This window comes from Pseudoclavibacter sp. JSM 162008 (genome assembly GCF_041366455.1).
GTDB lineage: Bacteria > Actinomycetota > Actinomycetes > Actinomycetales > Microbacteriaceae > Pseudoclavibacter.
Genome location: NZ_JBEWYX010000019.1, coordinates 1 through 57,377, shown reverse-complemented (window position 1 = coordinate 57,377; position 57,377 = coordinate 1). Strand labels below are relative to the sequence as shown.

General features: G+C 67.7%; 51 protein-coding genes and 1 tRNA gene (1 of these 52 running past the window's edge). 22 read left to right on the top strand and 30 right to left on the bottom strand.

What is annotated here, in order from left to right:
- Positions 1-678, top strand: partial view of an amidase gene (locus ABVF28_RS14605; protein WP_371031043.1) — the final stretch only. The gene continues 1,038 nt to the left of window position 1, outside the view; only the last 678 of its 1,716 coding nucleotides appear in the window; its start codon lies beyond the left edge, outside the window; its stop codon occupies positions 676-678.
- A gap of 32 nt (positions 679-710) precedes the next feature.
- Here the strand turns inward: ABVF28_RS14605 and putP are convergent, their stop codons facing one another.
- On the bottom strand, positions 711-2,213 hold the full coding sequence (gene putP, locus ABVF28_RS14600) for a sodium/proline symporter PutP (protein WP_371031042.1): 1,503 nt from the start codon (positions 2,211-2,213) through the stop codon (positions 711-713).
- Between the two features lie 236 nt (positions 2,214-2,449).
- Complete coding sequence (locus ABVF28_RS14595) at positions 2,450-2,671, bottom strand: hypothetical protein (protein ID WP_371031041.1); 222 nt, start codon at positions 2,669-2,671, stop codon at positions 2,450-2,452.
- Positions 2,672-2,736: 65 nt separating this feature from the next.
- Here ABVF28_RS14595 and ABVF28_RS14590 point away from each other — a divergent pair, with 65 nt between their 5' ends.
- Positions 2,737-2,946: a hypothetical protein gene (locus tag ABVF28_RS14590; protein WP_371031040.1), complete on the top strand. Its 210-nt coding sequence runs from the start codon at positions 2,737-2,739 to the stop codon at positions 2,944-2,946.
- Positions 2,943-4,472 carry an aminoglycoside phosphotransferase family protein gene (locus tag ABVF28_RS14585; protein WP_371031039.1) on the top strand — a complete coding sequence of 510 codons (1,530 nt, stop codon included), beginning with the start codon at positions 2,943-2,945 and terminating at the stop codon, positions 4,470-4,472. Before ABVF28_RS14590 ends, ABVF28_RS14585 begins: the two co-directional genes overlap by 4 nt.
- Before the next feature lie 9 nt (positions 4,473-4,481).
- Here ABVF28_RS14585 and ABVF28_RS14580 read toward each other — a convergent pair whose 3' ends face one another.
- Positions 4,482-5,636, bottom strand: coding sequence for a glycosyltransferase (locus ABVF28_RS14580; RefSeq protein ID WP_371031038.1), 1,155 nt, complete (start codon positions 5,634-5,636; stop codon positions 4,482-4,484).
- Between the two features lie 86 nt (positions 5,637-5,722).
- On the opposite strand from ABVF28_RS14580, the gene ABVF28_RS14575 reads away from it, so the two are divergent.
- From ABVF28_RS14575 to ABVF28_RS14555, 5 genes are all read left to right on the top strand, one after another.
- A complete protein-coding gene (locus tag ABVF28_RS14575) occupies positions 5,723-6,970 on the top strand; it encodes a glycosyltransferase family 2 protein (RefSeq protein ID WP_371031037.1) in 1,248 nt (415 codons plus the stop codon).
- A complete protein-coding gene (locus ABVF28_RS14570) occupies positions 6,967-9,150 on the top strand; it encodes a hypothetical protein (RefSeq protein WP_371031036.1) in 2,184 nt (727 codons plus the stop codon). Before ABVF28_RS14575 ends, ABVF28_RS14570 begins: the two co-directional genes overlap by 4 nt.
- Before the next feature lie 98 nt (positions 9,151-9,248).
- Entirely contained in the window at positions 9,249-10,007 is a 759-nt protein-coding gene (locus ABVF28_RS14565) for a glycosyltransferase family 2 protein (RefSeq protein WP_371031035.1), read from the top strand.
- Between the two features lie 56 nt (positions 10,008-10,063).
- Complete coding sequence (locus ABVF28_RS14560) at positions 10,064-11,050, top strand: glycosyltransferase family 2 protein (RefSeq protein ID WP_371031034.1); 987 nt, start codon at positions 10,064-10,066, stop codon at positions 11,048-11,050.
- On the top strand, positions 11,047-12,522 hold the full coding sequence (locus tag ABVF28_RS14555) for a lipopolysaccharide biosynthesis protein (RefSeq protein WP_371031033.1): 1,476 nt from the start codon (positions 11,047-11,049) through the stop codon (positions 12,520-12,522). The genes ABVF28_RS14560 and ABVF28_RS14555 overlap by 4 nt, the downstream gene beginning before the upstream one ends.
- Before the next feature lie 44 nt (positions 12,523-12,566).
- Here the strand turns inward: ABVF28_RS14555 and ABVF28_RS14550 are convergent, their stop codons facing one another.
- The gene (locus ABVF28_RS14550) at positions 12,567-13,505 is read right to left on the bottom strand and encodes a DUF808 domain-containing protein (protein WP_179556179.1); all 939 of its coding nucleotides are present in this window, start codon (positions 13,503-13,505) and stop codon (positions 12,567-12,569) included.
- 117 nt (positions 13,506-13,622) lie between these two features.
- Here ABVF28_RS14550 and ABVF28_RS14545 point away from each other — a divergent pair, with 117 nt between their 5' ends.
- From ABVF28_RS14545 to ABVF28_RS14525, 5 genes are all read left to right on the top strand, one after another.
- Entirely contained in the window at positions 13,623-13,820 is a 198-nt protein-coding gene (locus tag ABVF28_RS14545) for a hypothetical protein (RefSeq protein ID WP_371031032.1), read from the top strand.
- Positions 13,817-14,179, top strand: a complete 363-nt coding sequence (locus ABVF28_RS14540) for a hypothetical protein (protein WP_371031031.1) — start codon at positions 13,817-13,819, stop codon at positions 14,177-14,179. The genes ABVF28_RS14545 and ABVF28_RS14540 overlap by 4 nt, the downstream gene beginning before the upstream one ends.
- A gap of 99 nt (positions 14,180-14,278) precedes the next feature.
- Positions 14,279-14,431 (top strand): hypothetical protein, encoded by a 153-nt coding sequence (locus tag ABVF28_RS14535; protein ID WP_371031030.1) that lies wholly within the window; start codon positions 14,279-14,281, stop codon positions 14,429-14,431.
- 78 nt (positions 14,432-14,509) lie between these two features.
- Complete coding sequence (locus ABVF28_RS14530) at positions 14,510-14,737, top strand: hypothetical protein (protein WP_371031029.1); 228 nt, start codon at positions 14,510-14,512, stop codon at positions 14,735-14,737.
- A gap of 5 nt (positions 14,738-14,742) precedes the next feature.
- Complete coding sequence (locus ABVF28_RS14525; protein ID WP_371031053.1) at positions 14,743-15,129, top strand: type II CAAX prenyl endopeptidase Rce1 family protein; 387 nt, start codon at positions 14,743-14,745, stop codon at positions 15,127-15,129.
- Between the two features lie 57 nt (positions 15,130-15,186).
- Here ABVF28_RS14525 and ABVF28_RS14520 read toward each other — a convergent pair.
- The 5 genes from ABVF28_RS14520 to ABVF28_RS14500 form a co-directional block, all read right to left on the bottom strand.
- Positions 15,187-15,276: transfer RNA gene (locus ABVF28_RS14520), tRNA-Ser, on the bottom strand.
- Positions 15,277-15,336: 60 nt separating this feature from the next.
- On the bottom strand, positions 15,337-16,293 hold the full coding sequence (locus tag ABVF28_RS14515; RefSeq protein WP_371031028.1) for a diacylglycerol kinase family protein: 957 nt from the start codon (positions 16,291-16,293) through the stop codon (positions 15,337-15,339).
- Positions 16,294-16,325: 32 nt separating this feature from the next.
- Positions 16,326-17,222, bottom strand: coding sequence for a carbohydrate ABC transporter permease (locus ABVF28_RS14510; RefSeq protein WP_371031027.1), 897 nt, complete (start codon positions 17,220-17,222; stop codon positions 16,326-16,328).
- The gene (locus ABVF28_RS14505) at positions 17,219-18,181 is read right to left on the bottom strand and encodes a carbohydrate ABC transporter permease (RefSeq protein ID WP_371031026.1); all 963 of its coding nucleotides are present in this window, start codon (positions 18,179-18,181) and stop codon (positions 17,219-17,221) included. Before ABVF28_RS14505 ends, ABVF28_RS14510 begins: the two co-directional genes overlap by 4 nt.
- The gene (locus ABVF28_RS14500) at positions 18,178-19,506 is read right to left on the bottom strand and encodes an ABC transporter substrate-binding protein (protein WP_371031025.1); all 1,329 of its coding nucleotides are present in this window, start codon (positions 19,504-19,506) and stop codon (positions 18,178-18,180) included. The genes ABVF28_RS14505 and ABVF28_RS14500 overlap by 4 nt, the downstream gene beginning before the upstream one ends.
- Before the next feature lie 140 nt (positions 19,507-19,646).
- Here ABVF28_RS14500 and radA point away from each other — a divergent pair, with 140 nt between their 5' ends.
- Positions 19,647-20,975: a DNA repair protein RadA gene (gene radA / locus ABVF28_RS14495; RefSeq protein WP_371031024.1), complete on the top strand. Its 1,329-nt coding sequence runs from the start codon at positions 19,647-19,649 to the stop codon at positions 20,973-20,975.
- Between the two features lie 159 nt (positions 20,976-21,134).
- Here the strand turns inward: radA and ABVF28_RS14490 are convergent, their stop codons facing one another.
- The 3 genes from ABVF28_RS14490 to ABVF28_RS14480 form a co-directional block, all read right to left on the bottom strand.
- Entirely contained in the window at positions 21,135-23,447 is a 2,313-nt protein-coding gene (locus tag ABVF28_RS14490; protein WP_371031023.1) for a bifunctional UDP-sugar hydrolase/5'-nucleotidase, read from the bottom strand.
- 122 nt (positions 23,448-23,569) lie between these two features.
- Entirely contained in the window at positions 23,570-24,217 is a 648-nt protein-coding gene (locus ABVF28_RS14485; RefSeq protein ID WP_371031022.1) for a hypothetical protein, read from the bottom strand.
- A gap of 90 nt (positions 24,218-24,307) precedes the next feature.
- A complete protein-coding gene (locus tag ABVF28_RS14480; protein WP_104311024.1) occupies positions 24,308-24,811 on the bottom strand; it encodes an amino-acid N-acetyltransferase in 504 nt (167 codons plus the stop codon).
- A gap of 67 nt (positions 24,812-24,878) precedes the next feature.
- Here ABVF28_RS14480 and ABVF28_RS14475 point away from each other — a divergent pair, with 67 nt between their 5' ends.
- Positions 24,879-25,805 (top strand): Ppx/GppA phosphatase family protein, encoded by a 927-nt coding sequence (locus tag ABVF28_RS14475; RefSeq protein ID WP_371031021.1) that lies wholly within the window; start codon positions 24,879-24,881, stop codon positions 25,803-25,805.
- Positions 25,806-25,976: 171 nt separating this feature from the next.
- On the opposite strand, the gene ABVF28_RS14470 is transcribed toward ABVF28_RS14475, so the two are convergent.
- Positions 25,977-27,266, bottom strand: a complete 1,290-nt coding sequence (locus ABVF28_RS14470; RefSeq protein WP_371031020.1) for an MFS transporter — start codon at positions 27,264-27,266, stop codon at positions 25,977-25,979.
- A gap of 124 nt (positions 27,267-27,390) precedes the next feature.
- On the opposite strand from ABVF28_RS14470, the gene ABVF28_RS14465 reads away from it, so the two are divergent.
- Together ABVF28_RS14465 and ABVF28_RS14460 are read left to right on the top strand one after the other, a co-directional pair.
- Positions 27,391-27,726: a PadR family transcriptional regulator gene (locus ABVF28_RS14465; protein ID WP_104311021.1), complete on the top strand. Its 336-nt coding sequence runs from the start codon at positions 27,391-27,393 to the stop codon at positions 27,724-27,726.
- A 1-nt stretch (position 27,727) separates the two neighbouring features.
- Positions 27,728-28,678: a permease prefix domain 1-containing protein gene (locus ABVF28_RS14460; protein ID WP_371031019.1), complete on the top strand. Its 951-nt coding sequence runs from the start codon at positions 27,728-27,730 to the stop codon at positions 28,676-28,678.
- A gap of 175 nt (positions 28,679-28,853) precedes the next feature.
- On the opposite strand, the gene ABVF28_RS14455 is transcribed toward ABVF28_RS14460, so the two are convergent.
- The 6 genes from ABVF28_RS14455 to ABVF28_RS14430 form a co-directional block, all read right to left on the bottom strand.
- Positions 28,854-31,385, bottom strand: coding sequence for an ATP-dependent Clp protease ATP-binding subunit (locus ABVF28_RS14455; protein ID WP_104311019.1), 2,532 nt, complete (start codon positions 31,383-31,385; stop codon positions 28,854-28,856).
- Between the two features lie 153 nt (positions 31,386-31,538).
- Entirely contained in the window at positions 31,539-32,270 is a 732-nt protein-coding gene (locus ABVF28_RS14450) for a hypothetical protein (protein ID WP_371031018.1), read from the bottom strand.
- A gap of 252 nt (positions 32,271-32,522) precedes the next feature.
- Positions 32,523-35,090 carry a LuxR C-terminal-related transcriptional regulator gene (locus ABVF28_RS14445; protein ID WP_371031017.1) on the bottom strand — a complete coding sequence of 856 codons (2,568 nt, stop codon included), beginning with the start codon at positions 35,088-35,090 and terminating at the stop codon, positions 32,523-32,525.
- Between the two features lie 182 nt (positions 35,091-35,272).
- Positions 35,273-36,508 carry a hypothetical protein gene (locus tag ABVF28_RS14440; protein WP_371031016.1) on the bottom strand — a complete coding sequence of 412 codons (1,236 nt, stop codon included), beginning with the start codon at positions 36,506-36,508 and terminating at the stop codon, positions 35,273-35,275.
- Positions 36,509-36,551: 43 nt separating this feature from the next.
- Positions 36,552-37,841, bottom strand: a complete 1,290-nt coding sequence (locus ABVF28_RS14435) for an MFS transporter (protein ID WP_371031015.1) — start codon at positions 37,839-37,841, stop codon at positions 36,552-36,554.
- 72 nt (positions 37,842-37,913) lie between these two features.
- Positions 37,914-38,093: a hypothetical protein gene (locus ABVF28_RS14430; RefSeq protein WP_104251852.1), complete on the bottom strand. Its 180-nt coding sequence runs from the start codon at positions 38,091-38,093 to the stop codon at positions 37,914-37,916.
- 89 nt (positions 38,094-38,182) lie between these two features.
- Here ABVF28_RS14430 and ABVF28_RS14425 point away from each other — a divergent pair, with 89 nt between their 5' ends.
- From ABVF28_RS14425 to ABVF28_RS14415, 3 genes are all read left to right on the top strand, one after another.
- Positions 38,183-38,968 (top strand): HAD-IIA family hydrolase, encoded by a 786-nt coding sequence (locus ABVF28_RS14425; protein ID WP_371031014.1) that lies wholly within the window; start codon positions 38,183-38,185, stop codon positions 38,966-38,968.
- Positions 38,969-39,068: 100 nt separating this feature from the next.
- The gene (locus ABVF28_RS14420; RefSeq protein WP_371031052.1) at positions 39,069-40,829 is read left to right on the top strand and encodes a BCCT family transporter; all 1,761 of its coding nucleotides are present in this window, start codon (positions 39,069-39,071) and stop codon (positions 40,827-40,829) included.
- 137 nt (positions 40,830-40,966) lie between these two features.
- On the top strand, positions 40,967-42,049 hold the full coding sequence (locus ABVF28_RS14415) for a hypothetical protein (RefSeq protein WP_371031013.1): 1,083 nt from the start codon (positions 40,967-40,969) through the stop codon (positions 42,047-42,049).
- Between the two features lie 391 nt (positions 42,050-42,440).
- Here ABVF28_RS14415 and lysS read toward each other — a convergent pair whose 3' ends face one another.
- From lysS to ABVF28_RS14370, 9 genes are all read right to left on the bottom strand, one after another.
- Complete coding sequence (gene lysS, locus ABVF28_RS14410; RefSeq protein ID WP_371031012.1) at positions 42,441-43,940, bottom strand: lysine--tRNA ligase; 1,500 nt, start codon at positions 43,938-43,940, stop codon at positions 42,441-42,443.
- 130 nt (positions 43,941-44,070) lie between these two features.
- On the bottom strand, positions 44,071-44,766 hold the full coding sequence (locus ABVF28_RS14405) for a low molecular weight phosphatase family protein (protein WP_371031011.1): 696 nt from the start codon (positions 44,764-44,766) through the stop codon (positions 44,071-44,073).
- 92 nt (positions 44,767-44,858) lie between these two features.
- On the bottom strand, positions 44,859-45,713 hold the full coding sequence (panC, locus tag ABVF28_RS14400) for a pantoate--beta-alanine ligase (protein ID WP_371031010.1): 855 nt from the start codon (positions 45,711-45,713) through the stop codon (positions 44,859-44,861).
- A 28-nt stretch (positions 45,714-45,741) separates the two neighbouring features.
- Entirely contained in the window at positions 45,742-46,479 is a 738-nt protein-coding gene (locus ABVF28_RS14395) for a DUF2520 domain-containing protein (protein ID WP_371031009.1), read from the bottom strand.
- Positions 46,476-49,034 (bottom strand): PH domain-containing protein, encoded by a 2,559-nt coding sequence (locus ABVF28_RS14390; protein WP_371031008.1) that lies wholly within the window; start codon positions 49,032-49,034, stop codon positions 46,476-46,478. The genes ABVF28_RS14395 and ABVF28_RS14390 overlap by 4 nt, the downstream gene beginning before the upstream one ends.
- Entirely contained in the window at positions 49,034-49,519 is a 486-nt protein-coding gene (locus ABVF28_RS14385) for a PH domain-containing protein (protein WP_104311004.1), read from the bottom strand. The genes ABVF28_RS14390 and ABVF28_RS14385 overlap by 1 nt, the downstream gene beginning before the upstream one ends.
- Positions 49,520-49,619: 100 nt before the next feature.
- Positions 49,620-50,198, bottom strand: a complete 579-nt coding sequence (locus tag ABVF28_RS14380) for a YdcF family protein (protein WP_371031007.1) — start codon at positions 50,196-50,198, stop codon at positions 49,620-49,622.
- A 162-nt stretch (positions 50,199-50,360) separates the two neighbouring features.
- Entirely contained in the window at positions 50,361-51,020 is a 660-nt protein-coding gene (locus ABVF28_RS14375; RefSeq protein ID WP_371031006.1) for a hypothetical protein, read from the bottom strand.
- Between the two features lie 285 nt (positions 51,021-51,305).
- Positions 51,306-51,965: a hypothetical protein gene (locus ABVF28_RS14370; protein ID WP_371031005.1), complete on the bottom strand. Its 660-nt coding sequence runs from the start codon at positions 51,963-51,965 to the stop codon at positions 51,306-51,308.
- Between the two features lie 285 nt (positions 51,966-52,250).
- Here ABVF28_RS14370 and ABVF28_RS14365 point away from each other — a divergent pair, with 285 nt between their 5' ends.
- Positions 52,251-52,940: a hypothetical protein gene (locus tag ABVF28_RS14365; RefSeq protein WP_371031004.1), complete on the top strand. Its 690-nt coding sequence runs from the start codon at positions 52,251-52,253 to the stop codon at positions 52,938-52,940.
- A gap of 73 nt (positions 52,941-53,013) precedes the next feature.
- Here ABVF28_RS14365 and ABVF28_RS14360 read toward each other — a convergent pair whose 3' ends face one another.
- Positions 53,014-54,492 (bottom strand): hypothetical protein, encoded by a 1,479-nt coding sequence (locus tag ABVF28_RS14360; protein WP_371031003.1) that lies wholly within the window; start codon positions 54,490-54,492, stop codon positions 53,014-53,016.
- Positions 54,493-55,324: 832 nt separating this feature from the next.
- Between ABVF28_RS14360 and ABVF28_RS14355 the strand changes: the two genes are divergently transcribed.
- On the top strand, positions 55,325-56,386 hold the full coding sequence (locus ABVF28_RS14355) for an acyltransferase family protein (RefSeq protein WP_371031002.1): 1,062 nt from the start codon (positions 55,325-55,327) through the stop codon (positions 56,384-56,386).
- 516 nt (positions 56,387-56,902) lie between these two features.
- On the opposite strand, the gene ABVF28_RS14350 is transcribed toward ABVF28_RS14355, so the two are convergent.
- Positions 56,903-57,241, bottom strand: coding sequence for a glycosyltransferase (locus ABVF28_RS14350; protein ID WP_371031051.1), 339 nt, complete (start codon positions 57,239-57,241; stop codon positions 56,903-56,905).
- Positions 57,242-57,377: the final 136 nt, after the last annotated feature.

Below are 57,377 nucleotides of genomic sequence, written 5' to 3'. Positions count from 1 at the left end.
CCCGTCGTGTCCAACTACGAGGGCGACCGACCCGGGGCCCCGAAGATCTCCACGCGCGGCCTCGTCTCCCCCGAGTACCTGAAGCGCGAGATCGTGGACCTCTCGGCATGGGGCTGGGACGACTTCCTCGCCGCCAACGGCGACCCGAAGCTGAGCTCGCTCACCCAGGTGGACGGCGAACGCATCTTCCCGCACCCCGACGGCGCCCTTCCCGACCGTTACACGGGCTTCGACGACGACATCGCGACGTACCCCGAGCACGTGCGCGAGCATCCGGTCGCCTCGTTCACCGACATCCCGGAGCTTGCCGCCGGCGTTCGCGGTCTGGAGGAGACCCGGCGCATCGACCTCGAGGAGTGGCTGCTCGCGCAGCGCCTCGATGCCGTCGCCTTCCCGGCGGTGGCCGATGTGGGGCCGGCCGACATGGACGTCGACGAGGCCTCAGCGGACCTCGGCTGGCGCAACGGCGTGTGGGTCGCGAACGGCAACCTCGCGATCCGCCATCTCGGCATCCCGACCGTGACCGTGCCCATGGGCACGATGGCCGACATCGGGATGCCGGTCGGCCTCACCTTCGCTGGCCGCGCCTACGACGACACCGCGCTGCTCCGGCTCGCCGCGGCCTTCGAGGCGACGGGCGAGCGCCGCACAGAGCCTCCGCGCACGCCCCGCCTCTGAGACCGCACCGACCGCGCCGGGCCCCGGAACCTCTACTTCTGCGGCTTGACGATCGCGAGGGCACCGGTCTCGGCGAACTCACGCTCAACGTCGACGTCAGTCGCGCTTCCCGGCTTGTGCGTCAGCAGGCTGACGACGACCGAGACGACGAGGTTCAGGATGAAGCCCGGGATGATCTCGTACAGGTCGGTGCCGAGCGCTGACCAGATGAAGACCGTCGCGGCACCGGCGACCATGCCCGCCAGCGCACCCCAGTTGGTGAGCTTCTTCCAGTAGAGGCTGAGCAGGATGATCGGGCCGAACGCGGCGCCGAAGCCAGCCCAGGCGAAGCCCACGAGCGCGAGGATCGAGTCGGACGGGTTGATGGCGAGCAGACCCGCGACGAGGGCGACACCGAGGACGGCGCCGCGGCCCGCGAGCACCAGGGTCTTCGCGCTTGGCTTCTTCTTGGCGACCACCATGAAGAGGTCTTCGACGAGCGCAGAAGAGCAGACGATGAGCTGGCTCGAGATGGTGCTCATGATCGCTGCGAGCACCGCGGCGAGGATGAACCCGCTGACCAGCGGGTGGAAGAGGACCTGCGCCATGAGGAGGACGACCGTCTCGGGGTCTGCGACATCGACGCCGTTCTCCTGCACGTAGGCGACCGCTACGAGCCCGGCTGTGACTGCGCCGAGGAGCGAGAGGAACATCCACGAGATGCCGATGCGACGACCGGCGGTCGCTGAATGCGAATCGCGCAGCGCCATGAAGCGCACGATGATGTGCGGCTGCCCGACGTAGCCGAGGCCCCAGCCGAGGGCCGAGATGATTCCGATGATGACGGGCCAGCTCAGCTCTTCGGGGATGAGGCCCGTGTGGTCGACGCCCGAGGCGACGATGGCCTCGCTGACACCGCCGAAGCCGCCGAGCGAGATGATCGCGACCACTGGGATGGCGATGAGAGCCAACAGCATCATCATGCCCTGGACGACGTCAGTGAACGTCGCGCCGAGGAAGCCGCCGAAGAGGGTGTAGGCGAGTGTGACACCGGCCACGAGCAGCATGCCCGTCAGGTAGTCGCCGCTGAAGCTGCTCTCGAAGAACACGCCGCCTGCGACCATGCCAGAGGAGATGTAGAACGTGAAGAAGACCAGGATCACGATGCCGCTGGCGATGCGCAACGCGCGCGACTTGTCGTGCAGGCGGTTCTCGAAGTAACTCGGGACCGTGATGGAGTTGCTGGCGACCTCCGTGTAAGCGCGCAGGCGTGGAGCCACGAAACGCCAGTTGAGGTAGGCGCCGATGAGGAGGCCGATGCCGATCCAGGCCTCGAAGAGACCGGAGACGAAGATGGCGCCGGGCAGACCCATCATGAGCCATCCGGACATGTCCGAGGCGCCAGCGCTCAAAGCCGCTGTCCCAGGGCTCAGACTGCGCCCGCCCAGCATGTAGTCCTCGTGGTCCTTGGTCTGGCGGAAGGCGTAGATCCCGATGCCCACCATGGCGGCGAAGTAGATCGCTAGAGCGATGAGCTGAAAGGTCAGGTCGGACATCGGCGGTGACTCCTTCTGGAAGCGACGTGCCTCCCCGTATGGATGCACGACCTTCTCAGGGTTGCTGTCGAGAACGTGAACGACTAGCGAAGATACGCGAAAACGGCCCGTCGACGAAGTCGAGTGCAGCGATCCGGCCACTAGTCTGGCTGCGGGGGAGGCGCCGCAGCGGCGCCCGATTTGGGGGAATCGCCATGCCGCGAGGGCGGATCATTGCTGTGCTCGGACCAGACGGATCAGGGAAGTCGACGGTCATCTCTGGCCTCGTCGCGCACGAGCCTGGCGTGCGCAGCGCGCACCTGGGCCTGTGGACCCGCACGAGATGGAACGTGCTCGAGCGCGTGCCAGGGGGCGGCCTCGCGCTCCGCCTCGGCCGACTCATCCGTGGCGCCGGCGCCGCCAGATGGCACCGGTACCGCGGTCGCACGGTCGTGCTCGACCGTGTTGCGAACGAGCACGTCACCTGGGTTCCGACGACCCGTCGCTCGGCGGCCGACTGCTCCGGAGCGCGAGCTCGCGCCTCATGCCGACCCTCGACCGAGTGCTCATCCTGGACGCGCCGAGCGGTGTGCTCTGGAGCCGTGCCGGTGAGTTCGGGCCGGACCCGCTCGAGCGTCAGCGCCAGCGGTACCTCGCCTTCGCGAGGCGCTGCGAACGTGCGACGGTGCTGGACGCCACGCGCTCACCGCTCGCGGTGGCGACCGACGTGCGAGAGCTGGTTCGCACCACGTGACGGTTGACCCGCATGAGCCGCTCCTCCACGCGTGGCGCCGCAACGACTGGCGGTTCCTGACCGGCGTGCTCGAGCCCGCCCACCTCGGCTACGTCGGTGATCTCTCCCCCGAGGCGCTCGCCGCGCTTCGTCTGCTGCAGCCGGATGTCCGCGCGGTCGGCCGGATGGGGACCGCCGACGATGGCGCCTTCGACCTCGTCTTCAGCGTCTCCTCGTCTCCGATGGACATCGCGAGGGGCGTCGCCGCGCTCTCGGACGGCGGCGTCCTGTGCATCGAAGTCGGCGGGACTCCGCTCCAGAGCCCCGCGACGGCTCCGCTCCGTCGCGCGCTGCGACGGGCCAGACGCATTCCCGGAGCGTTCGCCGTCGCCCACTGGAGCGCCCCAGACCTCAGCCGCACGGCCCGTTTCGTGCCGATGCACGACGCCCCGGCGCTCGACGCGACGCTTGCACGGCACGACGGATCGCTGAAGCGGCGCCTGCTGTCGCTCGGCGCACGTCTCGGCGCCAGGATGCACGCGCACTGGCTGTTCGCGCGTCAGGGCTACGTCGTGGTGCGCCGGTCGCGCGCGCCGCATCCGATCTTCGGCGACGCGCATCCCGTCATCATCACGCCTCGCTTCGACACCTCGAGGCATGTGGTCGCGCTGCACGAGGGCGCCGTGGGTGCCGGCTCGTGGGTCGCGAAGATCCCCCGTCAGCCTGGGGACGATTCAGGAATCCAGCGTGAGGGCCACATGCTGATGGCGCTCCGGAGTGCCGCGCCCGAGCTCGCGAGCTCCATTGCGCGTGTTGAGCGCTTCGCGACGATCGGCTCGACCTGCTACCTGCTTCGCGAGGCGCTCGACGGGACCGCCCTCGACCCGGGGGCGGTCGAACGCGATCACGATCTGGCCGTGACGGTCGGGATGCGGTTCATCGAGGCGATGCCGCGCACGCGAGCGGCAGCCGAGAACTCCGGCTGGTACGACGAGCTCGTCGAGACCCCGCTCGGCCGACTCGCCGCGCTCAGCGGCCGCGCGTCTCTCACCCGCCTCGTCGAGCGCACCCACGATGCACTCGCCGGCGTGCGCGTGCGCCCCATGCCCGCCGTCTTCGAGCACGGCGACCTCGGTCACCCCAACGTGCTCGTCTCCGAAGCTGGCGGGCTGCGAGTCCTCGACTGGGAGCGGGCGCGCCAGCACGGCCTGCCAGGGCACGACCTCGTCTTCTACCTGCAGTACTGCGCGGAGTCCGCGCGAAGCGCGTTCGCCCGGGATGCGCAGCGGTCGGCGTTCGATCAGCTGTGGGAGCCCGGGGGCCACGGCAGGCGTCTGCTGAGGCAGCATCTCGAGCGGCACGGACTGCACTTCGACGAGGCGTTCGTGCTGCTCGCCTGGGCGCGCACGGCCGCCACGCTCGCGGATCGCCTCGAGGCGCACGGTGAGGTGGGAGGCGCAGCCGACCGGATCATCTCCGCCGACCGAGACGTGATGCGGTGGGAGCATGCGCTCGACTGGCTCGCCGGCCACGAGCGCTTGCGCTGAGTTCGGGAATCAACGACTCGCGGTGCCGAGGAGGGCCAGGTACTCCCCCGCCGCGTCCTCCCACGACCGCATGGGCGCGCTCGCCCCGACCCGCTGCTGGGACCACGGCACCGCCCTGACGGCCCTCAGCAGGTCGATGGTGCGTCTGCCGATGGGCTCCGCCTCCGGCACCACCGTGAGGAGCTCGTGCTTCGGCTGCTCTCGGGCTGCGATCGGCGTCGCGACCACCGGAGTGCCCGCCGCGAGCGCCTCGGAGACCGAGTTTCGGATCCCCAGTCCGGAGACGTCCGCGAAGACCGCGATGTCGCTCGCCGCGTAGACCTCGGACATGGACGGCACGTTGGCCAGCACCTCGACTCGGTCGGAGGCGAGCGCGAGGACCTCGTCCACCGGATTGCGGCCCGCGATGAGGATGCGCGCCGAGGGCTCCTCAGCCCACACGACTGGGGCGATCTCGCGCACGAGCCTGGTCGCCGATTCGAGGTTCGGGGCGTAGTCGAGGCTGCCCGTGAAGCTCAGCGTGGGGCGCTCCGGCCGCCCGACTCGCCGTTGTCCAGGGCCGGGGCCACCCGAGACACCGTTGGGGATCGCCTCGACGTCGCGGTCGAGCTCGGCTCGCCAGCGTTCGGCGTCGGCCCGGCTGACCGTTGCCAGCGCGATGTGCCGTGGCAGGTCCCGCTCGCGCGCGAGGCGCGCTCTGGCCAGCGACCGCCGGTAGAGCGCGCGGGGCCCCGAGGCGGCGACGGCTTCCATCTCCAGCCGGAACGACCACGGGTCGACGCTCTGGTAGGCGCAGGGCCCCACGACCGCATCCAGCAGCGACAGGAGGTGCGGCCCGTGCACGAGGGTCGCATCAGCGGTGCGGGAGAGCTCTCGCACGACACGTCGTGCGTTCGCCGTCATTCGCCTGGCGGCGCCGACGGATTCTCGAGCGACGAGTGAGAGCATCTGCGCGTCTCGAAGGCCCCGCTGCGGGAGCTCGTGAACGCGATCCGCCCTCGCCCGCAATGTCTCGTCGACCGCATTCGAACCCGCGAAGCTGACGATCTCCAGGCTCACGTGCGCGGGCATCGCGAGGGCAACGTGGTAGGGAATCAGGCTGCTGCCGTCACCGGTCCTGGCATCGATCGTGGGCGTCGACTCGACGACGTAGAGCATCCTCATCCGGGTGATGATAGCGCGAGAAGTGAACCGCCCCACTAGACTGTGGCTCGCGGCGGGGGGCCGTGTTTCACGAGAGTCGGGGCGGGATGACACACGCGACGCGTTCCGCCGCGCCAGGTATCTGGTGCGGTGAATTCGATCTGTTCGACAACGAGGGGCTGCGGGGCCCGAGGCATGCGAGCTCGCGGCATCACCGCACACGAGTGCTTGTGCGAGCGCACGGCAGGCCGCTCGGCTACCTGCATTTCGACGCCGCCCCAGACACCGTCTCTTCCCGTGAGATCCGGGTTCGCTCGGTCGACTCCTTCGGCGAGACGGTGAACGCGGATGCGCCGGAACCGCTCGTCCATGCGCCGTTCGCGAGCGTCATCGTCTGCACGCGAGACCACACGGAGCTGCTGACCAGCTGCCTCGACCGCATCCAGGCGCTGGACTACCCGGACTTCGAGGTGCTGGTCGTCGACAACGCACCCTCGACCGAGGAGACTCGCGAGCTCTTGACAGCGATCTGCGCCCTGGATTCCCGGTTCCGGTACCTTCGCCAGGAGCGACCGGGGCTCTCTGCGGCGCGCAACGCCGGCCTTGCGGCGGCGCGCGGCGAGATCTTGGCGTACACCGACGACGACGTCCTCGTCGACTCCGGTTGGCTGACCGAGATCGCCCGCGCGTTCCGGAGCGAGCCGGGCATCGGCTGCGTGACCGGCCTGGTCGCGACCGCTGCCATCGAGACGAACGCCGAAGGCTACTTCGATGCGCGCTCGCCGTCGTGGTCGGGGCGCATGACCTCCGAGCGCTACGACCTCAGGGGGCGCGACGACGGGTCACCCCTCTACCCGTATTCGGCCGGCATCTTCGGCACCGGCGCCAACCTCGCGCTCGCACGCGAGGCCGTCGATCGCGTCGGCGAGTTCGACGAGGCGCTCGGCGCAGGCACGACGACGAAGGGTGGGGAGGACCTCGACATCTTCGTGCGCGTCCTGCGCGCCGGCTTCGCGATCGCCTACGAACCCGCCGCGCTCGTCTGGCACCAGCATCGTGCCGACGACGACGCGCTCCGAAGCCAGCTGCACGGCTACGGCACGGGGCTCACCGCATTCCTGACGAAGTACCTGGCGAACCCGGCGACGTCGCTCGACATCGTGAGCCGTCTCTTCGCCGGGGTCGCGCGAATGGCGAGTATCCGCACCGCCACCGAGCAGCGGATGCTCGACCGCGTCGAGGTGCCGGCCGGAGCGTGGCGGGAGGAGGTGCGCGGGTACCTGGCTGGCCCCGCGCTCTACGCCAAAGCGAGGTGGGCCAGCCGGACACGGCAGGCGGGGCTCCGCCGATCGTGACGAGTGCGCTGCTGCTCCGCCGAGCCAAGCGCTCGGCCCCGATGCGGTCAGTGCTCGCGTGCATCGCCGTCGGCACCGCGCTCGTCTACCTGGCGGGTCTCCTGCTCGGCCTCGACCAAGTGCGTGGCGGGGCGGGCCTGGCGTTCCTCTTCATCGGACTCGGGGCTGGGTTCTGGGCCCACGGTGCCCGCTTCTCGGCGCAATCCCGCGTGACGTTGACGATCGTGACGGGCCCGACGGTGCTCGTGCTCGGGTCGATGCTCATGATGACCACCACGCTCTGGGTGCCCACCCCCGCGGCGGCGGCACTCGCCGTCGCGGCAGCCGTGAGTGGAGCTGTCGCGTGGTTCCGAGCGCGGCGCGACCTGGCCAGGCACACATCGTGGAGCGCTCGTCGCGCCGCTGGTCAGCCTGCCGCCGACGCGCCCGGCGCCGTCCCGATCGTGCTGATGGTCACCGCGATCCTCGGCATGGCCCTCTGCATCGGCACAGTTGTCGCCACTGGCCCGGTGGAACCGCAGTTCGGTGGCTTCCTCCGCGTGCTCGGGCTCCCGTGGGCAGTTGGTTTCCTCGCCGTGCTCCTGAGCCTCGTCTGCTCCCGCCGGGCCACCGAGCTCAGCTCCGCGGTCTCGGCGATCTCGCTGCTGGTCGTCGTCATGCTGACCACCGCGCTCCTCTACGAGGGCCCGCGCTCACCGTCGACCGTGAAGCATGTGGACCTCGTCAACCAGATCCTCACCTCGCACACGACGGACTCCTCCGTCAGCGTGTACAACGGGTGGCCCGGCTTCTTCAGCTCGATCGCCTGGGTCGCCGAGGCGAGTGGCCTGGAGGACGTCGTCGCCTTCGCCCGGTTCTGGCCGCTCATCATCGGCCTCATCCGCGTCGTCGTCCTGCGCGAGTTCCTGGGCCGCATCGTGCGGGACCCACGCGCCGCCTGGATCGCCGTCGGGTTCTGCGTGCTCGTCGACACCATCGGCGCCGACTACTTCTCGCCGCAGTCGCTCGGCTACTGCTTCGCGTTCGCGATCGTCGCGGCCGTCATGTCGTCAGCCTCGGCCCGCGCGAAGGTCGCGATGATCCTGCCCGTCTCCTGTGCGCTCGCCATGACGCATCAGCTGAGCCCGTACATCGTGGGCCTCATGATCGCCGTGCTCGTGGCCTTCCGGGTCGTGAAACCGTGGTGGTTGCCCGCGCTGGTACTGGTCCCGGCGATCGCCTGGACCCTCCTGCACTCGGGTGCGGTCAGCGCGTTCCTGAACTTCAACGAGTTCGGCCGCGCCGGCAACTTCCTGCCGCCCCGCACCGTCGAGTCGATACCGCTCGTGCGCATCCCCGAGGTCTCGTGGTCGGTCTACGGCTTGGTCGGCGGCATCCTGCTGCTGGTCGCTGCGGCCGGCTGGGTCATTCTCGAGCGGATGCTCGACGCGGTCCTGCGGCGCGGCCGGCAACGCGAGGACCGCCCACCGCTCTCGCTCGGCCTGGCTGCGACGGCGACGACTGCCACGGGGCTCATCATCCTCGTCCTGACGCCGTACGGACAGGAGGGCATCTTCCGAGCGGCCCTCTTCGGCATCCCATGGCTGGCGGGGCTGGCTGTCGCCGCGTTCGGCATCAACTCGAGCTGGCCGAGGCGTTCGACGCTGGTCGCCTTCACCCTCGCGCTGTCGATGTGCTGGCTGCCCTCGTATTCGGCGCTTGACCGCATCCACTACGTGGATCCGAGTGACATCGAGGCCATCAATCTCGTGACCCACGACTCCAACGGAGCCAAAGACGGGCCGATCACCTTGCTGCTCGGCGACGGGGACCTCCCCACGTCACCGCGAACGAACGACGAGAACGTCGACTTCATCGAGCGTCTCGAGCTGGGGCTCCCAGTGCAGCAGATTGCTCCTGGCGAATCGATGGACGCTCAGGTGGCCGACCTCACGCGGTCGCTCGAAGGCCACGTCGGCCCCTTCGAGGCCGACGTGCCGGTCTACGCGCTCTGGTCTCCAGCACAGAGCGGCTTCGGCGAAGCCTACGCACTTCAGACAGAATCTCAGTTCGCGGAACTGCGAGACGCGTTCGGTCGAACCGACTACTGGAAACCGGTCTTCGAGAAGTCGGGAACTGTCGTCTTTCAGCTAGATCTGACTGCGTATCAGGCCTGGAGCGCTCGCGAGACGGTCTCATGACGTCATTTCTTGGCCCGGACCAATGCGACTGTTAGGGTCAGTCTCGTCGACGCTTAGGGGGAACTGAGCGTCACCATCTACAAGTTTGGGGGAACTTGATGGAACGTACGTCTGCGCCCACGGTGACGGTCGTCATCCCGGCGAAAAACGAGGCTTCGAACCTAGAGGTGATGTTGCCGCAGCTGCCTCGCGGCCACGAGGTCATCGTTGTCGACGCGAACTCGAGCGACGGGACGGCGGACGTGGTCCGCCGCCTTCGGCCGGACGCGTCGCTCATCACTCAGACCCGCAAAGGCAAGGGCAACGCGCTCTCCTGTGGCTTCAGTGCGGCGACGGGCGACATCATCGTCATGTTCGACGCTGATGGCTCGGCCGACCCGATCGAGATTCCGTTGTTCGTCGACGCGCTCGTCAGCGGTGCCGACTTCGCGAAGGGGACGCGTTTCCTGCCGGGAGGCGGCAGCGAGGACATCACCCCGCTGCGCCGTGCGGGGAACACCGGGCTGAACCTGACGGCGAATCTCGCCTTCGGCACGAAGTTCTCCGACCTCTGCTGCGGCTACAACGCGTTCTGGCGCGACATGCTGCCGGTGTTGGACCTCCCGGAACCAGGTACCTCGCAGCCGGACCTCATGCTCTGGGGTGACGGCTTCGAGATCGAGACGATCATCAACTGCCGGATGGCTGTGGCGGATGCGCGCATCCGCGAGGTGCCGAGTGTCGAGAAGCGGCGCATCCACGGGGAGAGCCACCTGCGCACGTGGGCGGACGGCACGCGTGTGCTGCGGACGCTCGCGACCGAGCGCACGCGCGCTCGGAACGTGAAGCGTCGCTCACCCGAGCTGACACCCGTCTAGGCTCGACCCTGTTCAAGCTGCAAGCCTGTCCAAGGGGAGAACTCCGGGGGGAGCCAATGCCGACAGTATCCGTGGTGATCTGCGCGTACACGGAGGACCGCTGGTCCACGATCGTGCGCGGGGCGGAGTCGGCGGTGGGCGGCTCGCTCGCTCCTGACGAGCTGATCCTGGTCATCGACCACAACAGTGCGCTCTTCGAGCGGGCGAAGCGGCACTTCGGTGACGCCGCGACCGTCGTCGAGAACAACAGGCGCCGGGGGCTGTCCGGAGCTCGCAACACGGGAGTCGACGCGGCGCGGGGTGAGATCGTCGCCTTCCTCGACGACGACGCGGTCGCCGATGCGGATTGGCTCGAGCTGCTGATCGCGCGGTACGTCGACGACAGCGTCGTTGCCGTCGGCGGCTCCGCGCGACCAGCCTGGCCTGCGGCGCGGCCTCCGATGTACCCGACGCCCGGCTCCGCCGTCGATCCGACCGCGGGTCCCGGTGAGTTCGACTGGGTCGTCGGATGCACGTACCTGGGCCAGCCCACGAGCGCCAGCGAGGTGCGCAATCTCATGGGCTGCAACATGTCGCTGCGTCGCGCGGCGATCGTCACGGCTGGCGGCTTCGGCGAGGAGCTCGGCCGGGTGGGGCGCATCCCGCTCGGCGGCGAGGAAACGGAGCTGTGCATCCGGATCACCGCTGCGAACCCGCAGGCCACGGTGATCTTCGAGCCGAGCTCGGCCGTCAGCCATGAAGTGGCGGCGGCACGCGGCACCTGGGGGTACTTTCTGCGACGGTGCTACGCGGAGGGACTCTCCAAGGCGTCGATCGCGCGCCTGCAGGGAGCAACTGCCGCCCTCTCGACGGAGAAGGACTACGTGGTGCACGTGCTGGGACGCGGGGTGCTGCGCGAACTCCGCGCTGGCCGCTTCCAGGGGGCGGCCGCGATCGTCGCTGGGCTCGGGATCACGGGCGTCGGCTACGTTCGCGGTCGTCTGGCGAGGCGTACGAGCTCGAACGCCCATCGGGTGTTCGAGCCCGCCGCCGCGCAGGCATGAGCGAGGACTCAGCTGGGTCTGCGCTCAATCCGCACCAGCTGGCTCGCAGCGCGGCCCGCGGTGCTGCGATGCAGTCGGGGGCCGTTGCGGTCAGCCGTCTGGTGCTGCTCGCGACGACCGCCATCCTGGCCAGGTCGCTGACCCCGGATCAGTACGGGCTCGTGACGCTCGCGCTGGTCATCATGGCGTACGCCGAGACCGTCGCGGATGGGGGCATCGCGCAGGCGCTCGTCGTGCTGACGAGGCGCCCCTCGATCGTGCGGGCGTCGCTCGCCATCACGCTCGCCTTCGGCGCGCTGCTGGCCGTGCTCCTGGTTGCTCTCGCGCCGCTCTTCGCGCTGTGGTTCAGGCAACCAGACCTCACGCCGCTCCTGCAGGCGTCCAGTCTTGTCGTCATCGGTGCGTCGCTGTGCGCGGTACCCGAGTCGCTGCTTCGCAGGGACATGCGCTTCAGCGCGATCACGACCGCGTCGGTCGTGCGTGCCGTCGTGACGGGGGCGGTGACGATGGGGTTGGCGCTCGGCGGCGCCGGGGTCTGGTCGCTCATCCTCGGCTCGATCGCCGCGTCCTTCGCGTATGCGATCTCGTGCTGGGTCGCGTTGCGAGATTCGACGCCGTGGCGCTTCTGGCGGTGGGGGAAGGCCGATCTTCGTGAGGTGACCGACTTCGGACTTCCCGCAGCCGGCAGCCAGATCATCTCGCGCTTCAACTTCGAGGTCGACTACTTGATCGTGGCGGCGTTCCTCGGGACTGCCGCGCTTGGCACGTACCAGCTGGCCTTCCGGCTGCCCGAGTTCGGCATCGTGAACACGCTCTACATCCTGACGGCGGTCCTGTACCCGCTGTACGCGAGGGCGCAGCGCGACCCGGCGCTGCTGCAGCGCAGCTACCTGCTCGGGCTGCGCGTGCAGACGATCTTCGGCGTCACGGCCGGTATCGGACTGGCGACCGTGGCCCCGGCGCTCGTGCCGCTGCTCTTCGGCGACGGGTGGCTCTCGGTCATCGAGCCGCTCATCGTGCTGTCGCTGTACGCGGCGGTCCGCTCGCTGGGTTCCGGCATCAACGAGGTGTACAAGGCCATCGGGCGGCCCGGTCTCGCGATGCGGCTCTCCGCGGCGCAGCTCCTCGTGTTCGTGGCAGTGCTCATCGCCGGCGCGCACTACGGCGGCATCATGGGTGTCGCCGTCGGGCAGCTCATCGTGGTGGCGGTCTTCGTCGTCGTGAAGCAGGCCGTCGCGATTCGCATCATGCGTCTCCGCGCCCTGGACGTGCTCCGCTCCTACGCGCCCGCGATGGTGTGCGGGTCAGCTGTCGCGGTCATCGGCTTCGGCCTGTGGCTGGTGCCGATGGATGCGACGTTGCGCGCCGTCATCACGATCGCCATCTCCGTCGCGCTCGTCTGGTGCATCCTGCGCTTCTGGTTCACGGTCACGTACAACGAGCTCATCGGCCTCTTGCGCCGCGAGCGCTAGCGCTCGCGCTCGCGCCGAACGCGAACGCTGCTGGCTCGAGGAGGCTAGTGGGCGCTTGGGTTGCGCGCGTCGCCAGCGTTCGTCGGGGTGCCGGCTGCGGTCACGGCCTTGGGCTTCTTCGGCAGGATGCGCCCGACGAGGAGCACGACGCCGACGACCACGAGGCCGACGATGAGTCCGACGATCGCGGAGATGAGCGTGTCGACGAGCCACACGACGACGGGGCCGGTGTTCATGAGCGCGTGCTCGATCTCGTGCAGCAGATCCGCCGGCGCGTGGAAGCCGACCTCGCCGACATTGATGATGACGAGGTGACCGCCGACCCACAGCATGGCGACGGTGCCGACGATGCTGATGAAGCGGAACACGGCAGGCATGGAGCGGACGATGCGGACGCCGAGGTGGCGCGTGCGGCGGTCGCTGCGCGTCGCCATGTGCAGTCCGATGTCGTCGATCTTGACGAGGAGCGCGACGGCGCCGTACACGAGGGCGGTCATGGCGAGGGCGATGACGACGAGCGCGGCGAGACGCATCCAGAACCCGAGGTCGGGGTCGAGGTTCGACAGCGAGATGAGCATGATCTCGGTGGACAGGATGAGGTCGGTGCGCACCGCGCCCGAGATGAGCTTCTTCTCGTCGCGCGGATGGTCCTCGTCGAGCGCATGGTGGTGCCCGAACCACTCGGTGACCTTCTCCGCGCCTTCAAAGCACAGGTACACGCCGCCGATGATGAGCAGGAACGGCAGCACCCACGGCGCGAACGCCGTCAACAGGAGCGCGATGGGGATGATGATCACGAACTTGTTGAAGAGACTGCCCTTGGCGATGTTCCACACGACCGGCAGCTCGCGGGCGGGCGTGATGCCCTGCACGTACTGCGGGGTGACGGCGGCGTCGTCGATGACGACGCCCGCCGATTTGGCTGAGGCCTTGAGCGCGGCGGTGAGGATGTCGTCGACGACGGCGAGCAGGCCAACGGGCACGGTGTTCTCCTAGGTGTTCTGTCGCCGCGCGGAACGCAGCAGACAGAGCATACCCGGGGTGCGCGAGAGCCCGCCGGTCCGGTGGAGACCCTCGATTCGCGGCCGTAGGCTGGCCGGATGCGTGACCGTGCGGTGCCCAATCTCCCGTCCCGAGACTTCGACGCGCTGTACGCGGCCATCCTGGCGACGGGCGTGCCAGAGACGCGTGTCGGGTTCCCCCGCCTGCATCCGGTCGCCCGGGAAAGGTGGGGTGGCAGGGTCGGCTATCTCGTCGACATCGACGGCACGCAGCTCAACCTCATCGGAGAGCGATGAGCAACCGCCCGATCGCGCAGCTGCCCGGCGCGGCTCGGATGCTGTGCCTCAGCCGCCGCGACGGCGAGATCTGCACGAGACGGGCCGGGCACGCGGGCCTGCACAATCGAACCGGCTCGAGCATCCTGTGGAGCGACGTGAACGCCGATGCGCCGCACTGCCCGGGAAGCGGAACCCAGGCCGCTCCCGCGCCGCCGCTCGCCAACGGCTTCCCGCACGGCAGGGCGATCTGCCCGGTCTGCTTCGCCTTCGTGACTCTTGAGGGTGGCGAGCTCGCCGAGCACGACTCCTGGCGCGGAGACCCCAGCCGGGAGGAAGCAGACCAGCGACGCGAATGGATGAACACGCACGGGTGGTGAGGTTCGCTCTCCTACGTACCCTCCGTGCTCAGTAGGCTCTGCGCTCAGGCCGAGCGATCCCCCGAGGCGGCCCTCCCCCGACCCCCTTGGAGTGCGCCGATGAGCGGCCGAACCGACGACCTCGCCCAGACTGCCCCGAAACCCAGCTGGAAGGCGTTCTGGGAGCGGAGCGGGTGGTGGAAGGCCGTCGTGCTCGTCGTGGCCTACTACGTGCTCTACCAGCTGGGCGGATTGCTGTTCCTGCCCTTCTAGGACGGCCTTGAGCCCAGCTCGGCAGGCGCGATCATCGTCGGCTTCGCACTTCCGATCGCCCTGGGTGGCCTCCTCCTCGTGGCCTTCGCGCTCTCGCTTGGCTGGCTGCGCGAGCTGTTCGCGCCGCAGCCCATCCGGGGCAGGGGGTGGATGTGGATCGCCGTCGCGGTGGTGCTGGTCTTCAACGCGCTCCGGTTCGCGGCGCTCGACTACGACTCGGCCGGACTCGACCTGGTCGCGGCCTGGCTGGTCGCGGGGTTGTGCATCGGCTTCGCCGAGGAGGTACTCACCCGCGGTACGTCGTGAACCTCATGCGCAAGGCGGGCCATTCGGAGATCGCGACGGCGACCGTGTCAGCGGCGCTCTTCGCGGCGATGCACTCCTCGAACGTGCTCACCGGTCAGAGCGTGTTCGCGACTGCAATCCAGGTGCTCTACACGTTCGCGTTCGGCATCTGCATGTACCTCGCGCTCCGCGTCACGGGTAACCTGATCTGGCCGATCCTCCTGCACGCGACCACCGACCCGAGCGTCTTCCTGCTCACCGCGCATCCTGGTACCGGGCCGCTGACGACGTTCGCCGGGTTCGGCAACATCGCGGTGATCCTCTTCGGCCTCGTGGCGACCGTCTTCATCCGCGGGCGGGTCACCCCTGCATCGCAGCCTTCCAATGAGCACGATGCACAGCGGTCGCGCTGACGGCAGCAGAAAGGCCCCGACTCCCCTGCAAACACAGGGAAGTCGGGGCCTTTCAGATGGCGGTGACGGTGGGATTTGAACCCACGGTAGAGTCGCCCCTACACAACATTTCGAGTGTTGCACCTTCGGCCGCTCGGACACGTCACCGTGGGGAATCTTAGTACAACCCATGGGGTCGAACGCAAATCGGCGGTCGACGACGGCGCGTCAGGCGGGCGCCCGTGGTTCGACGAGCCGCACCGCCCCCGGGTCCACCCGCACGTCGAGCGTGCACGCGTCCCGACCCGGCCCGCGCAGCTCCTCCCCGTCGGCGTACACGAGAACGCCGGCCGGCGCCTGCACGCGGATGCGCCGCATCCGCTCAAAGGAGACGGCGGGCAGCCGCGTGTGCAGGCCCACCATCGCAAGGGGAAACAGGGTCAGCAAGCCGAGCTTCGAGAGCCGTCCGACGACGAAGAGGTCGAGGGCGCCGTCGTCGATGACCGCGTGCGGCGCGACCCTGATGCCGCCGCCGATCGAGGACCCGTTTAAGATCGTGAGCAGTTCGGCAGCGACGGCGCGCGTGGGACCACCGTCGACCGAGACGCCGAATTCAAGGGGCGAGAAGCTCCGCACCGAATCCAGCAGCGCGGCGACATAGCGGGCGGTGCCGGGCAGGCGCCGGAGTTCGTTCGCTCGACGGTTCACAACGGCGTCAAAGCCGATGTTCACCGAGTTGAGGGCGACGTGCTCGACACCGTCGAGGGCAAGGCGCACCACGTCGACCTCGCGAACGCCGGCGTCACCGGTGCGCAGGGCTGTCAGCATCCGCTCGATCCCGACGGCCTGCGCCCCACGCGGGATCCCGGCGCCGCGCGCGAAGTCGTTGCCGGTACCTGCTGGCACGATCCCGAGCGGCACTCCCGTGCCCGCGACGAGACCCGCCCCCAGAGAGACCATGCCGTCGCCGCCCATCACGACCAGCGCATCCACGCCGCCCGAATGCGCGAGCTCGGCGACGACTCGGCTCCGGAGCTCCGGCATGGAGCCGGAGGTCACCAGCACCACCTCGAGGTCGGGCAGCGGACCGCCGTCCACTCCCCCGGTCAGCCTGCGGCCGAGCTCGGCGGGTGCACCTCGCCCCGCCGACGGGTTCACGGCGTACACCACGCGACGCGCTGACACGCCTCGATCCTGCCGGAACCGCGCCGCGCGCGCTACTTCAGACCCGTGTTGGCGATGCCCGTCGTCACCTGTCGCTGGAAGAAGAGGAACAGCACCACGATGGGCAGGATGCTGACGACGCTCATCGCGAGGATCAGGTTGAACGGCACCGTCTCCTCGGCGTTGAACCGGGCGAGCGCCACGGGCAGCGTGTACACCGACTCGCTCTGCGCGACGATCAGCGGCCACAGGAAGTCGTTCCACCGCCACATGACGGACAGGATCGCGACCACCGCGAGCGCGGGCCGGCAGATGGGGAGCACGATGGACGCGAAGATGCGGAACTCGCCCGCGCCGTCGATGCGGGCGGCCTCGATGAGCTCGTCCGGGATCGAGAGCATGTACTGGCGCAGGATGAACACGCCGGTCGGGGTCGCGGCCGCCGGGATGATGAGGCCCGACAGCGAGTTCACGAGGCCGAGGGATGCGACGACCTGGTAGACGGGGATGAGGATGACCTGCAGCGGGATCATGATCGTCGCGAGGGTCACGATGAACAGGAACGTCTTGCCGCGGAAGTTGTACTTCGCGAGGCCGTACGCGGCCATGGAGTTCACGGCGAGCGTCAGCACCGTCGCGGCGATCGTGACGACGACGCTGTTCAGCAGGTAGCTGCCGAAGCTGAAGCGGGTGAGCGCCTCCGTGTAGTTCGTGAAGGCCCACGACGACGGGAACGGGGTGCTCGCGCCCGCGGCCAGTTCCGGCTGCGTCTTGAACGACCCGAGCAGGAGCCACACGATGGGGATGAGGGCGAGGAGCGCGAACGTGATGAGGATCACGACGCGCAGCGCGTCCGTGGAGGTGACGCGCTTCGAGCTCGTCGTGGTCCACGTCGGCTTGCCCGGCTTCTGGGTGTCGACCGAGTTCAGGAGGGCCGTGTCCGTGGTCATACCGCGTCTCGCTTTCGGCCGATGAAGTAGTTGACGAGCGTGATCGAGAACACGACGAGGAACAGCAGCACGCTGCCTGCGGCGGCGAGTCCGTACCGGATGGGCGACACGAAGGCGTTCTCGTAGATGTACTGCACGATGAGGGTGGTCGCCCCGATCGGGCCGCCGCCCGTGAGTGTGAAGATGTAGTCGAAGGCTTGGAAGCCGTGGATGGTGGCGAGCACCACCACGACGAGGACGCTGGGCTGCAGCAGGGGCAGGGTGATGCCCCAGAACTGCTGCCACCGCGACGCCCCGTCGATGGAGGCCGCCTCGTTCAGGGTGGGGTCGATGCTCTGCAGCCCGGCCATGAGGATGAGCATGTAGAAGCCGGCCTGCAGCCAGACGCCGACACCGATGATGGCGACCATCGCCCACGGCGCCTCGACGAGCCACGGCACGGCTGGGATGCCGAGCATCCCGAGCCCCGTGTTCACGAGCCCGCCTTCGCGTTCGAGCATCCAGTTCCAGACGAGGCCCGCCACGACCGGAGACACGAGCACCGGGATGAAGAACACGGCCCGGAAGAACGCGCGCCCGCGGAGCTGCTGTTCGACGAGCACGGCGAGCAGGATGCCCAGGACCACGGAGAGGGCGACGTACGCGACCGCGTAGACCGCCGTCTGCGCCACCACGCCCCAGAACTCCGGGTCGGTGAGGATGCGCGTGTAATTGCCGAGCCCCTCCCGCCGGAACGTGCGTCCGTTCGACGAGGAGTACAGGGAGTTGTTGAACCCGTTGATCGCCGGCCAGATCGTGAAGACGCCGAAGATCGCCATGTTGGGGAGGAGGAAGAGGTACGGCGCGAGGCGCAACTGCCACGGCTTCTTCGACCCGGGCTTCCGCTTCCCGGGCCCATCCGGACCGGGTGGCTGGACGACGCGCTGTGCGTCGGTCGTGGTGCGGAGGTCGGCGGTCACGGCTGCAGCTCCTTGACGAGCTGCTCGGACTTCGCCTTCAAGTCGGAGATCGCCGTGGTCGTGTCCTTCTCCCCTGCGACGACAAGCGCGAGCTCGTCGACCAGCTCGAGCGAGGCACCCGTGTACGACGGCTGGCTGTTCGCCTCGTACCCGAGGTCCGGGGTGCGGGCGAGGTCGGCGAAGAACACGTCCATGTCCTCCTGGCGCACCGGGTAGTGCACGCCGCGCTCGGTGAGGTCGACGCGCGTGGGCAGGAAGCCTCCGGCGACGATGAACTTCTGCTGCGCCTTGGTCGTGTTCATGTACTGCACGAAGAACGCGCCGAGCGCGGGGTTCGGGCCCTCCGCGAGCGCGCCCATGTACTTCCCGCCGGGGAAGCCGCCGCACTCGTCGGCGCACGGATTCGGCGCCGCGGCCCACGTGAAGTCGGCGTTGTCGGCGAACTGCCCCACCTGCCAGTTCCCGGACAGGTACACGGGCGTCTGCTGCGCCAGGAAGATGTCGTTCGCGCCCTCGTAGCGGCTGCCGGAGCCGAGCCAGAAGTCGCGCGGCATGCGCCCATCCGCCATCATGTCGACGAGCGGCTGGAGCGCCTCCACCGCCTTCGCCTCATCGAGGACAGCGCCGTCGTCGCCGACGAGCGCGGTGCCGTACTGGCTGAGGACCGTGCTGACGCGGTGCCCGGACTTGTCGATCGCGAAGGCGTACTCCGTGTCGGTCGCCTCCTGCACCTTCGTGGCCGCGTCGATCATCTCGTCCCACGTCCAGGGGTCCTCGGAGTCGGGCAGCGGCACACCGGCCTCGTTGAAGAGGTCGACGTTGATGAACGGCCCGTTGAGCGTCAGATCCGACGGCACGGCGAGCATCTCCCCGTACTCCCCGAGCACGCCCTTCACGGGGCCGTCGACGAACTCCTCGGCGTAGTCCTCGCCGAGGTAGGTGCGCAGGTCGAGCAGGTCGGCCCGGAAGTCGGTGAGGCCCGTGAGCCGCACGACGTCCGGTGCGTTGCCGCCCGAGAGCCTGGCCTGGACACTCGTGACGAGGTCGGAGTACGGCAGCACCTCGAGGTTCACGGTCACGTCGTACTCCTCCTCGAAGGAGGCGATGAGCTCGCGCGTCGCGGCCTCGTCCGGGCCGTCGGTGAAGTAGACGTAGCTCAGGCTCTGGCCGGCGAAGTCGGCCGGGTTGACCTTCTGCACCTCCAGGGTGCCCGCCTCGCCAGGCCCATCCTCGATGATCGGGCCGGGGGCGCATCCTGCGAGTCCCGTCATCGCCGCCAGCGCGAGCAGGGCGGTCATCGTGCGGGCGCGCGTTCGCATCGTCATCGATCCTCCAGACGTGGCTCCCCGCGACGTGGGGGTGCACGCAAGGGGCGCGTACGGCGGTGAGCCTCCCCAGGATAAGGACTCTTCGCCGTGAGCGCGTGCTGGGCTCGGTTGTCGGTGGTCGCACCTAGCCTTGACGCATGCCTCCCAAGACCAAGCAGCAGCCAGCGTTCAAGTGCACCGAATGCGGTGCCGCGTCGCTGAAGTGGTTCGGGCAGTGCCCGGAGTGCCAGGCCTGGGGCACGCTCGTCGACCGCTTCGAATCGCAGACGGCCGGGCGCATCCAGGCCGCCACGATCAGCGAGTCGCGTGCAGCACGCCCCATCACCGAGTCACCCGTCGACAACGTCGCGCACCGCCCGACGGGGATCGGCGAGTTCGACCGAGTCCTGGGCGGTGGCCTCGTCCCCGGTGCCGCCATCCTGCTGAGCGGCGAGCCCGGCGTCGGCAAGTCGACGATCCTCCTCGAGCTCGCCTCCCGGGTCGCGGCGAAGGGCACCACCGTGCTGTACGCGTCCGCCGAGGAGTCGGTGAACCAGGTGCGGATGCGCGCGCAGCGCACCAACGCCCTGCACGACACCCTGTACCTCGCGAGCGAGACCGACCTGTCGACCGTGCTCGGACAGATCGAGCGCCTCGACCCCGGCCTCATCATCGTCGACTCCGTGCAGACCGTCGCGAGCGACACCGTCGACTCGCTCGCGGGGCAGCCGAGCCAGGTGCGCGAAGTCGCGTCCGCCCTCATCCGCGTCGCCAAGACCAGGGGCGTGCCCGTCATCATCGTCGGCCACGTCACGAAGGACGGCACCATCGCCGGCCCGCGCCTCCTCGAGCACCTCGTCGACGTCGTCGCCCACATCGAGGGCGACCGCCACACGGCGCTGCGGTTCGTGCGCACGATCAAGAACCGCTTCGGCCCGACCGACGAGGTCGGCTGCTTCGAGATGACCGGCGAGGGTATGACCGAGGTGCCAGACCCGTCCGGCCTGTTCCTCAGCGAGCGCCCGGAGCCGGTCAGCGGCACGTGCGTCACCGTCGCGCTCGAGGGCCGGCGCGCGCTCCCGGTCGAGATCCAGGCGCTCGTGCAGAAGACCAACGCCCCCAACCCACGCCGGGTCACGAACGGCGTCGACACGAGCCGCGTCGCGATGCTGCTCGCCGTGCTCGAGCGGCGCACCAAGCACAAGCTCTCCGAATACGACGTCTACGTCTCCACCGTCGGCGGGGTGAAGCTCCAGGAACCGGCGGCCGACCTCGCCATCGCCATCGCCATCGCCTCCTCCATCCGCAACCGTCCGGTCCGCGACGGCACCGTCGTCTTCGGCGAGGTCAGCCTCGCCGGCGAGATCCGCCGCGTCGCATCGGCGAACCTGCGCGCGGCTGAGGCCAAGCGCATGGGCCTCGCACACGTCGTCGACCCTTCGATCGGGAGCATCGACCGCGCCCTCACCGCCGCGCTCGGCAACTGACCGAGGCCGCCCCGCGGCGCCCACTCGCGATCCTGCGCGGCTGCCAGCGTGCGAGGGAACGGCTGGGCCCTCCTGGAGCAGGCACGCGAAAGGCCCGGAGCAGTTGCTCCGGGCCTTTCGCGAGTCAGCCGAAGGCCGACTCAGTGCTGTGTCCGAGGACTACGCGTCGCTGCCTGCGCGGCGACGAAGCAGCATCGCGGCTCCACCGGCGACGAGGAGCGCAAGCGCGCCGGCGATCGCGGCGAACATCGCGGTCTCGTCGGAGCCGGTCGTGGCGAGATCGCCACCGTCTGCCGCAGGCGTCGTCGCGGTCGGAACCGGCGCTGCCGTTGCAGTCGCGGTCGGCACAGCCGTGGCGGTCGGCTCAGCCGTGGCGGTGGGCGCTGCCGTGGCCGTGGGCTCCGGCGTCGCGGTCGGCTCGACCAGCGGGGGGACGATGACCGGCAGGGACACGCTGGCACCCGACTGGCTGGCGAGGAACGCGAGACGCGACTCCGAGGTCTCCGAGATGCCGTTCTCCGGAACCGTGAAGGTGAACTCGACCTGGTTCGGCGTCGCGAGGTCAACCGTCTGCGCGCCGAGCTCCATCTGACCGATCCAGCCGACGATCGACAGGTTCTGCGTGAACCCCAGCGAGGTCAGGTTGAACTTGCCGACGGAGAGCGTGTAGGTCTCCCCGGCGACGAACGTGTTGTTCTCGGGCAGGCCGACGATCTCGAAGCCGTTGCGCTTCGTGTCCGGCGTGACGCCCTCCGGGGAAGCCGAGGTCTCGCCGCGGATCCAGGTCACGAACGCGTCGAGGTCGATGAGGCCCGTGTCCTGCACGCCGACGTTGTTCGCCAGCGAGTGGAAGTTGTCACGGCCTGCCGCGAGGAACGTTGGCATGACGAGGTTGTAGGTCTCGTCCGGCTGGACGGGCTCGTCGTTGATGGAGAGGCCCACGATGCGGTCCATGCGGGGACGCGAGCTGTCGAAGATGTACGTGAAGTTCTCGCTCAGGCCGAGCTGCAGGTAGGGGCGCGAGGGCACTTCGCCGCTCGCGGTCAGCTGCCACTGCTCCTCGAGCACGTTCTTCACGTCGACGCCCTTGAGGGAGACGACCGAGAGGTTGTTCGCGAACGGGATGACCGTCGCGGCCTCCTTGTAGGTGATCTGGCCGTCGTTGTCGAGCAGGTCAGCGCGCAGGCCACCCGGGTTCATGATGGCCGCGTCGACGTCGCGTCCAGTGGCTGCCACCGTCTCAAGCATCGACTGCGAGATGATGCCGCCGAGCGACGACTCCTCGGCGCGGTTGTCACCGGTCGTGACGACGCCGCCAGAGGTGGTGCCATCTTCAGCGACCGTCAGCGAGCCGGGCTCGTAGTCCTTGCCGCGCGACAGGTCGCCGGTCTGCGTGCCGATGACCTCGGCACCGAGCACGTCAGCCTCGGCGACTGCGGCGTCGCGGATCGTGCGGATCTCCGCGAGGCGCGGGTCGGAGGCGATGCTCGCGGGCGCCGGGTTGGTGGCGCCCTCTTCCTCTGCGTCGAACGTGTCGAAGCTCGGGACGACCGAGCTGTCAGACTTCGTCACGTTGCCGGACGCGTCGACCGTGAGCACGACCTGCGCGATGTTCTCCGCGTACTGGCCGGCCTGGATGACGGGACGGGTGGATGCGCCGTTCGGCGCGTCGTAGGCGTACTCGCGGTGCGTGTGCGCGTTGAAGATCGCGTCGACCTCAGGAGCCGTGTCCTCGACGATGTGACGGAAGGTGTCCGACTGCTCGTTGTCAGCGATCGGCGCGTCGTCGAGCGGAGCACCCTCGTGGTACGAGGCGACGATGATGTCGGCGGCGTTACTCGCGGTCAGCTCGGCAGCGACCTCGTTGACCGCTTCGACGGGGTCGCCGAAGGTCACGCCGGCGATCCCAGCTGGCGAGACGAGGGCCGAGGTCTCCTCGGTGACGGCGCCGATGACGGCGACCTTGAGGCCGTTGACCTCGAAGATGGCGTGCGTATCGAACGGGTGCGAGCCGTCTGCGAGCGTGACGTTCGCCGCCAGGTCGGGGCCGTCGGTCGCCGAAGCGAGGCGACCCGTCGCGTCGTCGATGCCCTTGTCGAACTCGTGGTTGCCCTGCGTCCAGGCATCCACGCCCATCGTGTTGAGCACGTCGATGGTGGGCTGGTCCTGCTGGATGGAGGACTCGAAGAGGCTCGCGCCGACGGCGTCGCCGTTCGAGATGACGAGGCTGTTCTCCTCGCCGAAGCCCTGCTGCGCCTGCAGCACTGTGGCGGCGAAGAGGTCGGCGTCGAGGAAGCGGCCGTGGAAGTCGTTGAAGCCGACGAGGTTGATCTGCTTCGCGCCCGCGGTGGGCTCGATGAAGCTTGGGGAGAGCACGGCGGCCCCCGCTGGGGCCGCGAATGCGGAAACAAGAGCTGCCGTGCCGAGAACGGCGGCGGCAGCTGTTGCACGCTTGCGAGTGGGCGTCGTCATGAGTCTCCTGGCGATCGACGGAGGGAAAGAATCGTGCGGAACGAGCCGATGGTCTCAGCTCACACTGTCTTCAAGGTTAACGTTCAGGGGATTATCGCGAAACCCCGTCGCCAGGTCTCGGGTCAGTCCAGGACGAAGGTCGCGGGCTGCGAGGCGATGCCGTTGACGCTCACGACAAGCTGGTAGTAGGCGCCCCCAGCGACCGCATCCGCCCGATCGGTGCCGCATGTATCGAGCGACGAGCGCTCGCGCACCCAGCTGATGGGAGGTGCCGTGATCGACTGGCCCGCGCCGATCGTGACGATCTCGTCAGCCGGGTCGGTCTGGCAGTGCGACGAGACCCAGATGACGTCGGCGCCGCTCGAGATGGTGTACACCTGCACGGCAGTGCCGACGTTCATGACGCACGGCTCCGCGCCGGTGTTGGCGATCGAGAGCGAGAGCTGCGGCTGGACGTCCGGCGCGTAGCTGGTGGCGTCGAGCACCGCAGACACGACCAGCTCCGGTGCCGCGCACTCGGCCGGTCCCGTCGGTGTGGGCGTGGGGGGCGGTGTGGCGGCGGGTGACTCACCCGTCTCGGCCGACGCCGATTCGCTCGCGGCAGCGGACGGGGAAACGGATGCGGATGCGCCGCCCTGCTCGTCTCCTCCGGCCCCGACGAGACTCGAGACGCCCCAGATCAGCAGGCCGATCACCAGCACGCAGAGGATGAGGAGCGCCAGCCGCCGACGGCGGTAGACGGCCTTGCTTGGTCTGCGGGTCGAACTCACTCGCCAAGGGTACGGACCCGGTCCTGCGACTCCCGTGAGGCGCACCGGCAGCCGTGGCGAAGCGGCCGGCTGAGGAGGTCGGTGACGCGCTCAGAGCACCTTCAGCATGCGCGTATTGCCCAACGTGTTCGGCTTGACGTGAGCGAGGTCGAGGAACTCGGCGACACCCTCATCCGGGGACCGCCGCATCATCTCGTACGTCTCCGCGTCGACGATCTGCTCACCCACCACCACGAAGCCGTGCCGTTCGAAGAAGCTCGTCTCGAAGGTCAGGCAGAAGAGGCGCTCGAGGCCCAGGTGGCGCGCGTCCGCCATCAGGCGATCCAGGATCACATGCCCGACGCCGGTGCCGCGCACGGAGTCAGCGGTCGCGATGGTGCGCACCTCACCCAGGTCGCGCCACAGCACGTGCAGAGCCCCGCACCCCACCAAGCGGCCCCGCTCATCCACAGCGACCCGGAACTCCTGCACCGCCTCGTAGAGCGTGACGAGCTCCTTCCGCAGCAGCACATTGCGGTCGACGAGCGGCTGGATCAGCTCGCTGATACCCACGATGTCGTGCGTGGTGGCCCGCCTGATGGTGATCTCCTGCATCCGTCAAGCCTACGCGCGAGCACCTGGCCGGGAAGCCGGGCGCGACAGCACGGGTAACATCCAGGGCATGCGCCTTGGAGTTCTCGACGTCGGATCCAACACCGTCCACCTCATCGTGGTCGACGCCCACCCCGGCGCGAAGCCCGTGCCCGAGACGTCGCAGAAGAGCATCCTGCGCCTCATGCGGTACCTGCAACCAGACCGCTCGATCTCCGACGAAGGCGTCGCCAAGATCATGGACGCCATGCACCGGGCCGCCGACGCCGTCAAGAAGAGCAAGCTCGACCACTTCATGCCGCTCGCGACCAGCGCCATCCGCGAATCCAAGAACGGGCCCGAACTGCTGAAGCGCATCCACAAGGAGACCGGCATCGACCTGCAGGTCATGACCGGCGAAGAGGAGGCCAGGACGACGTTCCTCGCCGTCCGCCGCTGGTTCGGCTGGGCAGCCGGTCGGATCATGCTCGTCGACATCGGCGGCGGCTCCCTCGAACTGGCCGTCGGCGACGACGAGCTCTCCGAACACGCCATCTCCGTGCCGCTCGGCGCGGGACGCAGCACCGTCAACTTCCTCCACAACGACCCGCCCACCGAAGACCAGGTGGATGAGCTGCGCAAATACGCGCGCAAGCTCATCAAAGAAGCAGCGGAGACGTTCGAAGGCGCCCGCCCAGACCAGTTCGTCGGCTCGTCGAAGACCATCCGCTCCCTCGCCCGCCTCGCCGGCTCGTCCATCGACGGCATCGGAGCCGGGCAGCGCACGACCCTGCAGAAGTGGCAGCTCGACGACTGGGTGCCGCGGCTCGCGAAGCTGCACTCGGAGGCGAGGCCCGCACTGCCCGGAATCACGACCGACCGCGCGCTGCAGATCGTCGCAGGCGGCGTCGTCCTGTCCGAGGTCATGCACGTCTTCGACATCAGCCAGCTCGACGTGTCCCCATGGGCCATGCGCGAAGGCGTGCTGCTCGACTACCTCGACCGCCTGCCGCGGTAGGTCAGCGCGTCGCGCATCCTCCCCATTCGGGATGCAGAACTCACTTCGCTGCAGGAAGGTTCCCCAAACGAAGCGACTCTTCCATCCCGAGACTTCGGCATGGGTGTCGACGCGGGCTCAGCGCCGTCGACGCGGGCCCTGCCGTTGGCGCCGCTGACGCGGGCCCTGCTACTAGCGCCGCTGACGCGGCACGTGCTTCGGGATCTGCCAGCCCATGAGCGCCGCGCCGACGAAGCCGAGCACGCCGAGCATCCCCGACGTGAACGAGATCGACACCAGCGCCGTCGCGGCCGCAACGATCACGGGGACCGACGCCGCCGACGAATCAGTGATCAGCCGCCACGCGCCAAGGAACGGGGCCGGATCCTGCCGCGGCGCGAGATCGGCGCCGAGGGTCATGAGGATGCCAGAGCCGATGCCGTTCGCGAAGCCGAGCCAGATCGCGAGCACCGTGAACCACAGCTGAGAGGCATCACCGGCGAGGTCGTGGGTGAACGCCAGCGCGAGGAAGCCCGAGCCCAAGCCGAGCAGCGCCGGGACCGCACCCCAGACACGGCCGAATCGATCCATGACCCAGCCCGACACGAAGAAGAGGGCGAAATCCACACCCGCGCTCGCACCGATGACCAGCACGGCCGCTGCGGTATCCATCCCGATCGAAAGCGCCCAGAGCGGCAGCATCACGTTGCGGGCGGCCCTGAGCGCGGCCATGATGCCGGCCCCGATCCCGAGGCGAACGAGCACGCCGGCGTTCACCCGGATGGTGGCGAAGACGCCCAGCCGCTTCGGTGGCAGCACTCCGACGTCCCCGACGCCAGCGTCCGCCACCGCCTTCGCGGAGTGCGCGGGCCGCGCGACCGTCTCGGGGTCGGGCGCGAAGATCAGGATGAGGGCGGCGATGGCCCCGCAGACGATGAACACCCAGAACCCGTACTGGGGCGCATCGAACAGCACGAGGATGCCGGCGATGATGAACGGGCCGACGAAGAACCCTGCCCGGAAGACCCCGCCGAGCGTCGACAGCACGCGCGCCCGGTAGCGCAGCGGCACGTAGGTCGTGAGGAACGCGTGACGTGCGAGGTTGAAGTTGGCGGCCGAGATGCCGATGATCACGACCCCGACAAGCAGCATCCAGGGCGCTACGGCAAACGCGCACAGCAGGATGCCGATGAGGCTCACTCCGAGCGCGGCGAGCATCGCGCGCTTCTCCCCCAGCCGCTGAACGACGGCACCGGCAGGCAGGTCGCCGATCATCTGACCGATCATGAGCGAACCCGCGATGAAGCCGGCGAACTCGATCCCCGTGCCGAGCGAGACGGCGACGGTCGGGATGATGGGGATGATCGCGCCCTCGCCGATCGCGAAGACGAACGATGGCAGGAGCGCCAGCAGGGTCACCTGCGTGAGCGTCGCCTCCTTCTTCGGCTTGCCGTTCGGCGAGGAAGAGGGGGATGCAGGCACGCCCTCCAGCGTAAGCCCGCGATGCCACCGGCCGTGGCACACTGCACCTCATGAACTTCGGGTGCCGCAACTCACAACACCGTGCCATTGACGACAGTGTGCGTCACACACTATAGTGTGATTTATGAGCGATGACGAGACCCACGACATCCACCTGCAGGAGCTCCGCAGGGGCACCGTCGTGCTCGCCTGCCTCCGCCTCCTCGCCGAACCCGGCTACGGCTACGGCCTCCTCGAAGCGCTGCAATCCCGTGGCTTCGACACCGACGCGAACACCCTCTACCCGCTTCTTCGCAGACTCGAGAAGCAGGGACACCTCACGAGCGAGTGGAACACCGACGAGGCCCGCCCTCGCAAGTTCTACCGCGCGAGCCCGGCAGGTACAGCGCTCGCGACCGCGATGACCGCAGAATTCCGCTCCCTCGCCGAGGCGATCGAGCATCTCCCAGAAGGGGCCTGACATGACCGCCATCAACGACACCCTGACCGAGCGCTACGTCAGCGCCTCGATGCGCACCGTCCCCGACGACCAGCGCGCCGACCTCGAAGCGGAGCTGCGAGCGTCCATCCAGGACCTCGTGGATGGACGCACCGAAGCCGGCGAAACCGCCAGCGCCGCCGAGATCGCCGTCCTCACGAAACTCGGTGACCCGGAGCTGCTGGCAGCGAGCTACACCGACCGGAAGCTGTATCTGATCGGACCGCGCTACTACCTCATGTGGTGGCGCCTGCTGAAGGTCCTGCTGTGGATCATCCCCGCGTGCGCGGCGCTGGGGGTCGCGATCGCGCAGACGCTGCTCGGCAGCAGCGTCGGGGAGATCATCGCGGAGGTCGTGGTGATCATCCTCAGCGTGATCATGCACGTCACCTTCTGGACGACGCTCGTGTTCTTCATCCTCGATCGCACGGACACCCCCACGGGCGACGGCAAGTGGAGCGTCGATGACCTGCCAGAGATCCGCCAGACGGGGGCCGGAGCGTCCGAACTCGTGGCGTCGCTGGTGTTCCTCGTGCTCGGGACTGGTGCGATCGCGTGGGACCACTTCGTCGGATTCGTGCCGACGCAGCCAGGGTTGTCGTTCTTCGGTCAGGACCTCTGGCCGTGGTGGGCGCTGGGGTTGCTCGTGTTGTTCGTCTTCGAGGCCGTCTACAGCGTGGCCCTGTACCGGACGGGACGCGTCACGCTGCCTCTCGCCTGGGCGAACGCGGTGCTCGCTGTCCTGTTCATGTCGCTGCTGCTCACGGCGCTCGGTCGCGGCCTGCTCTTGAACCCGGACTTCTTCGCCACGGTCATCCCGAGCGCAGACAGCGCGGCGACCGTGACGACGATCGTCTCGGTCCTCGTCGCCTTCGGGGTCGTCACCACCAGCGTCTGGGACATCTGGGACGGCTTCCGGAAGGCCACACGTTAGCCAGCGGTCACGCGCCACGATGGGGGCACCGCGAGCTGCCACGGAAGGTCGCTCCGAGCCGCGGACAACACCCCTTCGGGCAGCTCGCCGAGCAGGCAGGAACAGAGGAACGCAGGCACGACGAAGCCCCCGCATCCAGTGGATGCGGGGGCTTCGGCTCGCGTACGGGTGCGGGTTACGCGGTCGGCGCGTCGCCCTCGCCTGCGTCGGCGATGATGCCCTCAGCCTGGGAGGTGACTCCGCCGGCTGCGACCGTCTCGGGGACGAGGCGCTTCGAGACGTTGAACACGAACTCGCCGTCCGGGTAGTCGACCTCGACGTGGTCGCCGGCCTTGAGCTCGCCGCGGAGGATCTTCTCGGAGAGGAGGTCTTCCACTTCGTGCTGCACGGCACGACGCAGCGGGCGGGCGCCGAGCGTCGGGTCGAAGCCGACCTTGATGAGCTTGCGCTTGGCGAGCTCGGTGATCTCGACGGTCATGTCGCGGTCGAGCATGCGCTCGCTGAGGCGACCGATGAAGAGGTCCACGATCTGCAGCAGCTCGTTGGTGGAGAGCTGCGGGAAGACGATCGTGTCGTCGACGCGGTTCAGGAACTCCGGCTTGAAGTGCTTCTTGAGCTCTTCGTTGACCTTCGACTTCATGTTCTCGTACGACACCGACGCGTCGCCTTCGAGCTGGAAGCCGACGGGACCGCCGGAGATGCCCTTCGTGCCGAGGTTGGTCGTCATGATGATGACCGTGTTCTTGAAGTCCACTACGCGACCCTGGCCGTCGGTGAGACGCCCCTCTTCGAGCACCTGGAGGAGCGAGTTGAAGATGTCCGGGTGAGCCTTCTCGATCTCGTCGAACAGGACCACGGAGAACGGCTTGCGGCGCACCTTCTCGGTGAGCTGGCCTCCCTCTTCGAAGCCGACGAACCCTGGAGGGGCACCGAAGAGCCGGGAGACGGTGTGCTTCTCGCCGAACTCCGACATGTCGAGCGAGATGAGCGCCGACTCGTCGTCGAAGAGGAACTCCGCGAGCGCCTTGGCGAGCTCCGTCTTTCCGACGCCCGTGGGGCCGGCGAAGATGAACGAGCCGGATGGGCGGTTCGGGTCCTTGAGTCCGGCGCGCGTGCGGCGGATGGTCTTGGACAGAGCGGCGATGGCTTCGTTCTGGCCGATGACCCGCTGGTGCAGGGCATCTTCCATGAAGACGAGGCGCGCGGTCTCTTCCTCGGTGAGCTTGAAGACGGGGATGCCGGTGGCCTGCGAGAGGACCTCGGCGATCAGGCCCTCGTCGACGGTGCCGGTCGACTTGACGTCGCCCGACTTCCACTGCTTCTCGAGGCGGAGGCGCTCGCCGAGCAGGTTCTTCTCGTCGTCGCGCAGGGACGCGGCGCCTTCGAAGTCCTGCAGCTCGATCGCCTGCTCCTTGTCGGCGCGGACGATCGCGATCTTCTCGTCGAGTTCGCGCAGCTCAGGCGGCGACGACAGCACCGAGAGGCGCAGGCGTGCGCCGGCCTCGTCGAGCAGGTCGATCGCCTTGTCCGGCAGGAACCGGTCGGAGACGTAGCGGTCAGCGAGGGTGGCGGCTGCGACGATGGCGTCGTCGGTGATGGACACCTTGTGGAACGCCTCGTACTTGTCGCGGAGGCCCTTGAGGATGTTGATCGTGTGCGCGATCGACGGCTCTTCCACCTGGATGGGCTGGAAGCGTCGCTCGAGCGCCGCATCCTTCTCGAAGTGTTTCTTGTACTCGTCGATCGTGGTCGCACCGATGGTCTGGAGCTCACCTCGTGCGAGGAGCGGCTTCAGGATGCTCGCGGCGTCGATCGCGCCCTCGGCGGCGCCCGCACCCACGAGGGTGTGGATCTCGTCGATGAAGACGATGATGTCGCCGCGCGTGCGGATCTCCTTGGTGACCTTCTTGAGGCGCTCTTCGAAGTCACCGCGGTAGCGGGAGCCGGCGATGAGCGAGCCGAGGTCGAGCGAGTAGAGCTGCTTGTCCTTGAGCGTCTCGGGCACCTGGCCGGTGACGATCGCCTGGGCGAGGCCTTCGACGACGGCGGTCTTGCCGACGCCGGGCTCGCCGATGAGGACGGGGTTGTTCTTCGAGCGGCGCGACAGGATCTGCATGACGCGCTCGATCTGCTTCTCGCGCCCGATGACGGGGTCGAGCTTGCCTTCGCGAGCGGCCTGCGTGAGGTTGCGGCCGAACTGGTCGAGCACGGCGGAGCCCTGGGCTGCCTGCTGCGGCTGGTCTGCGCCGGCAACAACCTGCTCTTTGCCCTGGAAGCCGCTCAGCAGCTGGATGACCTGCTGGCGCACGCGGTTGAGGTCGGCGCCGAGCTTCACGAGCACCTGGGCTGCGACACCCTCGCCCTCGCGGATCAGGCCGAGCAGGATGTGCTCGGTGCCGATGTAGTTGTGGCCGAGCTGCAGGGCTTCGCGGAGCGAGAGCTCGAGCACCTTCTTGGCGCGCGGCGTGAACGGGATGTGCCCCGTCGGACGCTGCTGCCCCTGGCCGATGATCTCCTGGACCTGCTCGCGAACGGCAGGCAGCGAGATGTCGAGGGATTCGAGCGCCTTGGCGGCGACCCCTTCACCCTCGTGGATGAGGCCGAGGAGGATGTGCTCGGTCCCGATGTAGTTGTGGTTGAGCATCTTCGCCTCTTCTTGGGCGAGGACGATCACGCGCCGGGCGCGGTCGGTAAATCTCTCGAACATCCGTTTCTCCTTCGACTCCCTGACCTCGACACCTGGCTACAGGGTCGGGGGCCGTGTACACCGAGAGTAACGGCGACCACCCCCGAAACCCTCCCCTGTTCGCCCTGGGCGTGCGCGGGACACGGATGCGCGCACGCCCAGGTCGAGGAGCCGCTAGGCGACCTGGGGACCAGTCGCGACGGGCTGCGCGAGTTCCTCTGGGGTGTCCTCCGCGGGGACCTGGGCCATGCGGAGATTTCCACCGCTCGGTGTGTAGGGAGTCGTCGCGAGGATCGCCCCATCTCCGCCGATGAGGCGACGGAACGACTGGATAGCACCGTTGATGGTCACGAAGCGGTCGATGTACGGGACGCGACTGCCGCCATCGACCTCCTGCGATTGGAAGAAGACGGCGTTCTTGAGCAGGACGCGCGATTCTGCATTCGGGGCGGGCAGCACACCCGAGTAGTTCGACCGGTAGCTGTTGTAGGCCTGGCCGTTGATGGTGATGGTGCCGACGAGGACGAGGTTGGACCAGGACCCGGCGTCTGCGCCGGTCTTCGTGAAGCCGAGTGTGCCGGCTCCGGGCCGGAAGTGGAAGACGATGTAGATGTTCGTGATGGTCGTCGTGGCGATCGCATCATTGATCCAGAGGCCTCGGACCGGGTAGGTGCCTCGTGCGTCCACTGTGACGCTCGCCCGGCCGCCGCTGCCCGGGTACGTGAACTCGATCCAGCCGTTGATGCCCGGGGTCTTGACCGGGGATGCCGCATAGGCGGGGGCCGCGACTGCTGTGGCGATGATCGGAGTCGTCCAGGCCGCAGTGCGCAGCACGGAGCGGCGGGTGGATGTGCCAGCAGCGTTGGATGCGGCGGGAACGGCTTGGGAGCTGGGGGTTTCAGACAAGGGGGAACCTCTTCGGCGCATCGGGGTAAGTGCATCCGCGCCGGAGTGGCGCGTCCTGCGCTGACAGGTCCCATCGGACGTGCCAGGCGGATCAATAGCACCCCGAGCACGGCCCCCTCAGGCGCGAAGTCACCCCGGACTTCACCCTAATTTGTAGATACAAATAAACGACTGACCATTGACCTTGTCAGCAACGAGAAAACCACCCCGGGGTTCACCCCGAGGTGGCTTGCACGCGAAGATCGAGACGGGTTAGTCGTCACTTCGGTCGCGGAGGAGCCCGAGCGACTCCGCACGACGGAGGGCCTCCGGCCGGGAATGCACGCCGAGCTTCTTGTAGGCCGAGCGCAATTGCGTCTTCACGGTGTTGGGCGAGACGAACAGCTCCTCCGCAATTCGGGCCGGCGACGCGTGCCGGGCCAACGCGTGAACCACGACTCGCTCACGCTCTGTGAACTGCGGCATCGCACTCACTTCCGGGAAGGTGGTCGCGACGTCGAGGGCGTCGAACATCGCCACATCGTCCGCGCCACCCGACTCGCGGCTCAGCGTCGCGAGCGCCTCGCGGTCGCTGTCCGGCAAGAGCAACAACGGCGAGACCAGTCCGTACTCGCGCCCGAGGCTGGAGGCGAGGCCGACCATGCTGAGGGCGACTTCCCGATCCCCCGCACGAAGCGACGCGGCGGCGCCGAGCGCGTGCACCGACATGCGCATCCTCGGAGTCTTCACGAAGTCGAGCGATCGCGACACGAGCCGCATCGATTGGTCGGCGTCTCCATCGACGAGGGCGAGCAGCGCCCTCGCGGGGAGGGTGCGGAAGTCGTCCGCCGCGTACCCGTCGAGCAGCTTGCGAGCCCTCGCGGGGCGCCCGGCTGCAAGCCACAGCACCACCAGGAACGCCTTCACCCTGAAGATCCCGAGGCTCTCGGCACTCCCCGGGGTGGCGAGTGGACCGTCGAGCATCTCCTCGACGCGTCTCGCTTCAGCGAGTGCCTCGCCCTGCGCAAGCCGCGCGAGCATGATGGGCTCCTGCAGGTGCGGCCACAGGTCGGAGGTGACGGTGTGGCGCTCGATGTCTTCGAGAGTGGCCCGAGCCAGTGCCCACTCGCGGTCCTCGAGGTATCCGTACGCGCGCGCGACGTGCCCGAACGTGCCGAGATGCCCTCGCTCGCTGGTGGCAGCCCAGGCCCCGTCATCGATCTGCGCGAGCATCGCCCGCGCCGCGGGCATGTCACCGTCGATGGCCTTATAGCCGGCCGCGTCCGAGAACGACAGGTTGCGTGAGCTCTGCGACTGCGGAACGACGAACGTGCTCGCGACGGCCGCGTGCGCCCCTTTGACATCTCCGACGAGGAAGAGGGAGAGCGCAGCACCCCGCGTGAAGACCGGAGAGAGCGTCGTCGACGAGCCTGCTGCCCCCTGCGCGGCAACGAGGTCGAGCACTTGCCGCGCGAGCTCCGCTGACTCCTGGTACCGGCCGAGCGTCCGCGACGCGAAGACCTTGAAGCAGAGGTACTCGGACCGCCGTTCCGGAGACAGGCCGTTCGGGATGCGCATCCCGGCTGCGATCTGCAGCAAAGGCTTCGCCCCGCTGCGCAGGACAGGGTTGGCGAGACGCGCGAGGCCGAGCACGAACGCGAGGATCGGGTATGCGACGAGGACCTCCTGCGGGAGGTGCCGCAGGCGCGACTCGTAGCGGTCGGTCGTGTACGCCTCGACGACCGAGAGCAGGAGGCGCGCGCAGATGCGCGAGGCGAGCTCGTAGTCCCCCACCTCGAGGGTGAGGTCGAGCGCCCCTTCCGGGTCACCGTTCCCTCCCAGCCAAGCGGAGGCGATGGAGGCCGCCCGCTTGTATTCGGCCGGCGATTCGGTGCGCAGCTCCTCGTGGAGCGCCTCGCGTAGCGCGGTCACGTACTGGAACGCACGACTCGTGCGCGTGAACGCGATATGCCTCCCGAACCCGTCGGCTTCGAGCACGCTGATGGCCGCCTCCGGGTCCGTGCCAGGGACGAGCATCCGGGCGAGGGACGAGTCGAAGTACGGGACGACGCTGGTGATGCGAGCGAAATTTGCGAGCTCGGCGTTCGGCAGCTGACCGGAGAGGTTCGTGGAGTTGAGTGCATTCTCTCGCCAGTGGGCCGCACGCGGCCCGGTCCGTGAGAGCTCGAGGACCGCGGCGCGAACCGCGATCGCGTAACCGCCAGTGGCCTCGTACACGTCTCGCGGGGTGGCGTGGTGACTGGTGCCGACGACGAGGGAGAAGAACTCGGCGACCTCTTCCTCGGTGAACTCGAGGTCGATGTTCGTGATCACCCGAACCCGCCCTTGGAGCTGCAGGCGTTGTTGGTCGAGTGCGGTGCGCCCCCGAGCGGCGACGATGGCGCGCATGCCGGGTACGTGCTCGGTGCCGCGCAGCAGGTCCTCGTCGATGACGCGTGCGAGGTCGCCGAGGCGCTCATAGCCGTCCAGGATGATCGTGAACGCCCCCTCGCCGCGCATCGCGGCGATGAGGTCTCGCTTCTCGAAGTCGTCGGAGTTGATGAGCGTGAGGAGGTCGTCCAACTGGAGGCTGGTGACGAACCCCTCTCGGAGCGCGGCGCGCGCGATCTGCTCCCAGACGCTGTTGCGTGTCGTCGTGGATGCGCCGAAGGTGACCCAGAGCAGACGCCCGGTAGCGCGGCCCGCATCGACCCACATGCGCAGCAGCGTGGTCTTGCCGTACCCGCTCGGCGCCTGCAGGAGTGTGATGCGAGCTGTGTCGTCGTCAAGCGCGCGGAGGAGCCGCTCCCTGATCAGCAGCTCACGCCTCGTTGCGTGCATCCCGTTCACCCCAGCCCAAACTTCATGAGTATTCACCTACCAAATGGGTGGTCATGACTCTAGCCCGAGAAAGCGAGTTTGACGAGATCCGGACATTTGAGCATTTGCCGGGATTTTCCCCTGCGGCAGCTATGCGCAACTCGGACAGCCCGGTTAATCCCAGGACGGGTGCGTGAAGCTGGTCAGCGCCGCGCCGCGCAGACCTGCGCCGCGGCGGTCGGGGCATTCGCGCCCTGCAGACTGGCGGCCCAGGCCATCTCGAGGTCGCGTGAGAGGTCAGGCCATTGCGAGCCCGACCAGAAGCCGCAGTCCCGCACCCCGAACTTGAGCTCGAAGACGCCGAACCCGGTGAGGTTGTTGCCCACGAAGTTGACACTGAAGTCGCGGTTGGTCTGCTGCAACTCGGGGACCAGCTGCATGAGCTCAGGCCACTCGGCGGTCTCGCGGAACGTCTTCGCCGCGTCGGCGGACTTGACGCCCTCCATGGTGTCGTCGAAAGCGGTGACGTTCACCTGGGTGCTGCCCGCCGAGGAATCGTCCACTCTCACGTGCACGCTCGCGAGCTGGTCCGACTCGTCGAACACGGCTCTCGTCTCCCGAACGAAGGCGATCTGATCAGCGGTGGGCAACGCCGACTGAACGAACTGGCCCGTCGTGAACGGGGCGAGGCCCATGAGGTCCCACTCCCCCGTCGCGGCACCGGGATCGTCGAGCGACCGGGCGGCGTCGAGCAGCTGCGCGGTGCGCGCGTCGTCGTCGTGCTCGTCGCTCGAGAGCTCGACGACGACAAGACGACCGCGAGCCGCCGAGGTGAGCGCGGGCGCGCCCGAGGCCGTCGGGGTCGCTTCCGGCGCGGAGACCATCGGCGAGTTCGTGAGAGGCGCCTCGTCCTGAGCAAACTCACCCTGCTGCGAGGCCCGGTCGGCGGAAGGGTCACCCGCGGTGTTGTCGGTGGCCTCGAACATCCCGGCCGTCACGGGCGCTGAGTAGGTGCGAGTCGAGATCGACTCGAACCCCACCGCTACGAGCTGGCGCCAGTATGCGAGCTGCGCGTGGAGTGCTTCTGGGGTCGGCAGGTCGAAGTACGAGTAGGCCGAGCCCGCGAGGCGCAGCTCGACTGCGCCCGGATACTGCCCCTGGCCGAGCTGGACGGTCGGGAACGTCGACGCGAAGTCACCGATATCGGCGAGCTCGTCGTCCGTCACGTCGTCGGTCAGCGTGACGATGAGGTCGATCTTCACGGCTCCGTCGACGGGCGGCCGGTCAAGGCTCGACGCCTCGACGCCCGGAAGTGATCGGAGGGTCTGATTGAAGGAGTCGAGGGCCGACTGGACGGCCGGGAAGGGCCCGGACGCGCATCCGGCGAGCATCGTCATCATGACGGCCGCGATAAGGGCAGGCAGGAGAGAACGCGGCATCGTCAGTACCCTCCTCCGCGTCCTCGATCCAGCACGATGCCGATCAGGTTACGCCGCGCTCCCCGGAGCTATCTGGGTGCTCCCTCAGAGCACCCGCTCGACCCACGTTGACCAGTGACCTCCAGACGAGCGCCAGGATGAGGATGCTGACCCCGAACGCGACCCAGATCGTCGCGACGATGCCGAACCCCTGGCCGATGAGCCCGCCCACGAACGTCCCGATCGCCATCCCGCCGATCATGCCGAGGAAGTAGACGCTCGACACCCGGCCGCGCATCCGGCTCGGCACGGCACGGCCCCGGATCGTGCTCGCGAGCGTTGCCCAGATGACCGTATACATGCCGAAGACGAACATGGTCGCGCCTGCGACGATGACGTTTGCTGTCGCCGCGAGCACAAGATGGAGCACGGTCTCGAGCGCGAGGCAGGCGCGTATGAGGCTCGTATAGGAGAACCGACGCTCGAGGCGGGCATAGAACGCCGTGCCCACCAGCCCACCTAGCGCCGAGACGGCGAGCAGGAGGCCGTATCCGGCGTCGTCGAGCCCCAGGCGCTGCTTCGCGTAGAGCACGAGCACCCCGTACGTCATTCCGTAGGTGATGTTGAAGGCGAAGAGGATGATCGCGAGCGTGCGCACCGGCGGGTTCTGCCACAGCCAGGCGAAGCCCTTGGCGATGTCGCGGCGCACGCGTGCGACCGAGCGCACCGTCTCGATCGGCCCCGTCGTCGCCGTCGAGACCGGTGGCGATGTGATGCGCGAGACCAGGACCACGGCGAAGAGCAGTGCCACGACCGTCACGCCGTACGGGATCGCGTGCGCCGCGGCGAACAGCGCCCCGCCGATCGCGGGTCCGGCCAGCTGGTTCATGACGGTCTGGCTCGCGATGAGTCGCGAGTTCCCGATGCCGAGCTCCTTCGAGGGCACGAGGTCCGGCACGATCGAGGTCCACGCGTTGTCGGTGAACACCTCGGCCGAGCCGACGAGGAACAGGGCGACGTAGAGGACCGGCAGGTTGATGGTGTCGGTCAGCACAAGCGCGCCGATGATCGCCAGCATCAGGACTCTGCTCAGAGCCCCCGCGACGATGATCGCGACGCGAGGAAGACGGTCGGCGACGACACCGGCGAAGAGACCGAACACGAGCCACGGGAGCTGCTGGACGACGAGCGCGAGCGAGACGAGCAGCGGGTCACGGGTGAGGCTCGCGACAAGCAGCGGCCCCGCCGCGATGAGGATGCCGTCGGCGAGGTTCGAGAACAGCGAGGAAGACAACAGGAACCGGAACGGCGCGCCGAGCGGCTTGGGCGACGCCCAGTTGAGCAGGAATGACATGGGCCGGGTCCAGACGACGAGAACTGACCCCCTCGTCAGCGAGGAGGTCAGGATGGAGAGGAAGAAGGGGTGCTAGCTGTTCGCGTCGAGCTGCGGAAGGCCGAGGCGGGCGCGTTCTTCGCGCTCGATCTTGTCGGCCATGGCACGCTCGCGGCGATCGCCGGAGAGGATCGACGTCAGGATCCAGAAGAACGCGGCCCCGATGATCACCGTCGGGATGATCGACCAGAGTGCGTTGAGGAAGAAGTCCATGATGGAAAGAGTCTACGCGATCCCCTCTCCGCCCCGGCGAGTCTGGGATCGACCGCCCGTCTGTCGGTGGGTCCACCTAGGCTGAGGGCATGGTCGATCGCTCGAACGTCGAATGCTGGCTCACTGACATGGATGGCGTGCTCGTGCACGAGCAGGCGGCGCTGCCCGGCGCGGTGGAGCTGTTGGCGCAGTGGCAGTATGACGACACCCCGTACCTGGTGCTCACGAACAACTCCATCTTCACGGCGCGAGACCTCGCAGCCCGACTGCGCGCTGGTGGCATCAACGTGCCGGAGGATCGACTCTGGACCTCGGCGCTCGCGACGGCGGACTTCCTGAAGCAGCAGCTGCCCGGTGGCTCGGCGTTCGTGATCGGCGAGGCCGGCCTCCTGACTGCCCTGCACGAGGCCGGCTACATCATGACCGAGACCGACCCGGACTTCGTGGTCGTCGGCGAGACGCGCAACTACTCGTTCGATGCCATCACGAAGGCGATCCGCCTCATCGGCAACGGCGCGCGCTTCATCGTCACGAACCCGGACGCGACCGGTCCGAGCGCGGACGGCCCGTTGCCAGCGACGGGTGCGATCGCGGCGCTCATCACGAAGGCCACGGGCCGCGAGCCCTACGTGGTCGGCAAGCCGAACCCGATGATGTTCCGCTCGGCGCTCAACAAGATCGGTGCCCACTCGCACAACACGGCCATGATCGGCGACCGGATGGACACCGACATCGTCGCGGGCATGGAGGCTGGCCTGCACACCGTGCTCGTGCTGACGGGCATCAGCGATCAGCGCGAGATCGAGCGGTACCCGTTCCGCCCGGACGAGATCATCTCGGGCGTTCACGAGCTGGTTCGCAGCGAGCCCTCCTGACCTTCGACAACCCAGATACCTAGGCCAACTAGCGATTTCTCGCAGCTCGCGTACCATTGACGCAGTGACTTCCAGCTCCCCTACACCAGATTCCCCTGGCCTGACGGATGCAACCGTCCCTGACAAACGGGTCCCGCCTGCGATCAAACGGTGGGTGTTCTGGCCCGCCGCGATCATCGTCCTGGCCTTCGCGGGGTTCTCGATCGTCGCGCCCAGCGCCGCGGACACCGTCTTCAGCGCGGTGCAATCGTGGATCGTCCGGAACTTCAGCTGGTACTACGTGCTCATCGCCGCGTTCTTCGTCGCGTTCAGCCTCTGGATGGGCTTCGGCAAGTACGGCGACATCAAGCTCGGCAAGGACGACGACAAGCCGGAGTTCTCGAACCTGAGCTGGCTTTCCCTGCTCTTCGCGGCGGGGATGGGCATCGGTCTCGTCTTCTACGGAGTGAGTGAGCCGCTCAGCCACTTCATCGATCCCAAGCCCGGTGTGACCGGCACTGAGAACCAGCTCGCCCAGCAGGCGCTCTCGCAGACCTACCTGCACTGGGGCGTGCACGCCTGGTCGATCTACATCGTGCTCGGCCTCGCGCTCGCATATGCCATCCACCGCCGCGGCCGACCGGTCAGCGTGCGGTGGGCCCTCGAACCGCTTCTCGGCCGCCGTGTGCGTGGCGGCTGGGGCAACCTCATCGACGTCGTCGCCCTGGTCGGGACGATCTTCGGCGTGGCGACCTCCCTGGGACTGGGCGTCCTGCAGATCGGATCCGGTCTCGACGCCGCCGGCATCCTCGAGCCGTCGACCACCGCGTCGATCGCGATCATCGTCGTCATCACCGCGTTCGTCCTGTTCTCGGTCCTCTCGGGTGTCGGCAAGGGCATGAAATGGCTCTCGAACACGAACCTGATCCTCGCGGCCGGGCTGCTCCTGTTCATCTTGATCGTCGGCCCCAGCCAGTTCCTGCTCCGCGACTTCGTGCAGTCGATCGGAAACTACCTGCAGAACTTCGTCAGCCTCACGTTCTCGACCAGTGCGTTCTCCGGCGAGGCCGGAATCGACTGGCAGTCGTCCTGGAGCACCTTCTACTGGGGCTGGTGGATGTCGTGGGCGCCCTTCGTTGGCGTCTTCATCGCGCGCATCTCGCGTGGCCGCACTGTCCGCGAGTTCGTGACAGGTGTCATGCTCGTACCAACGCTCGTGACGTTCCTCTGGTTCGCGGTCCTGGGTGGCACGGCGCTGTGGATGCAGCTGAACGGCGTGACGGACTTCGTGCAGTCAGATGGCTCGGTGGATGTCGAGGGTGCGCTGTTCCAGATGCTCGCGCAACTCCCGGGTGGTGCCGTGCTCACCATCGGCGCGATCATCCTGATCGCTATCTTCTTCATCACGTTTGCAGATTCCGGTGCCCTCGTCATGGGCATGCTCGCGTCCGGCGGGCAGGCTGAGCCGAAGAACTGGGTGCGGGCCTTCTTCGCCGTCATCACCTCCGTGCTGGCGACAGCACTGCTGCTGGCCGGTGGACTCAACGCTCTGCAGACAGCGGCGATCAGCATCGCGCTGCCGTTCTCGGTTGTGCTCCTGCTCACCTGCTGGGCGACGGCCGTCGCGTTCGGACGTGAGAAGCGCGCGTATGAGCGGGCGCGTCGCGCCGCATTCGTCGACCACATCGGTGATTTCTACGGCCTCGAAGTGGAAGAGCCCGTGGAGCGTGAGCCGAAGCGCCCGAAGTTCCCGTGGCTGCGTCGGGCACCGGTCATGAGCGTGCCGGTCGCCGGACCTCAGACGAACCAGATGCCCATCGTGAGCTCTGCCGCATCCTCGTCTGACACGGATGCGAGCACGGGGAGCCCGACCGAACTGTAGTCAGGACTCGAATCGGGACCGGAGGCGGGGCGGATGCACGTGCATCCGCCCCGCCTTCGCCGTTGCTGCGCACCCCGAACACTCGGCGCGTGTCAACCCTGAGCGTGCCCGAAGTCGCAACCGCCAGAGTTGAGTCGATGCACAGAATCGTCCGCGCCCTCCTTCCCGCCGTCACCCCGTCCCGGCTCCTGCACGTCGCCAAGACGGCAGCGGCTGCGACCCTCGCCTGGTACGCGGGTCACCTCGTCCCCGGGGAAGCAAACGCGTACGCCTACTACGCACCTCTCGGCGCGTTGGTCGCAAGCGTGCCGACCGTCGCCGGATCAGTGCGGTCGAGCGTGCAGGTCGTGGTCGGGGTGCTCCTCGGCGTGCTCGCATCCGGCGCGCTCGTCACCCTGGGGACCCCCGTAGCGCTCGCCGTTCCCGTCGCCGTCGGAGTGGGGACGCTGCTGGCCGGCATCCCCGCCTTTGGGGCTGGACGCGACTACATCCCGATCGCGGCGCTCTTCGTGTTCGTCGTCGGCGGCGCGAACCCGGACGGCTTCTCGATCGGCTACGTCGTGCAGATGGCCGTCGGAGCCGCCATCGGCGTGGGGCTGAACCTGCTGATTCCGCCGACGACCGGGACGAAGCAGGCGCTCGAGGCCCTCGGCACGGTCAAGACCGCGGCCGCTGATGCCATCAAACGCGCCACCGAGCTCCCCGGTGAGGAGCTCCCTCAAGACGCGCTCGACGACTGGCGCGCCTCGCTTCGTCGCCTCGAGACTCAGCTCACCGACGCCAAGTCCCTCGTCGGCGAGGTCCAGGACAACTTGCGAGGCAACGCGCGGCGACTCCGGTCGAAGTTCGACAGCAACTCGGCCCAAGGCCAGCTCGACAGTCTCAGCCGCATCGTCCGACACATCGAGGAACTGCAGGAGCCGTTCCTCGAGCGGTCCTGGAGCGAGACGCAAGCGGACTCGAGGCGAGCCCTCGCCGCGGCGGGCGAGCAGATCGCGCAGCTCATCCGCGCGTGGGAAGACCCCGACGACGACCTCTCCCCACGACTCAGCGCCGCATCCACCGCCCTCGAAGATCTGCAGCAGCTGGAGTTCACGCACCACACTGGGTGGGATCCACCCAGTCAGCGCCGGTCCGTCACGATCTACGCGCTCCGGAAGATCGTCGCCGAGGTCGAGTATCGCGTCGACGGTGAGGAGCACGCGAGCTCCGAGAGCTGAGACCTCTGCTGGCAGCGCCGACCATCGTGCGCCGCCGCGAGTTTCACGTACCTCCGCGCAGGGCGGTCTTGTGGTCGTCGAACCCGCGATCTGGCGACCATAGGGCCGCCACGGACTCCGCGGTTCGACGTCAGAGCGGAATTGTGGTCGTCAGGCGTGGGCGAAGACACCGGCGGGGTTTTAGATGATCGGGCGAGCATCGCTACCCGCAGTCGCGCGAAGAGCCCGCTCGGGTCTCTCATGTCGCGCCTGGTCACCTGGATCACGATCCACCCGAGACGCTCGAGCTCACGACGCCGCTCGATGTTATCCAGGGGTGCATGCGCGATTCGAACCTCAGCGGAAGCGGGATGCCCCACGCCCGGCACTTGGAGACACTCGCGAGAGCGGGCTACTTCACGAGCGGGAAGAGCACCGTCTCACGGATGCCGAGGCCGGTGATCGCCATGAGGAGGCGGTCGATGCCCATGCCCATGCCGCCGGACGGGGGCATGGCGTGCTCGAGGGCCGTGAGGAACTCCTCGTCGACGCGCATCGCCTCCACGTCGCCCTTTGCACCGAGGGCGGCTTGCTCGACGAAGCGGGCGCGCTGCTCGACGGGGTCGATGAGCTCGGAGTAGCCCGTGGCCAGCTCGAAACCGCGGACGTACAGGTCCCACTTCTCGACCACGCCGGGGATGGAGCGGTGGGATGCGGTGAGCGGCGACGTCTCGACAGGGAAGTCCATGACGAAGGTCGGGCGCGTGAGGTGGTCCTTCACGAAGTGCTCCCACAGCTCTTCGACGAGCTTGCCGTGCGTGGGGTGGCTGACCTCGACTTCCACCTTCTCGGCGAGTGCGAGGAGCTCGGAGAGCGGCGTGGATGGCGTGATCTCGACGCCGGCGGCTTCGGAGAGCGACGGGTACATGGACACGCGGTCCCAGTCGCCGCCCAGGTCGAACTCGGTGCCGTCCGTCCACGTGACGACGTGCGATCCGGAGACGGCGAGGGCGGCGTTCTGCACGAGCTCCTGCGTGAGGTCGGCGATGGAGTTGTAGTCGCCGTACGCCTGGTAGGCCTCGAGCATCGCGAACTCGGGGCTGTGCGTCGAGTCGGCACCCTCGTTGCGGAAGTTGCGGTTGATCTCGAAGACGCGGTCGAGGCCGCCGACGACGGCGCGCTTCAGGTACAGCTCGGGCGCGATGCGGAGGAACAGCTCCGTGTCGAAGGCGTTCGAGTGCGTCACGAACGGGCGGGCCGCGGCACCACCGTGCATGGTCTGCAGCATGGGCGTCTCGACCTCGAGGAACTCGTGGTTAGCGAACGTCTGGCGCAGCGACGCGTTGGTCTTCGCGCGCGCGACGACAACATCCCGGGCGACTGGGCGCTGGATGAGGTCGAGGTAGCGCTGGCGGACGCGCGTCTCCTCGCTGAGCTCACTGTGCAGGTTGGGGAGCGGGCGCACGGCCTTCGACGCCATCTTCCATTCGTCGGCCATGATGCTCAGCTCGCCGCGTCGCGAGGAGATGATCTCGCCGGCCGCGAAGATGTGGTCGCCGAGGTCGACGTACTCCTTCCACAGGTCCAGCTGCTCCTGGCCGACGACCGCGAGCGACAGCATGATCTGGATGCGCGAGCCGTCGCCCGACTGGATGCTCGCGAAGCACAGCTTGCCGGTGTTGCGGAGGTGCACGATGCGGCCAGCGACTCCGGCTCGCTCGCCGGTGGAGGCACCGTCTTCGAGCTCGGCGTGGGCGGCACGCACCTCGGCGATGGTGTGCGTGATGGGGAGCGTGAGCGGGTAGGGGGCGATGCCTGATTCGAGCATCCGCGCGCGCTTGTCGAGACGCACCTGCTTCTGCTCGGAGGCTTCCGCCTCGGAGAGTGCGTCTTGGGTGGGCGCGTCGGCCATTCGGGCTCCTTGCGGTTCGTGCGTCTGGGTGTGGATGCGTGTCCCGGGCGCGACGAACAGCGCTCGGAAACGCACTCCCCCAGTTTGGTGCACTTCGAGCCGTCGCGCGAACCGGCGGGCCTCGGCGTGGTTACGAGGCGCGCGCCCTGGCCCAGTCGACGACGCCTTCGAGGTAGGCGACGATGGTCTCGGCGGCAGGCACGAGCTCGCGTCCGGAGCGCTGGTAGGTCTCGTCGGAGCGGCGGAACGGGTCGACGACGTCGTAGTCGCTGGCGTTCTCGAGTGGGGCGACGACGCCGCGTAGCGGTGCGGCCGCGCCGACTGCGGCGGCGAGGGCTGCGGCGACGATGTCCTGGTCGGAGGCGCCGGCGGCGGCCCCGTCGCTGGCGTTGTCGAGCGCTTCGCGGCGCGAGCGGCGTGAGCCTGAGCTGGCGCCTGGCGCCTCGTAGGTCTCCTCGAGGTCCTCGGCGGTGACCTGGCTGGCGATGTGGGCGAACTCGCGCAGGGTGAAGGTGCGTCGTACGACGGAGGGGGCGAGCTCGACGATGCGCTGCCGGTGGTCGCGGGAGAGCGCGAGGACGAGGCCTGCGCTGCGGGCGATGTCCTCGGTGAGCTGCCTGGAGATGTGTGCTGCGGCATCCGTCACCCCGTACTGGGCGGCGAGGGCGAGGGCTTGCTGCGGCATGCCGCTGCCGACGAGGGCTCCGGTGCCGGCGCTTTCGACGGTGACGCCGGGGAGGTCTTTGAGACCGTCGCGCAGCAGCTGCTCCGCGAGCGGTGAGCGGCAGATGTTGCCGGTGCAGACCGTCAGGATGCGAAAGCTCATGTGTGTGTTCCCCTTGGGTCGGCGGATCTCTAGCCTAGCGACGCGCTGGATGCGCGTCGGACGTGCGGATGTGGTGCGCGGGTCGTGCCTGTCTAGCGGTACTCGCCGACGTACGCGCTCATGTTGTCGATGAGGCGGGTTGTGCCGACCTTGGCGGCGACGAGCACGATCGCTTTGCCCGTGTATGCCTCGTTGACGAGCGCGAACGTCTCGGGGTCGACGATGGACACGTAGTCCATCTTGACGAGCTTCTCGTCCATGAGCGCGCCTTGAGCCTGGGAGATCATCTCTCGGATCCCGCGGTCGCCGTTGGATGCGGCGGCGGTGAGGGCGCGGACGAGGCTGAGTGCGGCGGCGCGTTCTTCGGTGGAGAGGTAGCGGTTGCGGCTGGACAGGGCGAGGCCGTCGTCTTCGCGGATGATGGGGGCGCCGACGACGTCGATGTCGAGGTTGAGGTCGCGCACGAGGCGGCGCACGAGGAACAGCTGCTGCGCGTCTTTCTCGCCGAAGACGGCGACGTTCGGGCGGACGATGTTGAAGAGCTTGGTCACGACGGTGAGGACGCCGTCGAAGTGCGCGAGGCGGTGCGCTGCTTCGAGGAGGCCGGCCGCGTATCCGCCGACGACGCGCGTCTGCTTGACGCCTTCTGGATACATGTCGTCGACGGCTGGCGCGAAGACGTAGTCGACGCCGGCTTGGTCGAGCTTGGCGAGGTCGTCGTCGAAGGTGCGCGGGTAGCGTTCGAAGTCTTCGCCTGGCGCGAATTGCATGGGGTTCACGAAGACGGAGACCACGGTCTTGGTGGCGCTGCGTTTGGCGATGTCGACGAGCGAGAGGTGCCCGTCGTGGAGGGCGCCCATCGTGGGGACGAGTGCGATGGTGTCGCTTTTCGCGATCTCCCGGAGCACTTCCTTGGCTTCGGCGATCGTGGTCAGAACGTGTGGCAAGTGCCCTCCTTGGAACCGGCGGTTGCTGCTACGAGCGCGGGTCCGCCTCAGGAAGCGTACCGTCGAGCGGGTCGAGGGGAAGCGGGTTGGCGTCGCTGAGGGCGTTGTCTGCGGCTGAGCGGACGAGGCTGGAGAGCATGAAGCCTGGGTTCTCGACGCCGATTCCGGAGAGCAGCTCGGTCGCCTGCTTCACGATGGAGCGGGTGAACTCGGTCGCGGTGTGGAGTGCTTCCGCGTAGGTGGGGCGGTCCTGTTCTTGGATGATGACCGGTTCGGCGCCGAGTTCGACGACGAGGGCCTGTGCGATGGGGAGCACTGGGCGGGGGGCGGTGACGGCGCACCAGGCTTCCTTGAGGCGGTGCAGGTCGAGGCTCGTGCCGGTGATCTCGATGGCGGGGTGCACGGCGAGGGGAATGACGCCTCGGTCGAGGGCGGTGCCGAGAACGGCGGTGCCGCGGCCGGCGACGGTGTGCAGGACGAGTTGCCCTGCCACCCAGGCGCGTGCTTCGGACAGCTCGAGGACGCGCGTTTCGAGGTCGGCCTCGTCGTAGGCGAGGATGACGAGCTCGCTGCGCTCGATGGCCTGACGCTGAGTGAGCTTGGGGGCACCGGGCAGCATGGCGGATGCGCGTTCGGTGGCTTCCTCGGATTCTGTGGCGACTCCGACGAGCGCGTGTCCTGCGGCGGCGAGGGCGGTCGCGACGATGAGCCCGGTGGGCGAGTCGCCGACGAGACCGATGCCGAGGCGCCCTTCCCGGCCGGTCACGCGCCGTCCTCCGAGGGCTGCCCGCGGTGCGGTTCTGGGCTCGGCGGCGGCACGATGCCGTTCTGGCGCTGCTCGCGCAGCTGGCGACGTGTGAGCGGCTGCGGCGCCTCGTCGCCTGCAGGTCCTGACGGCGCGGAGTCCACTGGTTTCGGCGCCTCCTCGACCGGAGGTCCTGACGGCGCGGCGCTAGCTGACTCCGGTGCGGTGGACGGGGCAGGCCCCGGCGGTGGGCTCTGGATGCGCGGTGCGCTCGGGATGCGCGGCGCTGTCCCGGCCGGCGCGGGCCCGATCGTCGCTGGAGTCTGAATCGGTGTCGGCGTTGTGTCGATCGCAGACTCTGGACCGGCCGGCGTCGTGGCGACGGGCTCCCAGGAGACCGGCGCCCAGGCGCCGTTCGTCGGCGCGCCCGGAACGGGACCGATCTGCGAGGGCGCTGGCGCGGGCGGCGCGGACGCGGGCGCGGGCGCATCCGTCGACGGGGATGCGGTGGAACCGAATCCCGCGGGTTGCACGGCGGCTCCTCCGGGTGCGGACCCCACGGACCCGAACTGCGCGGGGATCCGGGACAGGTCCGGGGCCGGTGCAGCGTTCTGCGCGGCCTGGGGCTGCGCGACGGGTGGCGTCGTCGTCACCTGCAGGCCGCTCTGGGCGAGCGCGTGCTGGTACTCGCGTTCTGCTTGCAGCACAGCGGTGGTCTGGCTGTCGACGGGGATACCGCGCGCTGCCGCGTCGGCGACGCGCATGCGTGCGGTTGCGATGGCGCTGAGCGTGGCGGCTTCGCGCCACCGGTGGGAGGTGTCGAGGTTCGCGGCGCGGATGGCGACGGCGGACACGTCGTCGAAGAGTCGGACTCCGATGTTGCCGTCGACCATGCCGATGCGCGTTGTCACTCCGAGGCCGAGCACGGTGTGGGCGTGAAGGTTGACGACGTTGGCGAAGTAGCCGATGGGCCCGCGGTCGAGGCCGATGGACTGCATCCGCTCTGCGGGGACGATCGTGAGCTTGCGCGACCATGCGCCGAAGCGCAGGTAGAGCGCGCGGTTGTCCAGGCGGAACCCGTGCCGCTTCCAGGAGAACGGGCGCATCCATGCGGCTCGTTTCGGCGCGGTGACGAAGTAGTCGTCGTTGCCCTTGCTGTACATGCCCAACTCGATGAGTCGGCGCACTTCGTCGTCGACGAGCATGGGGAGCAGCAGCGCGAGGACACGTTCGGTCTCGGCGCGGGTGCCGACGGGGAGGACGAGGTTGCGGGTGAGCGCCGCCTGGTTCTGGGATCCGTCTGAGGAGACCTGTTCGGTGCCGGCGCGGGTGATGCGCACCATCCACCAGTCGAAGGGTCGCCAGAAGAGCGGCTGCGAGACCTGCACGGCGTGGATGCGGCCGGGCGGGACCGTGTCGTTGCTGGTGGTGAGGAGTCCGCGGCCGACGCGGACGCCATCCGGGGTGGCGGCGATGCTGTAGTTCAGCGACGGCAGGATCTGTCCGACGGTGACGGCGAAGAAGACGGCGCCGAGGGGCAGGATCGAGAAGAGGACCCACCAGAACCCGAAGGTGAAGGTGACGATGAGGCCGGCGATGAGGGCCACGAGGATGACGATGAGCCACGGGTTGACGAGGTTGGCCACGACGAGCCGCCATGGTGGGAGTCGCACGACGGACTGCGGTGCGGCCTCGCCTGGGGCGAGTTCGGGACTCGTGAGCTCTTCGACTCGTTGGGCGAAGAATTCGGATGCTCGTGTGCGCAGCTGCTCTGCGGTCGGCGGCTTCTGCTGGGTCTGCGAGGCCGCATCGCCCGAGCCGCTCGCGGGACCGTATCCGGGCGCCGACGGGCTGCCGTCGGCTGACCCCGGTGCGCCTGGCTGCCCGGCGTGGGCGTACCCCTGCGCCTGGGCTTGGCGCTCGTTGCGCTTCGCTCCGGACGCGCGCTGAAGGATTCCGGCGCGGATGCCGTCGGCGTCGCGTGTGCGCACGTAGACGAGCTGGATGTTGGCATTCTCGCCGGCGACGCCGATCTCGATCTTCGAGGCGCCGACGATGCGGGCGACGAGGGGGCGCTGGATGTTGATGTCCTGCACGCGGTCGAGTCGCGCCTGGCGGCTCTTGCGGAACAGCACGCCGGTCTGCAGTTCGATGGTCGTGTCGCTGACGCGGAACTGCGAGAAGCGCCACGACAGGTAGCTGAAGAACCCGAGGATGAGGATGACGGCCAGGATGCCGAGCGCGACCCACAACAGCCAGCCCTCGTTGCGGAGCACCATGTTGGTCGGGTCGTACTCTGCGCCGCTGTACTCGTCGAGCTGCGGGAAGAGGAAGCTCGTGATCGTCTGCCATGACTGGTTGATGAGGAAGGCACCGATGGCGATGACGAACACGCCGACGCGGAGGAGCGGCGTCAGCGGGTGGAGTCTGTGCCATTCGCCGTCGATGAGGTCGGAGCCCTGCCCGAGCGCCGGTCCGGGCAGCGGCCCCCCTGCCATGGCACCGTGCGGTGCACTGCCCATGGGCGGAGGTGGCCCGGGCTGCTGCCAGTTGCCTGGTGGGGTGGGCGCGCTCATCAGAGGCCAGCTCGGCGGGTCTCGGCGAGTGCGACGAGGTCGTCTCTGAGCTTCTCCGCGTCCTGCCATCCGAGGCCGGGGATCGTCACGTTCGTGACTGCGGCCGCGGTGACGACTTTGAGCGACGACAGCCCGAAGATCCGGGTGAGCGGGCCGCGCTGGATGTCGACGAGCTGCAGGCGACCGTATGGGATTGCGACCATGCGGCTCCAGAAGAGGCCGCGGCGGAACACGAGGTCGTCTTGGCGCAGCTGGTAGCCGATGGCGCGCACGCGGCGCCATTCGAAGGGGATGGAGATGAGAATCACGAGGAGGCCGGCGCCGGGGAACACGGCAACCCATTTCGGCACGTCGGGGATGACGAGGATCGCGATGATGCCGGCGAGTGCGATCAGGGCCCAGAAGAAGGCTCCGATGAGCTCTGACCAGATGTACTTGGGCGACACCCTGCGCCACTGCACGGTGGTGTGGTCGAGCGCGGTCATGCTGCCCCCTCGTTGCGACGTGTCGTCATGCGTCTACCGTACCGAGTGCCGCCGACATCGCGGGTGGGCGTGCCTGGCCCCGAGAGAACTGCCGCGCGATTCAGCAGGTGGGCGCGACGAGGGCCTTGACGAACGCCGCTGACTGGTAGGCGTACATCCACGCCCAGTTGGAGTCTTCGATGCCCGCCCCGTCATCGATGGCGAGCACTCCCCCGCCGAGGCAGTCGGTGAAAATCATGCGGGCGCGTGAGATGTGGGTGACGTTGGTCACGATCATCACGCTCTCCCATCCCTCGGCCGCTGCGAGCCGCTCGACCATGAGGGCTTCTCCGGCGGTGGTGAAGGGTTCGGGGATGAGGCAGCGGGTGACGAGTCCAGCCTGGTTGGGCGCCGCGTCCGGTGCGCAGGCGTCGATGTTGATGGCTGCGTCGATGCCGTAGTCGTCCACGGCGATGACGATGGTGTCGCTGTAGCCCTCGGCCGCGAGCTGCTGGGCGGCGTGGATGCGCGCGTCGCGTGGCGGGCCGAGCACGACGATCGCGTCGACCTCGCTCGGTTCGTCCGTGGAGGGGAAGACGAAGAGGGGAAGCCCCGCGAGCGCCACCGTGACGGCGAGCGCGACGGCCAGTCCGATGGCTGCGAGCGCACGGTTGTTCCGTGCGCGTCGTCTGGGTTTCACTCGGTTGAGCGTACGCGAGTCGAGCGCGAGTCGCGGGGCACGGAGAAACGGAGAAACGGAGAAACGGAGAAACGGAGGGATCCTGGCGCTGGGGCATTGGGCACCGCAGCCCCCGCCGCAGTCGTGGACTGGGACGAGGGCTGCACCACGCGGCGGCGCCTGTTACTCGGGCGAGGTCACGTGCGCTCCCGTGAAGGTGTAGCTGTCGTTGACCGTCGTGCCGTTTGGGAAGGTCACCGTGAAGTCGTAGGTGTGCGTGTACGGCACGGCGACGGTGGTTCCGTGGGGCGGCGGGTTGACGCCCACCCCGAGCATGCTGGGCCCGATGAGCGAGTTCTCTGGCGTGATCACGTTCGGCGTCGCGTCTCCGAGCGGCTCGCGCATCTCGATGGGCGCCGATGGGAGTGACTTGGGCGTGAACGTGTAGGTGAAGGGTCCGCCGGCCGGCTCGCTCTCGGTGAGCGTCCAGTCGGAGCTCATCTCCTGCACATCCACCGCGAACGGGAAGTCGTAGGTCGCGACGAAGTTCGTGACCGTTGCCGTGAGGCCGGGGACGTTGGCGCTGAACGTCGCCCACGGGATGACGTACGTGTTGACAACCTGCACGAGGAGTCCGAACTCCTGGCTGTTGTCGGAGCCCTGGTAGGAGCCGTAGGCGATGGTCGCCCCGGATCCGGAGTGCGCCTGGTATTGAATCTGCGAGGTCGCGCCTGCTGGCGTGGCAACTGCGAGCGCGATCACCGGCGTGGCCCAGGCCGCTGCCCCGAGGACCTTGCGGCGGTCGACCGTCTTCTGCGTGTTCTGGACGTCGTCAAGTGACATTGTGTTTCCCCCTTTGATGCCGACCAGGTTCGGTCGGCGCCGTCGGGGCGCTGAGCTGCGCGCGGAAGACACGTGTCCCCCTCGCGTTGCGGCTGCTCTCACCGAGTCGAGTTTCCCCCTACGAACCGGTGGGCATACGGCACGTCAGCTCGTTACCCCGGGGGCAACTGTAACCGAACCGGTGCGGTCCAGCGCAGGGCAGAACTCCCCCGCTGTGCCATGCACCGCGCGGGAAGGATCTGAATCGGCATTCTGAGTTGCGCGCCGATGGCGACGGACGTGCGATCAAACGCCCCCGGTGACTCGCTCGCGGTGGAAGCTGTCCACCACGTCGCCGGTCGGCAGGTGGGCGATGAAGTCGTAGTGCTTGACGCTGGAGACCTGGAAGGGCCGCGTTCCGCCGACCGACCAGGTTCCGTCTCGGGCGATCCCGTGGAACTGTGGTGCAGCTACGGAGTTCGTCTGATCTGCCGCCCACGGCTGCCCGGTACTGAGGGGCCGTTCCATGTCGATGCGACCGGCGGGCAGCGCGAGCGGGGTGAGCGTGTAGGTGTAGTAGCCGTCAACTGGCTCGGACTCGACCATGCTCCATTTCGGGTCGACGACGTCCCAGTCGACGGCGAATGGGAGTTCGTAGGTGACGGTGTAGCTCGTGAGCGTCGCTTGGAGCCCGTCGACGCTCGCCCCGAAGTAGACGACTGGATTGTCCGGTTCTCCCTGCAGGGCGAAGGTCGGGACCCCGTCGACGGTTCCCTGCTGGTCGATGTCTTCCGTCGTCAGGACGATGTGCGAGCCACTGAAGGGGCGGTACTCGACCGTCGAGGTGGCCTGAGCAGGTGCGGCGACTGCGACGGCGATGACGGGCGTGGTCCAGACGGCGGCGCCGAGCAGGTCACGTCGGTTGAGGCCCGTCGAGCGCGGCGTGTTCGCTTGGGTATCGAGCATGTGTTTCCTACCCCCAGGGGACGTGGGCGAAAGCCGGGGGGGCCTTCGCTGTGGAACTCGGTGTCGTGCACCGGTGGTCTACTGACAGCGCAAAGCTAGACGCGTTCGACCCGGTCCAGAACCCCGCATGGACTACTTCCATGGACTATTTGGTGGTCGATTTCGCGGCATCCTTTTCGGCGTGATCGAATCCCGTCAGGGCACTTGAAAACGCACGGAGATGCGGCTGTCCAGGAACGCGAATCGGTGGCTCGGCTTCGGCGTGGTCGGCAATACGATTGGCGCATGAACTCCGCGCGGGTGCCGTCCGCTCACCGCCTGCTCGACGCCGTGGACCGACGGCTCCCGACGACCTTGGTGTCGCATCCGCTGCTCTGGAACTGGGCTTGGTTCGTGGTGTTCGGCAGCCTGACAGTGGTGGGCTGGTTTGCTGATTGGCCGACGGTGGCGTGGGTGGCGGTCCTCATGGTGGGTTCCTTGCCGGCGCTCTCTGCGACGGTCGCGCTGCTCCTGCACACGCCCCGCAGCCACCTTGACGCGCACGACTCCGTGTTCGGGCATTTCTTCGTGCGGTTCGTGACGCTCATCGTCGGGTTCGTGGCCTGGACCGTGTCTGTGGTCATGAGCGCCAGCCTGTCGACGTTGTTGCAGCTCATCGCTGAGAACCGCGAGGACGAGATCACGTATTCGGGCATCCAGCTGTTCGCGGGCCTCATGTTCCCGGTCGTCTTGGCTATCTGGCTCGTCTTCCTGCTGCGGTGCGCGTGGTTCCTGTCGAAGCTGCGCGGCTGGCGGGAGCATCCGTCACAGCAGCGTTCGAGGGTTCCGGATGCGTTCCTCGCGCAGCAGCCGAGGTTGCGTACCGTCGTGGTCGGGTTGGCGCATCCCGGGGCGCTGATCGCGACGGCGGGGTTGTCGACGGCCGCGGTGCTCACCGAGGAGGCGCTGCGGTTGTCGCTGGAGATGTTCTTCTGAGGCGAGAAACCGGCGGCTCGCAGCCCCAAGAGGGGTACGAGCCGCCGGTTTCAGCGGTGCCGCGGGTCGTTGCCTAGCTGTGCTCTCTCCCGATGCGGCGACGCAACGCCAGCGCGGTGACCCCCACTCCGAGAAGCAGGACGATCCCGGCTCCGATGCCGAGAGGCGCCAAGTTGCCGTCGGCGCCGGTGGTGGCGAGGGCACCCGGCGCGGGTGTAGCGGCAGGGGTGGCGGTTGCCTGCGTGGATGCGGCCGGAGGTGCGGTCGTGCTCGCGGTCGGCGACACCGACGCGGTGGCGGTGGGCGCGACCGTCGGTGGTTGGCTTGGTGTCAGGGTCGCGCTTGGCGTCGAGGTGGGTTCTGGTGTGAACGGCGCGATCTCGATCGGCACCGTCGTCTGCACGAAGTCGACGCCGTCCATGGTTGAGCCCGCGAGCTTCAGGTCACCGCTGGCTCCGGATTCGCCGCCTCCGATCCGGAACGAGAAGCTTGTGCCTGTCGACCCAACGGGTGCCGTGAACATGAGCACGTCGCCGACGACCATCGGCTCGCCGATCGTGGACGAACCCGGGACGTAGCTGATTCCGGCGGGCAGCCTGACGAGTGGTGAACCAGACAGAGCGGTCGGAACTTCCTCCGTGCCGAACGAGGCCGTCACGGTCTTCTCACCACCTTCACCGTCCATCAGCGTCAGTGCGGTGGGCACTGCTCGCTGGTCTTCCGTCGAGAAGTGCGTCTGGAAGGCGACTTTTGATGATGCCCCCGGGGCGAGATCAAGCTTCCAGCTCAAGCCGATGAAGTTGTCTCGGGCCCCGCCCAGCGTCAGAGCAGTGTTGTTGAACTCCGCTTCGAGGGCGATATGAGCCCCGATACCTCGCCCCTGGTCGACTTCGAACTTGCTGCCCTGTGTGATCGGCACGAGCTGCGCGAGGTCGTCGCCCGCCGTCGTTCCTTCACCCCACTGTCCTGTGGGGATGCCCTGCATGCTGTTGCAGGCGACCGAACCGTCACCCGTCGGCGCTGCGGCATAGGAGAGCACGTCGTACTCGGCGCGGGCACAGTCGGAGACTCGGTAGACGATGGGCTCGAGGGCGACGCTGCCGACGTTCTCGACTTCAACGGAGGACGTGAACGACGACGAGCCAGACGCATACGTGTCGACCTGGGTGACCTGAATCTGGTCGCCGGCCACGACCGTGGAGATGACGAAGGGGTCAAAGAGCGTTCCACTGCCGGATGTTTCCTGAGCGATGGGCGACCAATCCTGCAACAGAACCTCGGCATCTGGGTAGCCGGGTAATGGGTAGTCTGCGGGCCTGTTGAGCGTGCCGCCCGCAACAACGGCCGTCAGGCAGGACGCGCCGAGCTGGAAGTGTGGTCCGTCGGACCCTCCTGCCACATTCGCGTTGCAGGTGAGGTCAGGTGTGGTGGTCAGGGCGGTTATGGGCCCTGGCATGCTCGCTACGGTTGCTGCGTTCGCCGGCATCGCCGAGCCGAAGCAGATGAGTGCGGTGGCCGCGAAAGCGCTCGCGACGATCTTCGTTCGAGACATGTGTTCCCCCGGTGGTGCACTTGCGCACCAGATCGGGACGCAACGGTGGCGACCAGCCTTCCGGTACCTGGCTGCTGTCGCGCGGGGCACGCGGTTTCGGGAGCGGGAATCGTCCGCAGAAGTAGCCGCTTGTGGCGCTTGGGCCGAGCTGGGGCTCGGATCCTTCGACGTGTCCCGGGCTGGCACGAGGTACCGCAACCGCATGGCTGGCTCTTCAACACCCTTCCAGGACAGCCAAGCAAGGGGCAACGTGCAGACTAGATCGAGGAGGCTGCTCGAGGGCCATCCACCCTCCCCAGCAGGCGCCGGGCTCTCGCCAGTGCAGACGCGGCCCGTAACAAGCCAGTCTCCAGACATCGATTCTCGATTCGGGGGCAAAGCACGCTGTGGGAGATGCCTCCTAGACCTGACAGTGACACCCACCCGGCGCAGAGCGCCGGACCGCATCCAATCAGGGGAAGCGTCCGCCCGGGATTCGTTGCCGAAGCATCGTGGACAAGCGGAGAGGTCGTGGACGAACTATCAGGCGAAGATGGGAAACGCACTACCCGCAGGACCGCGAATCTCGCAAACCACCGTCAGGCCTGAGACGAAGATGATGCCAACCGCAACAGCGGGGGGCGAGGTACGGCACCGAAGAGAGAGTGCGCACTAGCAAGGACGCATCGTTCCTGGAACCGGAGGTGCGCCTCGCCTACAATCAACCCGTTGCTCAGCTTGGCACTCCGGCACTGAGGCCAGCGACCCATTCACTAGCCCACCGCGCTGTGAGCCGCCGAACATCACACGATCGAGCCTAGTGAACCTGAGAATTACCTGTTAGGTTCACACCGTGAACTCCTCGCTTCGCTCCGCCTTATCGAATCGCGACAACGCGCTTAACTTCGTGCGTCTTATCCTCGCAGCATCAGTTATCTTGGGGCACGCCTGGGCCATAGGTGGGTTCGGCGAGACGCCACTGGGGTTTATATCTGGCTGGGCCGTAAACGGCTTCTTCGGCATCTCCGGATATCTGATTGCTGGCTCGCGCATGCGCCTAGCCTTTGCGGCCTTCGTCACGAACCGCGCGCTTCGCATCTTTCCAGCGTTCTGGTGCGTGCTGTTGGTCACGGCGTTCCTCCTGGCCCCCCTCTCCACGCTTCTCAGCGGTGAGACCTACAGCATAACGAGCGCTTTGAATTACGTTGTGCGAAATGCCGGGCTCTACATCTTTCAATGGGGAATTGACGACACCCTAATGAACGTTCCGTTCAGCGTGGCTTGGAACGGATCACTCTGGACGTTGTTCTATGAATTTGTCGCATATCTCGCAGCTGCATTGCTCCTGACTCTGGCTGTAGTTCGAAAGCACGCGCTTGCCGCGACGGCAGTAGCGACCGCCTGCGCGATCGTAGCTCAGATTTTGGCCCTGACGGTACTCGACGTGAGTACAAACCTATTCCTCAACTTTCTCCGACTGGGAGGTTTTTTCGCCGCGGGCATGTTAATTTACTTCCTCGGAGAACGTATAAGACTAGAGCTTTGGCCCGCTGTACTCGCGGCCATCATCTTCGTCGCGCTGATGTTATTCGGAGTTGCGGAAACACTGGCCCAGATCCCGTTTACATACGTACTGCTATGGATCGGGGCACGTGCCCGAATTCGAATCGGCTCGAAAAACGACATCTCCTATGGCATCTACATCTGGGGGTGCCCGGTGCAGCAATTGCTTGCGCTGTCCGGCACAGCTTGGATGGGTCCCTGGCTGTCGGCTCTCGTCGCCTTCGTCCTGACCGTCCCACTCGCATGGGCCTCGTGGAAGTTCGTGGAGGAACCCGCGATGAGACTTCGAAATTTGCTTCCAAATTCTTGGCATGGAGCCGCTCGGCAGCCGACGAGGCAACCGCAAGAATGACTTACAGTATGAATCGGCCGCTAGGGTTGAACGCCCGAACCATTGCAGCCTCTGGTCTCCATGAACACTCGGCAGCACCATTCGTCACGTCTACGAAAATGGTGCACCGGGGCCGTCGCAGGATTGATCGTGGTCAGCTCACACTGAACAACGATAATCGCGAGGTTACAAGTGAGAATACCAAAGCGTTAGATATCCGGATTTATTCGCAGGTCCTATCATTTCCGCTGACACATTCACCGCACTGATTATCGCCGCATAACAATAAGGGTGACATGCGGCCCACCCGAGGCGCATTCACTGATCTTGGTCGCCGCTCGTCAGGTTGGGGTTGGCACCCACGGGACCCACACTGATTCGGCAGGCTCCTCGTCACCGCGGCGCGCTCGGAGATTGCAGCCAAAGCTGGAAGCGCACGTTCAACTGCGACTGTCCAGCACCAGCTCACTGAACGGGAGGCACTCATCAGGCTTGCGTGGACCCCCGGAGTCATCCGTATCAACGGACAGGCCTTGATCAACCACGAGATCGGTCCGCACAGTGCCTGAGGTGACCGGAGATTTCTCTCCACATGCGCTGGAACGTGTAGCGAGATTCCACGACTTCACGTGCACGCTTGCCGACTTCCTCGAGCTTCTTTGGGTCGGCGAGCAGTTCTGCTATGACTGAAGCAACGCCGACGGGATCGTGGAGAGGCATTGAGAAGTTCGAGACGCCATCTTCTATGTACTCAGCCATGGCAGCTGTTCGAGTCACCACGACAGGGCGGCCCGATGACATGCCCTCGAGTAAGACACTCTGGCCGGTCGGGTAAGCCAGGTCGTGGGTCGGGATCACGATCAGGTCTGCTGCCAGGAGATTTTTGGCTCTTCGGAATCAAGGGTGTAGGTGGGGCCTGAAGCCCCCGGCTTCGAGCAGGCTGCGCGCGACGTAGTTCGTGAGGTTCCGGAACCCGAGCGCCGAGCCTCGAAGATGCTCGAGGCGACCGTTG

Excerpts from the sequence above, each read along its gene's own strand:
- ABVF28_RS14475 (WP_371031021.1), top strand. The coding sequence starts at position 24,879 with ATGCGCCTTGGAGTTCTCGACGTCGGATCCAACACCGTCCACCTCATC.
- ABVF28_RS14500 (WP_371031025.1), bottom strand. The coding sequence starts at position 19,506 with ATGACGATGCGAACGCGCGCCCGCACGATGACCGCCCTGCTCGCGCTG.
- ABVF28_RS14415 (WP_371031013.1), top strand. The coding sequence starts at position 40,967 with ATGCACAGAATCGTCCGCGCCCTCCTTCCCGCCGTCACCCCGTCCCGG.
- ABVF28_RS14405 (WP_371031011.1), bottom strand. The coding sequence starts at position 44,766 with ATGAGCTTTCGCATCCTGACGGTCTGCACCGGCAACATCTGCCGCTCA.
- ABVF28_RS14425 (WP_371031014.1), top strand. The coding sequence starts at position 38,183 with ATGGTCGATCGCTCGAACGTCGAATGCTGGCTCACTGACATGGATGGC.
- ABVF28_RS14360 (WP_371031003.1), bottom strand. The coding sequence starts at position 54,492 with ATGTCTCGAACGAAGATCGTCGCGAGCGCTTTCGCGGCCACCGCACTC.
- ABVF28_RS14440 (WP_371031016.1), bottom strand. The coding sequence starts at position 36,508 with ATGCCGCGTTCTCTCCTGCCTGCCCTTATCGCGGCCGTCATGATGACG.
- ABVF28_RS14480 (WP_104311024.1), bottom strand. The coding sequence starts at position 24,811 with ATGCAGGAGATCACCATCAGGCGGGCCACCACGCACGACATCGTGGGT.
- ABVF28_RS14390 (WP_371031008.1), bottom strand. The coding sequence starts at position 49,034 with ATGAGCGCGCCCACCCCACCAGGCAACTGGCAGCAGCCCGGGCCACCT.
- ABVF28_RS14455 (WP_104311019.1), bottom strand. The coding sequence starts at position 31,385 with ATGTTCGAGAGATTTACCGACCGCGCCCGGCGCGTGATCGTCCTCGCC.
- ABVF28_RS14590 (WP_371031040.1), top strand. The coding sequence starts at position 2,737 with ATGCCGACCCTCGACCGAGTGCTCATCCTGGACGCGCCGAGCGGTGTG.
- lysS (WP_371031012.1), bottom strand. The coding sequence starts at position 43,940 with ATGGCCGACGCGCCCACCCAAGACGCACTCTCCGAGGCGGAAGCCTCC.
- ABVF28_RS14465 (WP_104311021.1), top strand. The coding sequence starts at position 27,391 with ATGAGCGATGACGAGACCCACGACATCCACCTGCAGGAGCTCCGCAGG.
- radA (WP_371031024.1), top strand. The coding sequence starts at position 19,647 with ATGCCTCCCAAGACCAAGCAGCAGCCAGCGTTCAAGTGCACCGAATGC.
- ABVF28_RS14370 (WP_371031005.1), bottom strand. The coding sequence starts at position 51,965 with ATGCTCGATACCCAAGCGAACACGCCGCGCTCGACGGGCCTCAACCGA.
- ABVF28_RS14560 (WP_371031034.1), top strand. The coding sequence starts at position 10,064 with ATGCCGACAGTATCCGTGGTGATCTGCGCGTACACGGAGGACCGCTGG.
- ABVF28_RS14460 (WP_371031019.1), top strand. The coding sequence starts at position 27,728 with ATGACCGCCATCAACGACACCCTGACCGAGCGCTACGTCAGCGCCTCG.
- ABVF28_RS14435 (WP_371031015.1), bottom strand. The coding sequence starts at position 37,841 with ATGTCATTCCTGCTCAACTGGGCGTCGCCCAAGCCGCTCGGCGCGCCG.
- ABVF28_RS14565 (WP_371031035.1), top strand. The coding sequence starts at position 9,249 with ATGGAACGTACGTCTGCGCCCACGGTGACGGTCGTCATCCCGGCGAAA.
- ABVF28_RS14545 (WP_371031032.1), top strand. The coding sequence starts at position 13,623 with ATGCGTGACCGTGCGGTGCCCAATCTCCCGTCCCGAGACTTCGACGCG.
- ABVF28_RS14510 (WP_371031027.1), bottom strand. The coding sequence starts at position 17,222 with ATGACCACGGACACGGCCCTCCTGAACTCGGTCGACACCCAGAAGCCG.
- ABVF28_RS14575 (WP_371031037.1), top strand. The coding sequence starts at position 5,723 with ATGACACACGCGACGCGTTCCGCCGCGCCAGGTATCTGGTGCGGTGAA.
- ABVF28_RS14375 (WP_371031006.1), bottom strand. The coding sequence starts at position 51,020 with ATGTCACTTGACGACGTCCAGAACACGCAGAAGACGGTCGACCGCCGC.
- ABVF28_RS14580 (WP_371031038.1), bottom strand. The coding sequence starts at position 5,636 with ATGAGGATGCTCTACGTCGTCGAGTCGACGCCCACGATCGATGCCAGG.
- ABVF28_RS14430 (WP_104251852.1), bottom strand. The coding sequence starts at position 38,093 with ATGGACTTCTTCCTCAACGCACTCTGGTCGATCATCCCGACGGTGATC.
- ABVF28_RS14535 (WP_371031030.1), top strand. The coding sequence starts at position 14,279 with ATGAGCGGCCGAACCGACGACCTCGCCCAGACTGCCCCGAAACCCAGC.
- ABVF28_RS14525 (WP_371031053.1), top strand. The coding sequence starts at position 14,743 with ATGCGCAAGGCGGGCCATTCGGAGATCGCGACGGCGACCGTGTCAGCG.
- putP (WP_371031042.1), bottom strand. The coding sequence starts at position 2,213 with ATGTCCGACCTGACCTTTCAGCTCATCGCTCTAGCGATCTACTTCGCC.
- ABVF28_RS14385 (WP_104311004.1), bottom strand. The coding sequence starts at position 49,519 with ATGACCGCGCTCGACCACACCACCGTGCAGTGGCGCAGGGTGTCGCCC.
- ABVF28_RS14365 (WP_371031004.1), top strand. The coding sequence starts at position 52,251 with ATGAACTCCGCGCGGGTGCCGTCCGCTCACCGCCTGCTCGACGCCGTG.
- ABVF28_RS14490 (WP_371031023.1), bottom strand. The coding sequence starts at position 23,447 with ATGACGACGCCCACTCGCAAGCGTGCAACAGCTGCCGCCGCCGTTCTC.
- ABVF28_RS14555 (WP_371031033.1), top strand. The coding sequence starts at position 11,047 with ATGAGCGAGGACTCAGCTGGGTCTGCGCTCAATCCGCACCAGCTGGCT.
- ABVF28_RS14445 (WP_371031017.1), bottom strand. The coding sequence starts at position 35,090 with ATGCACGCAACGAGGCGTGAGCTGCTGATCAGGGAGCGGCTCCTCCGC.
- ABVF28_RS14540 (WP_371031031.1), top strand. The coding sequence starts at position 13,817 with ATGAGCAACCGCCCGATCGCGCAGCTGCCCGGCGCGGCTCGGATGCTG.